Raw genomic sequence first — 53,087 nt, forward strand, 5'->3', positions numbered from 1 at the left:
GGGTGCGGCTCGCCTCGGGGATGAGCGAACGACACATCGACCGTGAGCCGTCGGCACCGACGACCACCCTGGCGCGCACCTCGTGGCGCCCACCGTCCGCACTCGTGAAGCGCAGCGTCGGTCGGTCGCCGTCGATCCCGCTGACCTCCGGGTCGGTCACGCCGTAGTGGACCGTGCCACCGTCCCGGTCCCGGGCGTTGGCGAGGTCGATGAAGACGTCCGTCTGGGGATAGAGCCAGACCGACCCGCCGACGAGCTCCCGGAAGTCGATGCGGTGGGCCCGGCCGGCGAAACGCAGCTCGGTCCCGTCGTGCTCGTGCCCGTCCCGCAGGATCCGGTCCGAGACGCCCGTATCGACGAGGTCGCGAGCGGCGCCGGCCTCGAGGATCCCGGCGCGGTGCGTGCCTTCGATCTCTGCCCTGGTGCGAAGGTCGATGTTCACGCAGGCGATGCCTGCCCTGCCCAGCCGGTGCGCGAGCATCAACCCGGCCGGCCCGGCTCCGACGATGGCGACGGGCTCGTCGAGGACGCTGTCGACGGGCGTTGTCGGAGCGGATTCCACCCGGGTCTCCTCGGGTCGGTGGGAGGGGTGCCAGTCGGCGGCTGGGGGGCCGCTCGCTGGTTGACGAGTCCAGCATCGCCGGTTGCCCCGTGCCGCCACAGGCAACTTCCGTCAGGTGGAAGGGCTATCGCTGCGCGGAGATCATGACGTCGGTTGTCGCGGGGCTGCCCGCTCGACGGCCCAGCTCGACCGAGATGGCGTTGGCAGCGGCAACCACGGGCTGGCGGAGGTGGCGCACCGCAGCAGCGGTCTTGCCCAGCACCACGATCCCGATGGCGGCATGGACGGGACCTCCGGCGCCGATCCGGACCGGGGCGGCCAACCCCACGGTGTGGTCGGACAGCTGGCGGTCGTTCACGGCGTACCCATGTCGTCGCACGGACGCCAGCATGGCGCGCAGGCGACGCGGGTCCGTGACCGTGAACTCGGTATGTCGGGGCAACGGCTGGGACAGGACGGCGTCACGGATGTCGGTCGGGGCGAAGGCGAGCAGCACCAGGCCCACGCCCGTCGACGGCAGGGGGAAGCGGGTGCCCACCATCGTCTTCAGCTCGACGGACCGGTGGCCGGCGATGCGCTCGACGAACGTGAGCTCGGTGCCCTCGCGCACGGCGAGCTGGATGTTCTCGTGGGTGACCTCGTAGAGGTCCTGGAGGTAGGGGAGGGCCACCTCGCGCAGGATCTGGCCGCGCGGACACAGGGAGCCCACTTCCCACAGGCGCAAGCCGATGTGCCACCTTCCCTCGTCGTCACGCTCGAGGGCCCCCCAGTCCGCGAGCTCGGCGACGATGCGGTGTGCGGTGCTGAGAGGGAGCCCGGTCCGGCGGGCGATCTGGGACAGGGTCAGCTGGGCGTGGTCGCGTCCGAACGTGGACAGGACCGCCAGGGCCTTGCCGCCCGCGGTCAGCCCTTCGCGTGCCATGAGCCGATCCTGTCACCCTCGACGGCGCCGCGTCCGTTCGGCCCATGAGCGAGTGGGCCGTTTGGTTGACCTCCGCGGGGGCTGGCGCATGACCGCCATCACATTCCCGCCAACCGTCGTCACGACGAGCGGGCCCAAGAGTCTGCCAGTCATAGGGATAACCACGTGCCGTGGCCAGATGGGCGCCGCACGATTCTTGACTCGAAGGCGGCATCAGCAGAATGAACGATCCGGGCGGCACGACTCCGGGCGCTCCAGCGCGCAGACCACGCGCAGGCGCTCATCGCCGCGGCCTGACCCGTGCGTGGACGCCAGGCGCACGCAGGCGTGCCGCGTCGCTGGTGGTCGTCGCCCTGGTCGCGACCCTGGGCCTCGTCGTGCAGTCGGTGATCTCGGCCACCCAGTCCCCGGCCTTCGCGGCGGCGGGTGTGCCGGCGGCGCCGGTGCTGCTGTTCAACGAGACCTTCGAGAACGGCACCGGCGCGGACCCCGTGGATGTCGATGCGTACACCGGCACCGGCGGGATGACCTACACCGGCGACCCCTACTTCGTCGACCAGGCGAACTGCAACGGGGTGCTCGTCCAGTACGCCAACACGAACTTCCCCCTGACCGGTGTCTGCACCCAGCCCAACATTGCCGACTCCCGCAGCAACATCCGGCGGTTCGCGGACGTCCTCGGCCAGTTCAATGCAGGCGTGGTCGGCGGCACCGACGCCAGCCCTGCCAACGGCTCCACTGCCGCCACCCAGGCCAACCACGCCGTGGCCGAGTGGACCACCAGGAACGCTGCGGCTGCTGGCGCAGACATCGAGCTCCAGAGCACCGTGCTCAACCTTCCTGCGACGTCGTCGCGGTACGTGACCATGTCCCTCGATGTCGTCGAGGCCTCGTGCACCTACCTGGCAGGTGCGAACAACTCGAGGCTCGACTTCTACCTCGTCAACGGTGCTACCGAGACCAAGATCAACGTCAACCCCATCCGGGCCTGTACTGACAGCTCCACCCGTTCGTACACGTCGCCGTTCCCGCCGGGCGTCACGTCGTGGGGGAATGGCGGCAACGCGGTGCGGGCCGGTCGGTACTTCTCGGACAAGGCAGTTCTCCTCTCCCCAGCCGCCCTCGCGGCCCTCCAGATCCGGGTGCGAAACCAGACGCTCACCGGCGACGGCAACGACCACGCGTTCGACAACCTGCGCCTCCTCGACGCCACCCCGGCCCTGGACAAGTCGTTCTCGCCGACCTCGGCTCCGGTGGGTACACCCAGCACCCTCACCCTCACCGTCACGAACACCAGCGAGCTGGGTGGAAAGGACGACTTCGCATTCACGGACACGCTGCCCTCGGGGCTGACGGTTGCCAACCCGGCCGGAGCCACCACCACGTGTGGCAACGGCACGGTCACAGCCGTGGCAGGCGCCCAGTTGGTCGCGCTCAGCGGTGGCGACCTGGCCAGCGGGGAGACCAGCTGCACCGTCGTCGTCCAGGTCACGTCGAATGCTGCCGCGACCTACACGAACGGCCCCAGCAACGTCTCCACGTCCGGGCTCAACCCGCCCAGCGCCGCAAGCGTCACCTTCTTCAACACCGACTTCGGCGACGCGCCGGCCAGCTACGGCACGGCCACCGCGTCGCACAGCCTGTCCTCGACCCTTGCCGCGCCCACGACACCCACCCTGGGACTGGGCTCCTCGCGGGACATGGAGGCGGCGGCCGCCGTGAGTGCTGGCGGCACGGGTGACGACACCACCGGTAGCGACGACGAGGATGCGGTCAGCGGAACGCCGACACTCATCACGAACGGCCCCATGAGTCTTGCTGTGCCCTTGCGCAACACGACTGGGGCAGCGGCCACGCTCGCCGGGTGGGTGGACTTCAACGCCGACGGCGCGTTCCAGGCCACCGAGCTGGTCACCACCTCGGTTCCCGCCGGCGCCACCACGGCCACCCTGGTCTGGCCGACCAAACCCACGGCCTCGGCCGGCGCGTCCTTCCTGCGACTGCGACTCTTCCCAGGATCGGTCGTCACGCCCAGCCCCACCACCCCGGCGGTCGGCGGGGAGATCGAGGACCATCCCGTCGCCCTGAGCCGCTCCGGCATCGTGGTCGACAAGACCGCCAACGTCACCGCGGGCGTCTCGCCCGTTGCGGTGACCTACTCCTACGCGGTGACCGGGCAGCTCGAACCACTCAGGAACGTCACGCTGACCGACGACAAGTGCTCGGTGCCGGCCACCAGGACCGGCGACGTCAACGGCAACAACGTCCTCGAGCTGGGGGAGACGTGGGTCTTCACGTGCGCCGCGACCCTGACCTCCACCACGACCAACACGGCCACGGCGACCGGTATCGGGACCCTCTCCGGCGCCACCGTCACCAACACCGACACGTGGACGGTCACCGTGACCGCCCCGAGCCTCAACCTCTCCAAGACCGGCGGCAGTGTGTCGGGCCCGAACGCCGCAGGGGACTTCACCGCGACCTACACCGTGCGGGTCGCGAACACCGGCACGGCCGCCGGCACCTACGGTCCCATCGCCGAGACCCCGGCCTTCGCCCCCAACCTCGCCGTCACGGGCGCGTCCTGGACCGGTCAGGCCACGGGCAGCGCCACTGGCACCGGGCCGTTCGCCATCGGCGCCGCTGGGACGACCATTGCAGTCGGTGCCACTCACACCTACAACCTCACGGTCACCTTCCACTACTCCAACGCCACCCAGGCGAGTGCGTGCGCGGGGACCGGCACCGGGCTGTACAACTCGGTGGCCCTCGCCGCGGGCCAGGAGCAGGGCGCGACCACCGACAACGCGGCCTGCATCGCGCCACCGGTCCCGCCCACTCCGGCGATCGCCCTCACGAAGTCGATCTCGTCGACGGTCCCGAGCCCCCTCACCGGCGCAGGACAGACGGTGAACTACCGCTTCGCCGTGACCAACCCGGGCGTGGTCCAGCTGACGTCGCCGAAGGTCAACGACAGCCGCTGCACCCCGACCTACTCCTCGGGTGACACCAACGCCGACGGCATCCTGCAGAACGGCGAGACCTGGATCTTCACCTGCGCCTACGCGACGACACAGGCCGATGTCGACGCCGGTGCGGTCAACAACACCGCCACCGCCCAGGGCACCCCGCCGTACCTCAGCACCCCGGTGACGTCGCCTCCCTCGTCCACCTCGGTGACGATCGCCGAGGTCCCGGTGATCGACCTGACCAAGACGGCGACCGCGGTCACCGACGTCGACGGCAACGGTCCCGACGCCGGAGACCGGATCACGTTCGGCTTCACCGTGCGCAACGCCGGCAACGCCACCCTCACCTCGATCACGGTCACCGACCCGATGCTCGGCACCGTGACCTGCCCGCAAACCACCCTCGCGCCGGGCGCGTCGATGACCTGCACCTCAGTCGTCTACACGCTGACCCAGGCCGATGTCGACACCGGTGCGGTCAACAACACCGCGACCGCGCTCGGCACCACCGTCCGCGGCACCCAGGTCAACGACCCGTCCTCGACCTCGACCACGGTGGCCAAGTCCCCGGCCCTGACGCTGACGAAGGCGGTCGCCGGCGTCACGGACGTGAACGGCAACGGCGTCACCGACCCGGGCGACCGGATCCGCTACACCTTCACGGTCACCAACACCGGCAACACCAGCCTGTCGTCCGTCACGATCACTGACGACAAGCTCGGCGTGACCAACCTGGCGTGCGCCGCGGGTCCGATGGCGCCCGGCGCGACGGCCACCTGCACCCCCACGCAGACCTACACGGTCACCGCGGCCGATGCGACCGCCGGCACCGTCGTCAACAAGGCGACTGCCGGCGCGACCTCTGTCGGTGGAGCCGCGGTCACGTCCAACCAGGCCACCGCCACCCAGCCGGTGGCGACGCCGGCCAGCCTCAACGTGAGCAAGACGGCCGCCACGCCCAGCACCGTCGACCCCACGACCGGTCGTTTCACGGTCACCTACACGGTGCGCGTCACCAACAGCGGCCAGACGCCGACCACCTACGGCGTCCTCACGGACACCCCCGCATTCGCTGCGAACCTCGTCGTCGACGGCACCACGTGGAGCGGGCCCGTGAGCGGTTCGTCGAGCAGTGGCGGGCCCTATGCCCTGGCCCCCGCCGGCACCGCGATCGCCGGGACCACGACGCAGACGTATGCCGTGACCGTCACCGCCCACTACACGTCCTCGGCCGCAGCCGCCGCGTGTGGCGGCACCGGCACCGGGCTCTTCAACTCGGTGGCCCTGGCCTCGGGCCAGGAGCAGGGGACCACGACCGACAACAGCGCCTGTGTGACCCCGCCGGCCGCCCCGATCACCGGCCTCACCCTTACGAAGTCGGTCGCGTCGTACCAGGACGTCAACGGCAACGGCCTCACCGACGCCGGGGACCGACTGACCTACACCTTCGTGGCGCGCAACACCGGTTCGCTCGACCTGACGTCGACCAGCGTCAGTGACCCGAAGCTGGCCGCGGCCGGCATCACGATCGTCTGTGCCGACACCATCCTGTCGCCGGGGGAGTCGACCACCTGTTCCCCGTCCGGTCCCTACACAATCACCGCCGCCGACGTCACGGCCGGCAGCGTGGTCAACACGGCCACGGCGACGGGAACGCCACCGAACGGGCTGCCTTCGCCCACGGCCACGTCCTCGACATCGACGCCGACCCAGCGGGCCAGCCTCACCCTCGACAAGCAGGCCGGCTCGATCGTCGACGCCGACGGCAACGGCCCCGACGCCGGCGACACGGTCACCTACGCCTTCGTGGTCGAGAACACCGGCAACACCGCCCTGAGCAACGTCGTCGTCAACGATGCCCTGCTCGGCCTGACGAACTTCGCCTGCGGCACGGGCGCGCTCGCCCCCGGTGCGACCCGCACGTGCACGTCCCCTCCCCACGTGATCACCCAGGCCGACGTGGACACCGGTCGGGTCGCCAACTCGGCCACGGCGGTGGGGACGCCGCCGAACGGCGCCACCCCGGTCAGCGCCACGGACACCGCCACCGTGACCATCGCGCCACGCAACGAGCTGAAGCTGACCAAGGCGGCGAGCGGCATCAACGACCTGGACGGCAATGGTGCCGATGCCGGAGACACGATCACCTTCACGTTCTCGGTCCTCAACACCGGCAGCACGACCTTGACGAACGTCCGCTTCGACGACGCCCGGCTCGGGCTGACCAACGCCGCCTGCGTGCCCTCGCTGGCCCCCGGCGCCACCGCTGCCTGCTCGACGACGGTCGTCTACACGCTGACCCAGGCGGACGTGAACGCCGGTGGCGTGAACAACTCCGCGACGGCGACAGCCACTCCGCCGTCCGGGACGCCGCCGACCAGCACCTCCACCACGTCGACCTCGATCGCCAACGTCGCGTCGATCACCCTCACGAAGGCGGCCGGCGCAGTCTCGGACGCGGACGGCAACGGCCCGGACGCGGGGGACACGGTCACCTACACGTTCACCGTGGCCAACACCTCGAACGTGCCGCTGACCTCGGTCTCGATCGACGACGGCAAGCTCGGCCTGGTCGACCTCGTCTGCTCCACCGCCACGCTGAACCCGGGACAGAGCGTCACCTGCGCGAGCCCGGCCTACGTCCTCACCCAGGCTGACGTCGATGCCGGACGCGTGGACAACACGGCGACGGTGAGCGGCACCTCACCGAGCAATGTCGTGGTCCAGGCCAGCGCCTCGGCCACCCGGACGTTCACCCCGGTCAACTCGATCGCCCTGGTCAAGACTGCGAGCGCCGTCAACGACGTCGACGGCAACGGCCCCGACGCGGGTGACACCATCGCCTACTCGTTCACGGTCACGAACACGGGGCGGCAGTCGCTCACGCAGGTGCTCGTGTCCGACCCCCTGCTCCGGATCAGCAACCTCCTGTGCACCGCTGGTCCGCTGGCGCCGGGTGCCTCCGCGACGTGCGCCGCTCCGACGCCCTACGTCCTGACCCAGGCCGATGTCGACGCTCGCAAGGTCGACAACACCGCCTCCGTGACGGGCACGCCGCCCGGCGGCGCCCCCGTGACCAACGCCGACACCGAGACGGCCGGCTTCGCGCCCCTCAGTCGCCTGGCCCTGGTGAAGGCGGCGGGCACGGTCACCGACGCCGACAGCTCCACCACCCAGAACGCCGGCGACACCATCGTCTACACGTTCACGGTCACGAACACCGGAGCGACGTCACTCGACCCCATCGCAGTCACCGACCCGATGCTGGGTGCGGGGACGGTCACCTGCCCCTCGGGCCGCCTGGCCCCGGGTGCGAGCGTCACGTGCACCAGCACGGCATACGCCCTGACGCAGACGGACATCGACGCAGGCCGGGTGGACAACACGGCCACGGCCACGGGTGGCGTCCCGGGTGGCGGCACGGTGTCCGCCACAGACCAGGAGACCAAGCCGGTCGCTCCGACCAACGCCGTGGAGCTGACCAAGACCGCGGGCACCGTGACGGACGTCGACGGAAACCTCCGCCCCAGCCCCGGTGACACGATCACCTACTCGTTCACGGTCAGGAACACCGGTGGCAGCACCTTGACGCACCTCGTCCTGACCGACGGGTTGCTCGGGCTGTCGAACTTCCTGTGCTCCGAGGGACCGCTGGCGCCCGGCGCCAGCCTGACCTGCACCTCGCCGGTGACCTACCCGCTGACCCAGTCGGACATCAACGCGGGCAAGGTCGACAACACGGCAACGGTCACCGGCACGGCCAAGGCGGGTGCCAACCCGTCGGACTCGGACGCCGCCACCGCACCAGTGACCCGGGTCGCGGCCATCGAGCTGACCAAGACCGCCTCCGTCCCCACGACGGCCGGAGGGCAGCTGCCCGGCTCGACGGACGCCGGTGACACGATCACCTACACGTTCACGGTGACCAACACGTCCAACGTGACGCTGACCGACGTCGGCATCGACGACGGCAAGCTCGGCCTGAGTGGCTACACGTGTGACGACGACAGCCTCGACCCCGGCCAGATCGTCACGTGCACGCGGACCTACACGATCACGCAGGCGGACATCGACCTCAGGGCGGTCAACAACACCGCCACCGTCGAGGGCACCGACCCGCAGGACAAGGTCGTCACCGACGAGGCGACGGCCAACCGCGCGCTCGCCCCGGTCAGCTCGCTGGTCCTGGACAAGCAGGCCGGCACGCCGACTGTCGCGAACGGGGCCAATGCCAGTGCCACCGACGCCGGCGACACCGTCACCTACACGTTCGTCGTCACCAACACCGGCGTCACCTCGCTCACCACCGTGCGGATCTCCGACGCGAAGCTCGGCCTGACCGACTCCTTCTGCGCCACCGGACCGGTCGCCCCGGGCGCCTCCGTCCAGTGCACGGCGACGGCCACGCTGACCCAGGCCGACATCGACGCAGGGCGGATCGACAACCAGGCCCAAGCCGGCGCCGCGTCGCCCAACGGCCCCGTGACCGCCACCGACACCGCCACGGTCGCGGTCACCCCGGTCAACGCGATCAGCCTCGTCAAGTCGGGCTCGTCCGTGGTCGACGCGGACGGCAACGGCCCGGACGCCGGTGACAGAATCAGCTACACCTTTGCCGTCACCAACCAGGGCACCACGACGCTGGCTCCGGTCACCATCACCGACAGCAAGCTGGGTCTGACCGACCTCCCGTGCGTGACGACCCTCGCCCCCGGCGACACGGCCACCTGTGCGGCGCCCTCGGACTACCTGTTGACGCAGGCAGACGTGGACCACGGCGCGGTCGACAACACCGCGACGGCGACGGGTGACGCCCCGGCCGGCCCCGACCCGACGGCGGTCGACTCCGAGACCGTCCAGGTCGCCAACCTCGCGTCGCTGACCTTGGCCAAGACCGCTGGTGCAGTGAGCGACGTCGACGCGGGCGGCCAGGACGCCGGTGACACGGTCGTCTACACCTTCGTCGTCACCAACGTCTCGAACCTCACCCTCACGAACGTCGTGGTCACGGACCCGATGCTCGCCGGTGCCGGCGTGGGCCTCTCCTGCCCGGCCACGACCCTCGCGCCGCGCGCCTCGATGACCTGCTCGTCGGCGCCGTACGCGCTGACCCAGGCCGACATCGACCGCGGTCGCGTCGACAACACCGCCACGGTGCGCGGCACCACGCCGCAGAACGGTTCGGTCCAGGCGACCGACCCGGCCGACGTGGTCCTGACCCCGGTCAGCAGGATCAGCCTCGACAAGACGGCAGGCGCGCCCACCGATCCCGATGCCAACGGCCCCGACGTCGGTGACGCGGTGACATACACGTTCACCGTCACGAACACCGGCGCCACCACGGTCTCCAACGTCGCTATCGACGACGGTCTGCTCGGCCTGACCGGCCTGGTCTGTGGCACCGCGCCGCTCGCTCCCGGCGAGTCGACCGAGTGCACCGCGACCTACTCGCTGACCCAGCAGGATGTCGACAGGGGCCGGGTGGACAACACAGCCACCGCCCAGGCGACCAGCCCGAACGGCACCGTGTCTGACAGCGACCCGGCGCAGGTGGTCTTCACCCCGCGCAGCTCGATCATCCTCACCAAGACCGCGGGCAGCATCACCGACGTCGACCAGGACAGGCGCACCAGCCCCGGCGACACCATCGAGTACTTCTTCACGGTCCAGAACACCGGCAGCACCACGCTCACGGATGTCACCATCGACGACCCGAAGCTGGCCCTGTCCGGTCTGGTCTGCACCGCGGGTCCGCTGGCTCCCGGTGCCACGGCGACCTGCGAGGCGACGAAGGTCTACGCGCTGACCCAGGCGGACGTCGACGCCGGGTCGGTCGACAACACGGCGACGGCGACCGCTGACGCCCCGCTGGGTGCCGACCCGACCGACACCGACGACGAGACCCGCCTGGTCGACCGCGTGACCGGCATCGACATCGTCAAGAGCGCGGGCACGCCCACCACGAGCGCCGGCCGACTCCCCACGGTCACCGACGCGGGCGACACGGTCGTCTACACCTTCCGCGTCGAGAACACCTCCAACGTCACCCTGACCGACGTCACGGTCAGCGACGCGATGCTGGCCGCGGCCACGGTCGCGGTCACCTGCCCGACGGCGACGCTGGCTCCCGGTGCGGTCATGACCTGCACCTCGGCGGGCTACCCGCTGACCCAGACCGACATCGACGCCGCGCGAGTGGACAACCTCGCCTCTGCGGCTGCCTCGAGCCCGGCCGGCCCGGTCTCCGCCTCCGACGTCGAGGACCTCGTGCTGACCCCGGCCAGCTCGATCACCCTCGACAAGACGGCTGGCACCCCCACCGATGTCGACGACAATGGCTTCGACGCCGGCGACACCATCGTCTACTCGTTCGCCGTGACCAACACCGGTGCGACGACGCTCGACAGCGTCACCATCGCGGACCCCCGGATCGGGCAGCCGGGTATGCCGTGCGGCTCAGGCCCCTTGGCGCCCGGCGCCGTGCGTGGCTGCTCCGCGCCCGCCTACGTGCTGACCCAGGCGGACGTCGACGCAGGCGGCTTCACCAACAGGGCCACGGCGTCGGCGACGCCGCCGGGTTCGACCCCGCCCGTGACAGCAGTCGACTCGGTGACCGTCACGGTCGGCTCCTCGCCTGCCCTCACCGTCCAGAAGACCGCGGGCACGCCGACGGTCGCCGCGGGCCGGCTCGCCACCGCCACCGACGCCGGTGACACCGTCGTCTACACGATCACCGTGGCGAACACCGGCAACGTCACCCTGGACCCGGTGCTCCTCACCGACCAGCGGCTCGGGCTGTCCGGCGTCCCCTGCGATGGCACCACGGCGCTGGCTCCCGGGTCCGCGGCGACGTGCACGTTCACCTACGAGCTGACCCAGGCCGACATCGACGTCGCGGATGCCGACAACCTCGTCGTCGCCTCGGGCACCCCGCCGACGGGCCCGGCCATCACACCGCAGGACACGGTCCCGGTCCCGCTGACGCCCGCCCCGGCACTGTCGCTGGTCAAGAACGCCTCGGCGATCAACGACCTCGACGGCAACGGCGCCGACGCCGGTGACACCATCGACTACTCGTTCACCGTCACCAACGACGGCTCGACGACGCTGTCGCCGGTGACGATCACCGACCCGCGGCTGGGGCTCACCGATCTCGAGTGCGTCGCGACCTTGGCCCCCGGTGCCACCGCAACGTGTCCGGCCCCCGCGGCCTACGTGCTCACCCAGGCCGACATCGACGCCGGTACCGCGACCAACCTCGCCACCGCGACCGGTGACTCCCCGGTCGGCACCGACCCGAGCGACCAGTCCTCGACGACGACTCAGCTGACCAACGTCGGCTCGGTCGTGCTGACCAAGACGGCCGGCACCCCGACGGTCTCCGCCGGCACCCTGCCCACCGTCACCGATGCGGGCGACACCGTCAGGTACGCCTTCACGGTGACGAACACGTCCAACGTCACGCTGACCTCGGTCGAGGTCACCGACGCCCTGGTCGGGACCGTGACCTGCCCGGCTTCGACCCTGGCGTCGCACGCCTCCATGGACTGCACCGCCGCTCCCTACCGGCTGACCCAGGCCGACATCGATGCCGGTCGGGTGGACAACCACGCGACGGTGGCTGCCCTGGCGCCCGGCGACAAGCCGGTGAACGACGCGGACGACGCGGCCGTCACGATCACCCCGCAGGGCGGCCTGCGCCTGGACAAGTCCGGTGCTGCACCGACCACCTCGGCCGGCCGTCTTGCCACGACCACCGATGCGGGTGACTCGGTGACGTACACCTTCACCGTGACGAACACCGGCTCGCAGACGCTGAGCCCGGTGACGATCGCCGATGCCCGCATCGGCGTCACCGCTCTGACCTGTGTCACCGCTCTGGCACCCGGTGCGACGGCCGAGTGCACGGCGACGTACGTCCTGACCCAGGGCGACGTCGACGCCGGTCGCGTCGACAACACCGCGACAGCCAGTGGTATGCCGCCGGGTGCGAGCGTCTCGCCCGTCACCGACACCGACGACGACTCCGTGGTCATCGCCCCGAGCCCGTCGATCAGGATCGACAAGACCGCAGGCACGCCGACCGTGGCTGCCGGCCGCCTCGGCACCGTCACCGACGCGGGAGACACAGTTGACTACACCCTCGTGGTCACCAACACCGGCAGCGTGTCACTGAGCTCGGTCACGGTGACCGACGAGAAGCTCGGGCTGTCCACTGCGGTCTGCGCCGGCGTGACCTCGCTGGCGCCGGGTGCCTCGGCCAGCTGCAGCTTCACGTACACCCTGGGCCAGCCGGACATCGACGCCGCCGGTGTCGACAACACGGCCTCGGCCAGTGGCAACCCGCCCACCGGCGCGCCCGTCACCCACAGCGACTCGGTGCACGTGGCAATCGTGGCGCGCAACGCCCTGTCGCTGGTGAAGTCCGCGTCCCAGGTGGTCGACGTCGACGGCAACGGCCCCGATGTCGGTGACACGGTGGACTACACGTTCACCGTCACCAACGACGGCTCCGGGGTGCTGGCCCCGGTCACCATCACCGACGCCAAGCTCGGCCTCGTGGACTACGTCTGCACCACGTCGCTCGCGCCCGGCGCCAGCACCACGTGCCCGGCTCCGGCGGCATACCTGCTCACGCAGCAGGACGTCGACAACGGCGAGGTGCTCAACACGGCCACCGCCACCGGCGGTGCCGGGACCGGCACGGACCCGACGGCGACCGACGACGCCACGGTGGACGTCAGGAACCTCGCGTCACTGGTGCTGGACAAGGTGGCGGGAGCCCCGACCGTTGCGGCCGGGCGGCTGGCCACGGTGACCGACGCCGGCGACACGGTGCGGTACACCTTCACCGTCACCAATGTCTCCAACGTGACCCTGACCGACGTTGCGGTGAGCGACCCCCTGCTCGGCGCCGTCACCTGCACTGACACGACGCTGGCACCGCACACCTCGACCACCTGCACGGCGGCGCCCTACGTCCTGACCCAGGTCGACGTCGACGCCGGTCGGGTCGACAACACTGCGACCGCCACGGCCACGGACCCCGACCGCGCCACCGTGAGCGGCGGCGACACTGCCGTCGTGCTGGTACCGGCCGCGAGCTCGCTGTCCCTGGACAAGCAGGCCGGTGCGGTCACCGACACGGATGTCCCGGTCAACGGGGCGGGTGACCTGGGTGACACGATCACCTACACGTTCCTGGTGACCAACACCGGCAACACGACGCTGACGATCGTCTCGATCTCCGACCCGGCGCTGAACCTGGCGGCCTTGCAGTGCGTGGCCACGCTGGCGCCCGGGGAGGCGACCACCTGCACCGCGGTGCACGCCCTCACCCAGGACGAGGTCGACGACGGAGGCATCATCAACACGGCGACCGCCACCGCGGTCCCGCCGAACCCGAGCGACCCGCCGGCCACCGGCACGGACACCGCCGTCACGACGGTCGCGAGCGACCCCTCCGTGACGATCGAGAAGACCGCCGGGAGGCCGACGGTCGCCAAGGGTCGCCTCGACACCGTGACCGATGCGGGAGACACGGTCGTCTACACGCTGCTCGTCACCAACACGGGCAACGTCACCCTCGACCCGGTGCGCGTCACCGACGCCAAGCTCGGCCTCGACTCGGTGGTCTGCGACGGCGGCAGCAGCCTGGCTCCCGGAGCCAGCGCCACCTGCGCCTTCAGCTACCCGCTGCTCCAGTCGGACATCGACGCGGGCAGGGTGGACAACCTCGCATCGGTGTCGGGCACCCCGCCGACCGGCGCACCCGTCAGCTACACGGACCTCGCACGGGTCGACCTGACCCCGACCAATGCCCTGTCGCTGACCAAGACGGCTTCGGCAGTCCATGACCTCGACCGCAACGGCCCTGACCTGGGTGACACGGTGGACTACAGCTTCTCCGTCACCAACGGCGGCAGCACCACGCTGGCTCCGGTGACCATCACGGACAGCCGCCTCGGCGGCCCCGCCTTCACCTGTGTGGCTTCGCTGGCTCCCGGCCGCACCGCCACCTGTGACGGGCCCGCGCCCTATCTGCTCACGCAGGCCGACGTGGACTCCGGTGCCGTCGTCAACGTCGCCACCGCGACCGGCGACGCCCCGGTGGGCACGGACCCGACCGATACGTCGACCGCCACCGTGGACGTGGACAACCTCGCGACCATCGCGCTCCTCAAGACGGCGGGTGCGCCGAGCGTCGGCGCGGGTGCCCTGACCACCGTGACCGACGCGGGTGACACCGTGACCTACACGTTCAGGGTCACCAACACCTCCAACGTCACCCTCGAGGCGCTCGAGGTCACCGACCCGAAGGTGGGCCGGGTGACCTGCCCGCAGGACTCCCTCGCCCCGCGCGCGTCGATGACCTGTACGGCGGCCCGGTACGTCCTCACGCAGGCTGACGTCGACGCTGGGCGGGTGGACAACACGGCCTCGGTCAGCGCCACGAACCCGGAGGGCGACCCGGTCGGCGCGACCGACTCCGAGGTCGTCACGATCACGCCGCGCAACGCGGTCTCGCTGGCGAAGTCGGGCGCAGCCCCGACGGTTTCCGGAGGAGCCCTGCCGACTGTCGTGGATGCTGGAGACACCGTGACCTACACCTTCACCGTCACCAACGACGGCTCGCAGACGTTGAGCCCCTTGAGCCTTGACGACGCCAAGCTGGGGCTGGTCGGCCTGACCTGCGCCCGGTCCCTCGCCCCGGGCGAGAGCGCCGACTGCACGGCGGTCCACCCGCTCACCCAGGCTGACGTGGACGCCGGCCGCGTGGACAACACGGCTGTCGTCACAGGGACACCCCCGGGCGGGGCGGCGCCGGTACGCGGCGACGACTCGGCGACCGTGTCCTTCACCCCGGCGGCCTCGATCGACCTGACCAAGCACTCGTCGGCCATCGTCGACGTCGACGGCAACGGTGCAGACTCCGGCGACACCATGACCTTCGACTTCCTCGTCGAGAACACCGGCGCGCAGACCCTCGCACCGGTGACGATCGACGACCCGATGCTCGGGCTGGTCGACGTGCCGTGCGTGGCGTCACTGGCGCCGGGCGACTCGGCGACCTGCGAGGCCCCGGTCCATGTCCTCACCCAGGGCGACATCGACGCCGGGCAGGTGGTCAACACCGCCACCGCTACCGGAGACGCCCGCACCGGCACGGATCCGACGGACGAGTCGACGACCCGGACACCCCTGACCAACCTCGCCACGATGACGATCGACAAGTCGGCAGGCGCCGTGGTCGATGTCGACCACAACGGGCAGGACGCCGGCGACACCGTCACCTACTCCTTCGTCGTGGCGAACACCTCCAACCTCACCCTGACCGGGGTGCAGGTGACCGACCCCAAGCTGGGCACCGTCAGCTGCCCGTCGACGACGCTCGCAGCCCACACGTCGATGACGTGCACGGCCGCGGCATACGTCCTCACGCAGGCGGACATCGACCGGGGTCGCGTGGACAACACGGCGACGCTCGTGGCGACCGGCCCGCAGGGCTCGTTGCCCTCGGTCACCGACACGGCCGCGGTCACGCTGACCCCGGTCAGCGCGATCGGGCTGGTGAAGTCCGCCAGCGCCGTCGCCGACCTCGACGACAACGGCACGGACGTCGGCGACTCGGTCACCTACTCGTTCACCGTCACCAACAAGGGGACCACCACCCTGGAACCGGTGACCGTGACCGACGCAAAGCTGGCCCTGGCCGGTATGCCGTGTGGTTCCGGACCCCTGGCTCCGGGCGCCTCGCGCACCTGCGCCGCTCCGGCCTACGCACTGACCCAGGCCGACCTCGACGCCGGTCACGTGGAGAACGCAGCCACCGTCACGGGTCGCGGCCCCGGTGGAAGCAGCGTGACGGCCGATGGCTCGGTCTCGTTCCAGACCGCCGGCCCGAGCGCCATCACGCTGCGGAAGACGGCGACCCTCAACGACCGCGACGGCAACGGCGCGGCAGATGCCGGTGAGACGATCGACTACGGACTCACCGTCACGAACTCCGGGTCCGTCACGTTGACCTCGATCCGGATCACCGACGCCATGCTGGGCATCGACGATGCGCTCTGCGCGCGTGGACCGGTCGCGCCGGGTGAGTCGGTGGCTTGCACCGAGCTGGTGACGAGCCACCGGGTGACGGCCAGCGAAGTGGCCGCCGGTCAGGTGCGCAACGTCGCCACCGCCACCGGCGAGGGGCCGGGTGGGCAGGTCGTCCGGGATGCCGATGCGGTCACGACGCCGGCCGATCCGCCCGCCGGTCCACCTGGGCTGGAGTTTCGAGACGACCCGAGCCCGCTTCCGGACGGTCTGGCCTTCACGGGAAGCAACGCTTTCACCATGCTGGGAGCTGCGCTCGCCTTGCTCGTGCTCGGATTCCTGCTCCTGCTCGGGCGCCGCCGTGCTGACGGTCACCCGGCCGCCGCTGCCGGCAGACACCGCGGGTAACAGGCCTCGCGAGCAACAGACACCGCAAGCAACCAGACACCGCACTCAACCAGACACAGCAAGCAACAGACAGACAGCCCAAGGAGATTTGACGTATGCGTTCGCCTTCCATCGTGATGAAGGGTGCGGTCCTCGGCGCCGTGCTGCTGGCGGCTGCGGGCTGCCAGGGGGAGAAGGGGACCGACACCCCGAACCCCAACCCGCCGGCCACCGTGACCGCTTCGCCACCCAAGACCCAGCCCGCCGGAGCGATCAAGGACCTGCATGACGCCACGTGCACGTACGCAGCAGGCGCCTGGTCCTTCTCGGGCGAGCTCACCAACGCTGGAAAGGCGAAGGTGACCTACACCGTGATGGTGGCCGTCGCCAAGACCGACGGCGGCACCGTCCTCGGTTCCAAGCAGATCACCCGGACGCTGGCTCCCGGAGAGTCCGCCACCGTCAAGGCGGACAAGTTCTACAAGGGAAGCAACAAGGGTGTGTCCTGCGTGCCCAGCGCCACCAAGGCACCCGCCTGAGTCGCACGACTGCTTGACTCGAGGCCAAACAGGCGTGGGCGCGCTCGCTCACCGGCTGACGGACCACTGCCCCGTGGAGTGGTCCCGTTCTGCCAGGCCCCGGCCCGCGAACTCAGCCAGCCATCCCTCCATGGGGTACCACCCCCAACGGTCATGAAAGACGTTGGCGTTGCGCACGATCGAGTGCAGGTGCTGCACGGGCGGAGTGTGCGTCGGGTGGTGCTGGTGGTATGCCGCGGCGCCGCCGACCCAGAGCAGGTCACCCTGGGCTGCCGTCAGGCGTTGGCCGAAGTCGGTGTCCTCAGCGCCGTACCCGACGTAGGCCTCGTCGAAGCCGTCGAGGGCCAGCCAGTCGCGAGTGGACATGGCAAAGGACAGCGACCAGAAGAGGCGTGCGTCCTCGGCGACGAGCACGGCGTCGGGGGCCGGAGAGGGGCGTGCGGAATGCGGTTGAGCAGTGTCACCCAGTCCGGGAACGCGGTACTCAGATGGGTGGCCAACGGGCGGTAGGTAGCGCACTTCCCCGCAGGCGACCACGGGTGTTGCCCGGCACAGGGTCGACACCACACCGGCGTAACGCGCGACGGTGGTCGAGTCCGGGATGCAGTCGACGTCGAGGAAGATGAGCACCTCAGCGCCCTCGTGGATCGCCGCACGGGCTCCGGCGTTCCGGGCCGCGGCGAGGGGCAGCTCGGAGTCGACCGGCGCGACGTCCAGCACAACCACGTCAGGATGCTGCTCGCGGGCGACCGTGGCGATCTCGGGATCACCCATCGCCACGACAACGTAGAGGTCGGCGGTGCGGGTCTGACGGAGGAGTCCCCACGCCTGGCCGCGCAGGTGCTCGTGGCGCCCGTGCGCAATCGTGACGACGGCAGCCCTTGCCTCGGTCACGAGCTGACGCCTGCCCGGACTCCCACGTTGGGCAGGGCCGCCGCGGCGTCCCTCGCACCTCGCCCGGTGGACCAGCGTTCCCAACCGTCCCCACCCAGGCGAAGGGCACGCTCGAGCACGGCCGGCCAGTGCTCGGCCCTCGGCCAGGTGGGGCGTCCCACAGCGATCCCCCACTCGTCGAGCCGACGTGCAGTCGCCACCTGCTCGTCGAAGGGTCGCGCCTGGGCCACGACGACTGCCGGTCGACGGGCGGCGGCGACCTCGGCCACCGCGTTCTGCCCGGCATGGGTCACCACGACGTCGGCTCGCCGAAGGTCGTCCCAGAGCTGGTTCGTCGACGAGACCCCTGGCGCACGCTCGACCCAGGTCCATGAGGGAGTGGCTGCTCGCGCCGCCTCCAGCTCGGACCGCGTGGTGGTCCGGCCGCCAGCCCCCCAGAGCACGAGCACGGTCCTTCCTGCAGTGGCTCGGTGCGCGGGAGCCGGTGACGCAGCACCGAGGTGGTCGAACCTGGAAATGGCTCCCACGAAGTACGCCTTGTCGGTCCACCCGCGGGGCCAGTCGTGGTCGTGAGCACCCTGCGGCCACGGCGCCAGGAGGGCGTCGGCCGTGTCGTAGGCGAGCCGGTGTGCCCGGTCGCGCCTGCGTCCCGGCATGGCCACGACCACCGTCGGAATCCCACAGAGTCGCGCGAGCAACGCAATCTCCACCGAGACGTCGACCACGAGCGCCCGTGGCCGTTCGTGGTCGACCCAGGCCGTGAGCTGGGCCGACCGACGGGCCAGACCTTCATGTCCGCGGGGCACCCAGTGCAGGACGCCGTGCGCCGTCGCGTCGCAGTCCCGCGCGAGCTGCGCCGCGTCGGGGTCGTCGTCACGGGCCAGCTGGGTCCATCCCGAGGCCCAGCCGGTGGGAGCGGGGGAGGAGCTCAGGCCCCAGACCGGCTCGTCCATCTCGGCCGCGATGCTCAGCATCCGTGTGATGTGGCCGGCGCCCTGGTGGTGGGCGTAGTAGCCGATCACGCGGCCCTCCCCAGTCTCGTGGCGAGATCGAGGTAGTGAGCCAGGTATGCGTCGACCATGACGTCGAGGGAGCAGTGGGACACGGCGTGGTCACGGCAACCCTGACGATCCATGGCGCAGACGCGGTCGACCTCCGCGGCCGCTGCAGCGACGTCACCGGGCGCGACGAGGGCGCCGCACTCGTCGACGACGAACTCCGGCAGCCCGCCGCGGCGGAACCCGACGACGGGCGTGCCGCAGGCGAGGGACTCGGCGGCGACCAGTCCGTACGGTTCGTCCCACTCAGGCGTGACGACCATGGCCGCGCTCGACCCGACCAGGTCGTGCAGGGCGGCCGCGTCGAGGTGGCCCACGTACTCGGCACGCGGCCCGAGGAGCGGCTGCACCTCGGAGCGGAAGTACTCCGCGTTCCCGACAGGACCGGCGAGCCGGATCTTTCGGCCGCTGGCCGTGGCGACGCGAATCGCCTGGTGCGGCGCCTTCTCGGGGACGACCCGACCCACCCACACGAGGTCGTCGCCGCCGCGGCCCGGAGTCCACGCCGCTGTGTCCACGCCGTTGTGGACGACCTCGGCGTGGGCCACGTGCTCCCACTGGCGCGCGGTGTGGGTGCTGACCGCGACGAAGGTGCTGCGCGTCTGGTCCATCAGGGCAATGGTCGGCTCCAGCCACGGAGTCGGGGGTGTGTGCAACGTGGTGAGCATCGGCGCAGCGCAGGCTTGCGCGAGCGCCAGTGGGAGGAAGTGAAGGCTGTTGTTGTGGATGACGTCCACATCGAGACGATCCCTGAGCTCGAGCATCACCTGGAGGTAGGCGTGGTGCTCACGAAGCCACGGCTCGGGCGGCATCGAGGCATCGCTCCGGGCCACGTCACTCAGGTGGAAGGGTGCCACCGTCAGCTCCCGGGCATCCAGGGCCGGATCGCTTCCCGGGCCCGCGAACAGTGTCACGTCGACATCGCGTTCGCGCAGGCCCCGGACCAGGGCCCAGGTGAGCGACTCCAAGCCGCCGGCGAACGGCTGCCGAAGGGGGTGACGGGCCGCGGCGAGGATCACGACGTGCATGAGAGCCTGCGTTCCAGGACGTCCGCGTAGAGCTCCTCGTGGGAGCGGGCGAGGGACAGGCGTTCGGTTTGCCGTTGCGCCAGCTCAGCGCGCGGGGCGACCTCCCCGGTCAGCCAACGGGTGTGTGCGGTGCGCACCGCCTCGACGAGGGACGCGGCACGCCCGGGTCCGGACGCGGCATAGGTGAGGCACGGGTGCTGCTCGGCGTAGAACCCGCAGTCCGGGACCGCGACCCACGTGCCGAGGTCGTGACACGCCTCCAACCAGCCCGAGTGGGAGCCGAAGCGGTAGGGCAGCACCGAGACATCCAGACCGTGCAGGTAGCTCCACAGCTCGTGGTCGGAGAAGTAGTCGTGAACCTCGAGCTGGATCAGCCCGCGTTGACCCAGCGAGGTCAGGTGGTGGGCGAGCTCACCGTCATGGCGCTCGAACCCCGCTGTCATGACGTCGGTGTGGGCGTCGACGCGAAGCCGGGCACCCGGCATACCGGGGAGGGCGGCGACAAGCGCGTCGACGAGCGGCAGCGGGTCCATGTTGGCGCGCAGGCTCTTGACGTGCAGCCCGACCACGAAGTCGTCGCGGTCCGGACGGGGGCGACCCAGCCACTGGTCCGGGACCACGTGCGGGTGGGGGAGGACGATCGCCTCCCGTCCCCAACGACGGCGGATCACCGAGGCGGCCCCGTGCGTGAGGGTGATGACCGCATCGGCCGAGGACACCAGCACCCCCAGCTGGTCGTCGTGCAGTCCTGCCGTGCGGTGGTGCGGGTTGCGAAGGTCGTGCACGGTCAACACGAGCGGCTTGTCGTGCCGACGCAGGGTTCTGGTGAGGTCCTCGAGGTCCTCCGGCGCGATCGCGTCGAAGCCGAAATGGACGTGCATGACGTCGAAGTCGGCAGCGTGGCGGGTGACCCAGTCGGACCTGAGCATCTGCGGGGGCCACCACGGAGAGTCCGGCGACGGTCCCGATGGGGGGTCGGGCATGCGCACGACCGCGTCCTGGCCCGAGGCAGTCGGCGGGGAGAGGTGTCTGACGTAGACGTGGCCGGAGGGGATGGAGGCGACAACGATGCTCAAGGCTCACCTTTGGGAAGGGGCGTCGAGCGCGCCAGCGGCAAACCCGACGTGGGCAGCTGGCTCGTTGCTTGACCGGCTCTGGATGTTCTTGCCCAACATAACCCCTGTGGCCGTCAAGGGCGAGGTCCCGTCCGAAGAGGGACCAGTGGTCGTCCCGGCCAGCCGACACCGTTTCATCTGATGCTTCCGCGGGCAAGAATGGAAGTACGCCGTGGAGGCCCGCACCAACCGGTACCCGGCACCCACGACGGAGCATCCGCTCGCGCCCGGGTCAGATCATCCGGGTCCGGGCCCCACAAGGAGGCGAACATGAAGAGCACACACGAGTCCCGCGATCATGACCAGGACGAAGCACTGGTGGCAGACCGCCACGACCGAGCCGGCGATGCCGAGGGCGGGCGCGCGACCTATGTCGAGGACGGGCGTGCTGGCTATGACGAGAGGCGGGCTGCAGCCCAAGCCGAACGGTTCGGAGGCGTGAAGGTCGGCTCCGCCTTCTTCGGCTGGCTCACCGCCATGGGCATGGCGGTCGTCCTCACCGCGGTGCTGGCTGCCGCAGGTACGGCAGTCGGGCTGAGCACCGGGACCGACGCCACCGAGGCGGTCGACCAAGCATCCGCCGACGCGACGACGGTGGGCATCGTGGGTGCGATCGCCCTCGCCGTGATTCTCCTGGTGAGCTACTACTGCGGCGGATACGTCGCCGGTCGCATGGCGCGGTTCAACGGTGCCAAACAGGGTGTGGCCGTGTGGGTCTGGGCCCTGGTGGTCGCGGTGGTCGTGGCCATCGTCGGAGTCGCCGCGGGCAGCAAGTACGACGTGCTCGGTCAGCTCAACAGCTTCCCCCGGCTCCCGATCAGCACCTCGGACCTCAACACCGCCGGTGTCATCGCGCTCGTTCTCGCCGCTGTCACCAGCCTGGTGGGTGCCATCGCCGGGGGCGTCGCAGGGATGCGATTCCACCGGAGGGTCGACCGAGTCGACCTCGAGGCGTGACGGACGTCCGTTCGACGAGTCAAGGCGTCCGACTGGCAGCCTGTAGGGATGAGCGACTGGTTCCTCCCGCAGCGAGATCGCCCGTGGACTGCGGGAAACCTCGTGGTTCCACACGTGCACGGCGCCGAGTACTTCGCGCGCCTGATCCAGGTCGTGGGAGCCACGCTCGAAGGGGACCGGATCTTCTTCACGGACTGGCGAGGCGACGCCGACGAGCTGCTCGCTGAAGGCGGTCCGACCATCGGCGCCCTGTTGGTCGACGCCATGGGTCGGGGTGTCGAGGTCCGTTGCCTGCTGTGGCGCTCGCACAGCGACAACCTGCGCTTCAACGAGCAGGAGAACCGCCATCTCGGCGCGGTCATCAACGAGGCGGGTGGCGAAGCGCTCTTCGACGAGCGCGTGCGCCGTGGCGGGTCGCACCACCAGAAGCTGCTGGTAGTGCGGCGGCAGGGTCGCCCGCACGAGGACGTGGCTTTCGTCGGCGGGATCGACCTCTGCCACGGTCGGCGGGACGACGCCGAGCACCTCGGAGATCCGCAGGCGGCGCCGCTGGACGAACGCTACGGCCCGAACCCGCCCTGGCACGACGCCACCATGGAGATCCGCGGTCCGGCCGTCAGCCACGTCCTCGATGTCTTCTCCGAGCGCTGGGACGACCCCACACCGCTGGATCACCGCAACCCGTACCGCGCGCTGGTCAACATCGCGTCCCGGGTGCCGAGGCATCCAGAGCCCTTGCCGGAACGCTGGGACCCTCCACCAGCGCGCGGTCCCCACCTGGTGCAGATCCTGCGCACGTATCCCGCGAAGCGACCGCCGTTTCCCTTCGCCCCGCACGGGGAGAGAACGATCGCCAAGGCGTACGAACATGCCTTCGCCCGCGCGCAGCGGCTGGTCTACATCGAGGACCAGTACTTCTGGTCCGAGGCCGTGACGGGCACGCTCGCGGAGGCACTCCGCCGGGAACCCGCACTACAGGTCATCGCCGTGGTCCCGCGGTTCCCCGAAGAGGACAGCGCGATGAGCGGCACACCGATGCGCCGGGGCCAGCAGCTGGCGAGGGACCTGCTGCACGCGGCAGGCGGGGCACGTTTCGCCATGTACGACCTACAGAACGCCGCCGGCACACCGGTCTACGTCCACGCGAAGGTCTGCATCGTCGACGACGAGTGGATGACCTGCGGGTCCGACAACCTGAACCTGCGCTCCTGGACCCACGACTCCGAGGTCACCTGCGCCGTGGTCGACCCGGAAGGCCGCCTGCCGGGCGAGCTCCGCGCGACCCTGTGGGCTGAGCACCTCGGACTGCCGCCGGAGGACCCTCGACTCCTCGACCTGGATCACGCCACGGGCCTGTGGGCGGAGCGTGCCCAGGAGCCAGCCGCCCGCATCCGGCCCCACGCCCTCGCGCCGGTACGCCGCGCTGTCCGACTGTGGGCCGACCCGGCATACCGGATCCTGTTCGACCCCGATGGACGACCACGGGGCCTGCGCCGCACCGACACGTTCTGAGGTCCGGCCTCGGCGGGTGGTCGTCGGCGACCTGTCGGGTGCTACCCGCCCGCTGACCGGCCCGAACCCGAGGTGTGCCCGGTGAACAGCCGGCTCATCAGCCCGTCGGGATCGAGGGTGGTCAACATGGCGTCGCAGATCTGCCTGAGCTGCTCGACCTGGGCGGGTTCCAAGGCGTCGAAGACGTGACGGCGCACCGCCGTCACGTGCCCGGGTGCGGCCGCCACCACCTTCTCCCAGCCGGTCGGGGTGAGTCGGGCGTTGGTGGCCCTCTTGTCCTCGGGGCAGGGGAAGCGCTCGACGAGGTTGCGTTCCTCGAGTCGTCGGACGACGTGGGACAGGCGGGGGAGGGTGGCGTTGGTGCGCTGAGCGAGTGCGCTCATCCGCAGCGTGCGGTCCGGCGCCTCGGAGAGCATCGCGAGGACGAAGTAGTCGAAGTGGGTGAGCTGGGCGTCCCGCCGCAGCTGCGCGTCCAAGGCGCTCGGCAGGAGCTCCGTCACCGCGATGAGCCGCAGCCAGGCCGCCCGTTCGCCCTCGTCCAGCCATCTCGGTTCCATGGGTCCACGATAGCGAATACTTGAAGGAACAACTAAACGGTGTAGGGTGTTACTTGAAGCATCAACCAATCACCATCGACCCAGGAGCACCACATGGCACACCTCTCCATCATCGGTACCGGCAACATGGGCCAGGCGATCGCGGCCGTGGCCGGACGCGGCGGACACTCGGTCCAGCTGCTCGGCCAGGACGACGCCGCGACGCAGGTCACCGGCGACATCGTCGTACTGGCTGTTCCCTATCCGGCCGTGAGCAGCGTGATCGCCGAGCGCGGCGACAGCCTGGCCGGCAAGGTGGTCGTCGACATCACCAACCCGCTCAACTTCGAGACCTTCGACTCCCTTACGGTCCCCGCGGACAGCTCCGCCACCGCGGAGATCGCCGGCGCGCTGCCGCAGTCTCGCGTCGTCAAGGCGTTCAACACCACGTTCGCCGCCACGCTGGCGGCAGGCACGGTGGGTGAGCTCACCACCACCGTGCTGATCGCCGGCGACGATGCGGACGCGAAGTCGGCCCTGGCCGGCGTCGTCACCTCCGGTGGCCTCAAGGCCATCGACGCGGGGTCGCTGTCGCGGGCCACCGAGCTCGAGGCGATCGGCTTCCTGCAGATCACCCTGGCAGCCAACGAGAAGATCGCCTGGACCGGCGGCTTCGGCGTCGTCCCCGCCTGACGACCACGTCGAGTCGATCGGAGCAGCCGTGAGCATCTCTCAGACCCACTCCAGGGACGGGGAAGGCGCGACGGGCGCGTTCGGCGCTCCCGTCGTCGCGACCTACGGTGGGACCGAGCCGTCCGCGCCGCTTGTCGTGTTGCTGCACGGACGGGGATCCAGCGAGCGGGACATCCTGTCGCTGGCTCCGCACCTGCCCGACGGCCTGGCGTATGCCGCGGTGCGTGCCCCTATCGCCGAGGGTGGCGGCTTCGCGTGGTTCGCCAACCGCGGGATCGGTCGCCCCGTCGCGGAGTCCCTCGGGGCGACGATGCGCTGGTTCGCCCGCTGGCTCGACGAGGTGGCAGCCCCCGGGCGGCCGGTGTTCCTCGTCGGGTTCAGCGGCGGCGCTGCGTTTGCCGGCGGCCTGGTCCTTGCCGACCCCTCCCGGTACGCGGGGGCCGCGATCCTGTACGGCACGATGCCGTTCGACGGGGGGCTCCCGGTCGACACCGGCCGCTTGGCCAACCTCCCGATGTTCGTGGCCCAGGGCGATGCCGACCAGGTGATCCCTGGTGAGCTGCTCGAGCGCACCTGGACGTACCTGCTCACGGAGTCCGGCGCGCCCACGGTTGCCCGGCGAGACCCTGGCGGCCACGGGGTCACCGCCGCCACGCTGCACAGCCTGTCGGGCTGGATCGCCGACCGGGCTGACTTCGTTGCCCAGCACCAACCTGTCACGATCGGGCTGGCGCAGGAGGTCACGTGGCCCTCGGTGCCGGGTGGGGTGTTGCCGCATCGACGCGGATCGCGACCGCAGGTGTCGTGGGCCATCCCCCAACAGCAGCTGACGCAGAACGCACCAGCAGAGCTGCAGCAGCAGCTGTTCGAGCGGATCGGTGGTCTGACAGGTGTCTCGACCGCTGCGTCCCACATCTCGGTGCCCGGCGCTCGCGCCTTCCTCGTCGCCGCCGGGAGCGGACCTGAGGACGCGTTCCTCGTTCCCCAGGTGGGGGAGTTCGCTCACCTCCACCCGGGCTACGACGGCTCACTCCACCTTGCCCTGCCGGCACCACTGGCGGCCGACCTGGTCGCCCGAGGGTGGGGCCAGCCGCACCCATGGGCCGGGACCCGGCTCGCACCTGGCTTCGTCATGCTCTTCGGACCCCGCGACGCCGAAGAGCTCGACACCGTCGTGGCCATCACGACCGCGGCTCACGCGTTCGCAACTCAATCAACGTCCTGAAGCATCGAAACAGGAAACACGAATCCCCGTCATGTCGCCCGCTTCTCGACCAATGCCGAAGGGTTGGTCGGACGCCCTGAGACATGGACTGGGGTCCCGGTCGATCGCCGCAGGGAGCCAGCTGCACCGAGGGCTTGGTGAGGCCCTGAGGACGAGCGATGGTCACATCAGCGGAGAGCGTCGTCGTCGCCCGCCGGCCCGAAGAGGTGTTCCGATACGTCGCCGACCTTCAGAATGAACCGAGCTGGCACGTCGACATAGAGTCGGTTCCTCGAGAGACCGATCGGGTCCCTGTCGTTGGCAAGACCTACCCCCTGAAGTTCAAGCCCTTCTTGGGCAAGACTGACGGAACGTTTACGGCTCTCGAGGTCGAGCCAGGCACGCGGGTCGTGTATCGGGCCGACTTCGCTGGGTGCGGCCGCGGATCACCTACACGGTCGAGGCGGCGGGCGATGGGTCGCGGTTCACTCGCACGGTGGAAATGCGCCCCGAGGGCCTGAAGGTGCTCGTGACGCCGATGATGGCGTTCATGGTTCCGAGGCGGAACAAGGTCTTCGTCGAGAACCTCCGCCGTGCGCTGGAATCCTGAGTCGCCGTAGCCCTCGTCGCCTCAGCCCTGACCACTTCGACAGCACCGGCGCAGGCCGCGTCCTCCAAGGGGTGCGTCAACGGCGGCTTCCGGTTGGTCAACCTCACGACCGGAGCCACCGTCGCTGCCGCCGGGGAGGACCGAGTCCGCACGACGATCCCGGCATCGCAGTTCGGGGCCACGTTCGCCGTCCGTGGCCGGTACACCCAGTTCGACGTCCGCAGCGCGGACTTCGCCGTCCTGAACCAGGCCTTCACTGGTGCGGCCAACGAGCTCGACCTCACCGGCGGACGTTTCACGCCCGTCTTCGCCAGCAAGGTGCCCAACCACCGCGGGCTCGTGCTGAGCAGCGCCATCTCCCTCGAGCTCGATGACGAGGACCTCGTGCTGCAACGCACGGGCACCGGCCTTTCGATGAAGATCCAGGCCAAGGACTGCGCACAGGGCGGGATCTTCCAGATGGAGCCCGAGCGAGGCGACGGCACAACCACCCGCATCACGCACACCTTGGCCGAGTCAACGGTTCCCGGGCTGACACCGTTCTACTTCGACAACCCGAACTTCCGGGCCCGGGTTGGTCAATTCCTCGGCTCGGGCTGCACCAGCGTCCAAACCGGACCGCCCGGGCAGTTCTGCGTCCAGGTGTCCACGCGCGTCAACATCGCCAACGACTTGTCGCCACGCTTCGTGGCTCGCGACAGCGCCCAGGTGGCGACCCGCGTGCCACAAGCGGCGTGCAACTCGTCCACCCCCGTCACGCCCAGCGTCCGCCACTGCGGCGGCATGTCCGCCTGGGACGTTGCCAGTGGTGGCCGCCTGGGCTTCGTCGCCGGTGAGGACGCAACCGAAGTCGCGAACCCCCCGACCAACTGCACCAACGACTGTCAAGCCCAGAACCAGGTGCGGGGCCGGCTCGCCGTCCTCGGCCACCCGTTCCCAGTGCCCTCCGGAAGTCGGCTGGTAGCAAGGACGGCCGCCGTCACCCCCTGATCGAACTCGCGACCCGATGGGCCCGTCCCGCCACGGTGGGACGGGCCCACTGCCGCGCGGGCGGGCTCGGTGTGATCTGCCACGGCTGGTCCCCGCCGGAGGCAGACCGTGCATCGTCGGTCGGCTAGCCCTGTACGCCCTCGCATCGGACCCATAGCATGGGTTTGCCTTCGCATCGACGCGCTGACTCCTGCTGGCTTGCCGCTCCGCATGCCGAGCAGCCTCCCACCGGCGTCGAGCCGGGGTCGGCGAGAAGGGATGCCTTCCATGTCGCACGACGCGAGAGCACTCCCTCCGGTGTCGCGGGTGCCCGGGTCAGGCCCGGACCCGGCTTCAGCTCCGGGGGCAGGGACGCATGGGCGCCAACAACCGCAGCCCGTCCACGACGCGGCCTTCGTGGAACGCAAGGGCCGCAAGTGCGCCTTCGCGCACCTCGCCGCTCTGAGTGCGGTGTGGCTGCTCCTGCTGCTCTATCTCGCGCTGCTCGACCAGGGCGCGCCCCAACAGAATCCAGCCTTGGTCTTCCTCGTGGTGGTGCTCGCCGTGCTGCTACTCATGACAATGCTGCGCTTCCTCGCCCTCGTCGTCAGCCGGCCGTTCGCGGGCGAGCAGGCTGAGCTGGTCGGCAGTGGCCCGCCCGCCGCCGCGGTGCCCTCGGGGCCGGTCGGCATCATCAAGGGCACCCGGCCCGGGGACGACGGCCCAGCGCCCGAGCCCACCACGGTCGTCTGCTGCTCCGGGGGAGGCATCAAGTCCGCCTCGTTCTGCCTGGGGGCCCTTCAGCAACTGTCGCACCACCGGATCCTCCAGGGTGCGAGTCACCTCGTCGGCGTCAGCGGTGGCGGGTACATGGCCGCGGCGTTCAGCACGCTGGCGTGGCGGCGGAGGCGGGTTATCGGTGTCGAGGGCGTACGCCCGGCCGACAGCCCTAAGGACTGCGACGGCGATCCCGGTCCGTTCGCCAGCGGTTCCGATGAGCTCAACCGGCTGCGCCGGTCGACGAAGTACCTCGCCTCCTCACCGGAGGTACGGTTCGAGCTCATTGCCTCCCTGCTCCTGGGCATCATGTCCAACCTGGTTCTGCTGGGCTGCCTGAGCGTCGTGCTGGCGTGGCTGACGGCCACGTATGCCGTGAGCAGCGGGCTTCTCGTGGTTCCCGACGACGGTGACTGGGCGTGGAACCCTGGAGGCCACCAACCGCTTCCCCTGCTGGCGCTTCCGTCGCTGTTCCTGTTCGGGGTGGCCTTCGTGTGGTTCCTGCTCGCACGTCGGAATCCGGCCCCCTGGTCGGGGGAGGGGCGCAATGGCGAGCGCGCCCGCGCTGGCCCAGCAACGTTCTCCCAGCGCCGCAGCACCTGGGAGACCTCAGAGGGGTGGCAGTTCGCCGTCGGCAACCTCGGTGCCCGCGCGTCCCAGATGGCCCTGTTCTTCTTCCCGCTCTTCCCAGGGGTGCTGTGGTTGGCGTACCAGCTCGAGGGCCGGACGCAGAGCTGGACCGGCCCCGACCTCGGCACCTTCCAGGTCACCCTCGCGGGCCTGGTGACGACGTTGACCGCGTTTCTCGGCCTCCTGAACGCCGCGCGAACCGGTCTACGACAGGACGTCCTCAGCGCCGGACAGCAGGGTTTCCTCACCTGGTTCCGGCGTCAGGCGGCACCCGTGCTCGCCATCATCGTGTTCCTCGTCGGGCTGTACGGGTCGTTGGTCCTGTTCACCTTGCTCGCCCTTCGGGACTCCTGGATCCTCGGGACCCACGGCTGGGTGTTCGTGTTCGTCCCGCTTCTGATCGCCGTCCTCTTCAAGGTGAACGACACGTCGATCTTCCAGTTCTACCGCGACCGGCTGGACGCGGCATACCTCTCGTACCAACCGGATGGGGGGAAGCCGGAGCCCTTCACGACGCCCACCCTCGCGGAGGTGAACGCCGACGCGTCGCCCGGCGTCTGGCCGAAGCTCATGCTCCTGGGGACGGCAAACGTGCGCGACCCCGACCTGCTCCCGGCCGACCGCCACGGAACGCCCTTCGTCCTGTCCGACACGGTCGGGATCAGCGATCCGCGGCTACCCGGGGGGACCGCCCTGCTCGACGCGAAGGCGTACAGCTACGACCTGGACGTCAAGTGGAAGGCCCGGGCGTCCCGTCAGCTCACCGTGGCCATGGCGGTCGCGATGTCCGGGGCGGCCGTGGCCCCCATCGCGGGACGCGACGACAGGGTCCTGGGCCGCTACCGGCTGCTGCTGGCCCTGGCCAACATCCGCCTCGGTCTCTGGGTGCGGAACCCGTACTGGGTCGCCAACGACGCGCGACGACAGCGGGGCACCGAGGGACTGAGATGGGCTCGGTGGGTCCTTCGCGTGAACGACTACCTCGACAACTTCGCGCCGTCGCTGTTGTTCCACGAGGCCATCGGGCTGCCCCGGATCATCATGCCGTTCCTGTACGTCACGGACGGCGGCCACTACGACAACCTCGGTCTCGTGGAGGCCCTGCGCACGAAGCCGCGTCGCATCATCATGCTCGACGGATCGGGGGACCCGGAGGACGGCTTCCCCACTATGGCCAACGCCATCGCCACCGCACGGATGGACCAGCAGGTGGAGATCGCGTTCGACCCCCGCCGGTTGCGCCGAGGAGCTCGCCAGTACCCGCGGAGCGGGTGGACCGTCTGCACGGCGACCTATCCCGACGGGTCGACGTGCGACATCGTCTACATCAAGGCCTTGCTGCCGAAGGGTCAGCCCTGGGACCTGCAGAGCTACCGCACGCGCAACCCCGGCTTCCCGTCAACGACCATGGAGTACGAGCTCTTCGACGAGTTCACCTTCGAGGCGTACCGCGAGCTGGGGTGCAGCCTGGTGCGTCAGGCGATGACGGAGCTGGCGTGGTGCAAGGCGCCGACGAGCACCACGTGCCAGGACGAGTCACATGGATAGCTGCGGGACGAGGCGCCGCCACAGGCGCACTGCCACGCCCAGCCGGCGGCGGAGCGGTGGACCAGGGGGTGGTGGCCGCCGGTCCGACGGGTTCTGCTGCGTTTCACGACTTCCTCCGCTCAGGTTCCGAGGGATTTCCCGCGGCCGGACCTTCCGATCTCGACCCGGGACGTCAGCTGCGTCGCCCCAGGACCCTCGTTCGTCACCGTAGGTCGAGCGGGCCGGGGTCGGGATCCGTGTGTCCCCGGGAAGGTGGTGCGTGGAAGTGCCGATTCCGAGTCGGTGAAAACACGGTGTATCAGCGGAAAGGCGGTCGAGCGGAGTGCGGAAGAGGCTCAGTCGGGCTCACGTCGCCACGGCCACGGGAATCGGCATAGTCGCCCTGAAGATCGGCACCTCTCTGCCGCACCTTCGTGACGACGTCGCCCTGGTGTCCATCGCCTGGCTCGTCGTCATCGCGTTCGTCGTCGTGGGACTGGCGCTGTTCGCCGCGGGGCTTCCCCGCGTCAACGGCTGGGCCTGCCTCGCGGTCGCGGCGGCGACCATTCCCGGCGACCTCAATCACCCCGCATACCCCCAGGGACTGACGGTGGTCGGTTTCGTCCTCGAGCCGCTGTACCTGGCCGCCGCTGTCACCCTCGTGCTGCGATACCCCGAATCGAGGATGACGACGCAGGGTCGGGTGGTCGGCTGGGGCCTGGTGGTCTCGAGTGTCCTGCTGCGGGTGCCGCTGGTCTTCACCCGTGGCGCCCTTCCCAGCCCCCTGCACGCGTCCTTCGACCGACCGGTGCTCGCGCTGGACGCGTGGTGGCACGACTGGGTGTTCATCCGGGGCGCCTACGGCTGCACGACTCTGCTGTTGGGCTGGGCGGGCGTCCTGCTGGTGATGCGTGCGGCCGGCTCGCGTGGTGTCACCCGGCAGTCCCTCATGCCCCTCGCCGTCGTGGGCGCCATCTGCGCCACGGCCGCGGCCCTCGACCAGGTCGTGTGGATCCTCGGGACCCCCAGCGCGGCGTGGGCGCCGGTGGCGGTCGCGCGGAACCTCAGTGCGGCGACCATTCCGGTGGGGCTCCTCGCCGACCTGCTTCGCCGACGTGCCGCCGCCGCCGCGGTGACGTCGGAGATCCTCCGTGCGGCCGGCACGGGCGACCTGGCCCAGCTCGAGATAGCGCTGCGCCACGTGCTGCTCGACCCATCACTCACCGTCAGACCGGCCAGCGACGACGACAAAGCTCCCCTGTGGGGCGCCGACCCAGTCCCTTGGGCGACGGGGAGCGACAGGAGGGGGAGGGTGGCGCTGGCATCGGCGGACGGGACGGCTCTGGTGGTGGTGGGATACGACCGGCGCGCCGTCGGCGACCCTGTGCTGCTCCGCTCGGCTTTCTCGGCAGCCCAGCTCGGGATCGAGAACACGAGGCTCACCAGTGAGTTGCTTCAGCGGATGGCCGAGCTCCGGGCGTCCCGTGCCCGGATCGTGGAGGCTGGCATGGCGGAGCGACGCAGGGTGGAGCGCAACCTCCACGACGGCGCACAGCAGCAGTTCCTGGCGGTGATGGCGACGCTCGCGCAGTCCGACTTCGCGACCGAGGCGCAGATGCGCGACCTCGTCAGCGACGCACGGACCCGACTCACCGACGCCATGGCCGAGCTGCGCCAGCTCGCCCGCGGCATCCACCCGGCGGCGCTGAGCCAGGGCGGGCTCGGCGCCGCGCTGCCCTACCTGTGCCAGAGCGCCTCCGAGCGGGTCACCTTGCGGCTGGATCCGGTCCTGGCCGGGCGCCGGTTGGAGCCGGCAGTCGAGTCCGCGGTGTACTTCGTCGTGGCCGAGGCGCTCGCGAACATCACGCGGTATGCCGGGGCCACGACCGCGACGGTGACGGTCGTGGCCGAGGGGCCGTACCTGTCCGTCGAGATCGCAGACGACGGCAACGGCAAGGCACACTTCACCCCGGAGGGCGGGCTCATGGGCCTGCGGGACCGGGTGCACGCGCTGGGTGGCGAGGTCGTCCTGCACACCGACCCCTGCGCCGGTCATCCCCAATCCTGTGGCAGCCGGCTTCGGGTCGGCTTCCCCGTCACAGTCGGTCAGTCATCGTGAGCGCCCCGCCGGGACCACAGGACCTGTCGGACGCCGGGCAACACCTGCGGGTGATCCTCGTGGACGACTCGTCACTCTTCCGCCAGGGTCTGGCCGGGCTCCTCACCGCGGCGGGGATCGAGGTGGTGGGCCAAGTGGCCAGCGCGGAGCCTTTGCCGGCCCTCATCAAGGCGGCCCGTCCCGATGTCGTCGTGCTCGACGTGCGCATGCCGCCGACGCACACCGATGAGGGGATCGTCACGGCGCACGTCATCCGGCGGGACTGGCCGCACGTGGGGGTGCTGGTCCTCAGCACCTATGCCGAGGCGGAATGGGCACGTCGCCTCCTCCAGGACGGAGCAGCCGGTCTGGGCTACCTGCTCAAGGACCGGGTCAACGACGTGCCCACGCTGGTGGAGGGCATAGCCCGGGTTGCCGAAGGGGGCACCGCCGTAGACCCGAACATCGTCTCCGAGCTCCTCACGGGCAGCCATGGCCGGACCTCCGCCCTCAGCAGCCTGACGGACCGGGAGCTGGAGGTGCTCGGCCTGATGGCAGAGGGCATGTCCAACGCGGGGATCGGGCGGCAGCTGCATCTGTCACCGCGGACCGTCGAGGCCCACGTCGCCTCTGTCTTCGCCAAGCTTCCCCTGCACGGGCACGACACGACCCTCAACCGTCGTGTCCTGGCGGTGCTTGCCTACCTGCAGGCGCAACACAGCCGCCCGTGAGGGAGCCGGGCCCCGGCCCCGCTCGAGTCTGAACTCTTGCGTGTTTCCACGTAGGGACAGCGCGGGCAAACGCGGATCCGCGACGCCGTCCGTGCGCCAACACTGTTCCTCAGTGCGACGCAGGACGTCCACACGAACAGCCAAGTAGCACAACAGATGTCGCCGATGGGACGGGTCCGGATCAGCGGGCACCAACCATCTGAGAACCGGCGCAGGGTCGGCGCACTCCCTCCGGGGGCCACCACACCAGGCTTCACCTGAACGAAACGAAGGTTCACCATGTCTGCAGCTCTGTCCACCATGTCCCGTACGAAGAAGGCACTCATTGGCGCAAGCACCGCCGTGGTTGCCGGGGTCGGCATGTCGGCGATGATGGCCGGGCCCGCCCAGGCCATTCCCTACTACCAGAAGGCGTGTGCGTTCGACGCCCGGAGCAACACCGCATCCAGCGGCTGGCAGCCCGTCAACTCGGTGGTGCGGGTCAACAACGGCGCCACCGGTCGCTACGTCGTGGTCAACTTCAACGCCGACGCGGGCGTCAGCAGCCTCGCCGAGATCCGGCTCGGCTACCGCGTCGACGCCGGCGGGATCCAGACGCCGGGCGCCCAGAACTTCGCCAACTACACGCAGTACTGGCAGACCCGTCACAGCATGGTCGTGCTCTATGTCCCCGCTGGCTGGCACACCATCCGTCCCTACTGGCGGATCAGTGGTTCCGTCGGCAAGAGCGGCGTCATTGCCGCGCGCTGCCTGACTGCGGAGGGCTACACGGCCTGACGCCGGAAAGGGCCCTCGCAACGGGGCGTCCGAATCGAACCGCTCTCGCCCAAGACACGGCGGGGGCGGTTCGGTCGTCGGCCGAGCATTCTGTCGCGCTTCGAACCGCCGAGGACATGTCGGCGAAACAGGTGGGCAACGGGGGCGGAGCACACTGGGTGCATCGACGCGACCCCTTCACACAACGCCGCCGCTGGCATGGCCACGGTGGAGGCGAACCGCGCCACGATGCCCGACGTCGAATGGCGCTTCCTACTGCTCTACACGGTGGCGTACATGAGTACGTGCCTGGTGTTTCTCGCGCCCTTGCTGGTGAGCCTGGCACTGAAGGTGAACTCGCTCGTCGGGATCGACGGGGCACCCAAAAGCCTTGCGCTGGTTGCCGGTATCGGTGCCGCCGTGGCAGTCGTCGCCAACCCCTTCTTCGGCAAGCTCAGCGACCGCACCACCTCCTCGCTGGGTATGCGCCGGCCGTGGATCGTGGCCGGACTCGCGGTTGGCTCCCTGGGCGTCCTCATCGTCGCGGCGGCGCCGACCATCCTGCTGGTCCTGCTGGGATGGTGCCTGGCGCAACTGGGTTTCAACGCGCTGCTGGCCACGATGGTGGCGGTGCTGCCCGACCAGGTGCCGTCCACCCAGCGCGGGATGGTGGCCGGAGTTCTCGGCGTGTGCCTCCCGATCGCTTCGGTGGCGGGCACGTTCCTCGTCAAGCTGTTCACAGGCCACATGCTCGCGATGTTTCTCATGCCGTGTCTCGTCGGCGGGCTCTTCATCCTGCTCTTCGCGGTGACGTTGCCGGACCGTCGACTTGACCGGGCAGACAAGCCGACGTGGTCGGTGCGGGAGCTGGCCATCACGTTCTGGGTCAGCCCGCGCAGGAGCCCGGACTTCGCGTGGGCCTTCGCCAGCCGTTTCATGTTCGTCCTTGCCTTCGCCTTTCTGACCACCTACCAGGCGTACTACCTCTTGGACCACCTCGGGAGCAGCGAGGATGCTGTGCCGCAACAGGTCTTCCTGGGCACCCTCGTCCAGTCCGTCGTGCTGGTCACGGCGTCGCTGGTCGCGGGGACGCTGTCGGACCGCACGGGACGGCGAAAGGCCTTCGTCGTCACAGCCTCGGCAACCTACGGCTTGGCCATGTTCTTCATCGCCGCGGCCAGCAGCTTCAACGGCTTCCTGGTCGGCATGGCGGTCGCCGGGTTGGGCTTCGGCATGTACATGGCCGTCGACCTCGCCCTCGTCGTGGACGTTCTACCCGACCCGGATACCGCCGCGAAGGACCTTGGCGTGCTGAACATCGCGGGCGCATTGCCCAGCGCTGTCGCGCCGGCCATCGCGCCGGCCATCCTGGCCCTGAGCGGGGGGAGCTACTCGGTGTTGTATGCCGTGGCGGGACTGAGTGCGTTCCTCGCCGCGGCGTCGATCCTCCCCGTCAAACGGGTTCGATGAGCTCGTCCGGGTCGCGGTGGTCCTTGACAGGCTAACGGTGTTAGCCCAGTATGGTTCTTCAGTGAGCTAACACCGTTAGCCACATCCCTGAGGAGAACTGCCATGAAGAACGTCACGACGGTCATCGACATACCGGCCACCCAGGAGCGGGTGTGGGCGACGCTCGTCGACACCGCGGCATACCCGGCCTGGAACCCGTTCATCACGAAACTGTCCGGAGAGCTTGCCACCGGCCAGCAGCTCGAGGTCAGGATCGCGCCGCCCGGCGGTCGAGCCATGACGTTCAAGCCCACCGTGACCCAGGTCGAGCCAGGCCGCCGCCTGGAGTGGCTCGGCACCATGGGCATCAAGGGCATCTTCGACGGCCGACACACCTTCACCCTGGAATCCTTGGGAGACCAAGGCACCCGGCTGACCCAGTCCGAGGCCTTCAGCGGCCTGCTGGTTCCGCTCACCGGCAAGGTGTTGGCCCGCACCCGAGCCGGTTTTGAGGCCATGAACGACGGACTACGGCAGCGTGCGGTGTCGGGCAAAACCGCATGAGTCGCCTGGAGGAGATCGTCGACGTCGCCCAGAGGTTGCTGGAGGACGAGGGGCCGGACGCCCTGTCAATGCGACGTGTTGCGGGCGAGCTCGGTGTCAAGGCCCCTTCGTTGTACAAGCACGTCGATGGCAAGGAGCGGATCGAGGCGGAGCTGCAGGAAAGGGCGCTGACCCAACTGGCGAGTGCCTTGCACCTCGCCGTCGATCTTCGCGCCCTGGGCCGCGCTTACCGCCAGTGGGCGCTGGCACATCCATCGCTCTACGAGCTGACGACGAGGAAGCCGTTGCACCGCAACCAGCTTGGGGAGGGCGTGGAGACTGCTGCGTCAGCACGCCTGGTGGCACTGAGCGGCGGGAACGTGGACCGGGCGCGTGCGCTTTGGGCTGCGGCCCACGGGCTGGTCGACCTCGAGCTGGCGAACCGGTTCCCCGAAGGGGCGGACGTCCAGGCTGCCTGGGATGAGCTGGTGGCGGCCTTCGATCCCGCTGGCGACAGGTGCGAGAGCTCCGGGCCAGGGGAGATCGTGGACGGGCCGGACTCTGCGCGCGCCTGACGAGGCGGTATCGCGTTGCCGCGAATGCCCACCTCGCGGATTCCGGCCTGCCAGCGCCGGGCGTGCCTCAGCGCGGCAGAGGGTTCGGGCCGGTCGCGGTCACGAGCCGCTGGGGCACCCAGTCGTCCACGTGATGGAACCCGTCGTCGAACGGGCCAGCATCGAGCTCTACGGACGCCCTCAGTGAAAGTCGATAGAACTTCACGTGGGTGAAGTCCTCGAACAAGATGTACACGGGGTCGGGTGTGCTGTTCGGGCCCTGGAACTGCTGTCCCGTCAGGACGGGCTTGTGGGCTTCGACGAAGGCGTCAAAACTGTCGCCCACCACGACGCCGAGGTGCTCCAACCCCATCTTGTAGACGCGCTGGTGCACAGGCGGGATGAGCTCGATGAGCGGGACGACCTTGCCGTCCAGGACTTCGAGCGGTTCGGTGGGAACGATCAAGGAGATCGGCCGGCCGTTCCAGACGTTCTCGCGATTGGCGACCGCGTGGCGTTCGAGAAGACTCCGAACGTGCGTGTACTGGTCCCACTCCGGCACCCGGACGGCGAGGTGGCTGAGGGGGTACTGGCCGATGTCGATGCCACGGGCGAGAAGGCGGTCGCGCTGCTGCGCGGCGAACGCCCGATAGTCCCCGATGATGTCGCCCACCGGATCGGCCATCCCCGCCTCCTCTCGGCCATAGCGTAAGACGCTTGTGCTCAGGCTGTCGCCAAAGGGAGGCAATCAGGGTCGTGGTCAGGGGGGCGGCCCGGTGGCCCGGTCGGGCGGTTCTTCGGCCATCCCGTCAAACTTGCTGGGCCAAGCCGACAACATGACCCTGAGGGTCGGCGATCAGCGCGAATGACACTCCGGGAACGCTGACCGGCTCCTGTACGACGCGTCCGCCGAGGCGAGTCGTCTCGGCGATGGCGCCGGCCATGTCCTCGACGCCGACGAAGAACGTGACCAGGTCGCCGTCGCCCTGAAGCGGGCTGATCGCGGTGTAGAGGGCGCCGGGCACCCCTGTCTCGACAAAGGTGTAGCCGGGGAAGGCGCCTTCGGTTGGGTAGGTCCAGCCGAACAGCTCGCCGAAGAATGCCCTTGTTGCGTCGGGGTCGCTCGAACGGATCTCGGCGTGCACGATGGAATGGCTCATGATGACCTCCGGTTCTGCGGGGCCACCGGGCGTGGCCTTCAACCAGATGACGTTCGAGCCCGTCTCCAATCGACAGTGCTCAGCGACCAGCTCGGCCTGGCGTCCGGTGGGTGCATCAATCCGCCGCGAGCCGGGCGTCACGTCACAATGCGCCGAGATGACTTCGTGCTCGCTCGACTGCTAGCGGCAAGTCAAGGCCGTAGGCCCAGCGTCCTGTAGCAGCAAACGCCTCCAGTCTCTCCGCAGCGCGGTCGAACAGTCGGTCGGCCCCAACCTGATTTCCGCGTGCTGCGTGCGTGACCGCAACACAGACTTGCGCAAGGCCCTGCCACAGGTCCCGTTCCTCGATCGGCCCGGCCTTCCAACGCGCCTCCAAGACCTCGTGCGCGGCGAAGGGACGTCCAGCCGCCACGAGTGCTCGAGCTGCCTCGAGGGTGTCTTCTGGCGGAAGAGGCTCCTCCGACACCGGCTCGACGCCTTCTGCTCCGTAGGGCAGCGGTCGACCCAACGCGTCGCGAGGCCTCGCCTGGCGAGCCCGGCCTTCGGTATCCCGGTCACGATCACGTCCTGTCATGCGGTCAGTCTCCCAAGAACCGAGACCACTCGCCGCGTAGGGCGCGGGTCCAGGTCGCCACCGATCATCAAGGCCTGACAACCTTTCAGCACCACTGGGCTCATCGACTTCGTCTACCACCCAGCCGACACAACGGTGACACCCATCAAGATCCCGCACGACGGCATTGACGTGTGTGCCGCCATGGGGCTCTGAGCACGCGGTCATCGCCCTGCTCACTGGGCGGTTCAGGTGGTGCCCCCGGACCCACCGCTTGTCGGTCGCTTAGTTACGTCCCTGGGGGCGAGGGGGCCACGCCTGGGCGCCCAGCTCCCGCGACACGGATCGGGCCGTGTCGCGAACCAGGTCGCGCGAGTCGTGGCGGGAAACGTCGCCGTCTGAGGGGATCACGACCCCTACGGCCCCCACGGCCTCTCCGTACGAATCGAAGACCGGGCTCGCCAGCGAGCTCTCGCCGAGCACAGCCTCGTCCTGCTCGAGGGCGATGCCGGTCGACCGGATCACCTCCAGCTGCTCGCGAAGCTGGTCGGCGGAGGTGGTCGTCTCGCCGGTCATGCTGCGCAGCTCTCCTGAGGTCAGCACTCGCTTCTCATCCTCTGGGAGGAAGGCGAGCAGAGCCTTGCCGAGGGCGCTCGCATGCGCCGGGATGACGATGCCCACCTCCGGCATCTGGCGACTGCCGTCCGGGCGCGGCTCGTGGTGGATGATCACGACGTCGTCGACGAGCAGCACGCCGGTGCGTACGGCAAGACCGGTGCGCCGGGCGAGGTCCTCGGCCCAGGGGATGGCCTTGGACCGGAGCTCCAGCGTGTCGAGATAGACGTTGCCCAGCCGAAGAACGGCCGGGCCCAGCTGGTAACGGCTGGAGCCGCGCTCCTGGACCACCATCCCGTGCTCGACCAGGCTGCGGACGATTCCGTGGGTGGTCGAGGGCGCCAGATCGAGGCGGGCGGCCAACTCGGACAGGCTCATCCGTCGAGCGCCCTGAAGCGCGCTGAGAACCTTGATGGCGCGATCGACCGATTGGATCACGTATGTCCTCTTCGCTGTGACGTAGTTCACGAAAACCCTTGCCTCCTAGTGAATCACAGGGGTAGCCTCCAAATCACGTTCGACAATATCGAATGAAATTCAGACAACTTGCAAAGGGGCAAGGGCGATGCTTGACGAGACCACCCTCCTCCAGCGTTTGGGCGCTGAGGTCATCGGAACCGCTTTCCTGGTGTTCATCGGCGTGGGGTCAGTCCCCGCCACCCTGATCGTCAACGGCAAGGCGCCGTTCACCATGGCCGACCTGGGGGTCATCTCCCTGGCGTTCGGCACCGTGGTCGTTGCCACCGTCTACGCCTTGGGGCATGTCGGTGGCAACCACATCAACCCGGCAGTCACCCTGGGCCTGGCCGCCTCCGGCAAGTTCCCGTGGGCCCAGGTGCCGGCCTACATCGGAGCCCAGGTCGTCGGGGCGATCGTCGGGGCTGCCGCGATCATCGGTGTCCTGGGACACAAGGCCAGCGACGTCGGTCTGGGTGTTGCCTCGTACGGCGACATCAGCTGGCTGCAAGCCTTTACGGCCGAGTTCGTGGGCACGTTCATCCTCGTGTTCACCATCTTCGGCGTCATCCACCGCAAGGCCGCCGCGGGGTTCGCCGGCGTGGCCATCGGCCTGGTCGTCTTCGCTGCCATCATCCCTGTCGCTCCGGCAACGGGCGCATCCATCAACCCGGCTCGTACCGTTGGTCCCATGCTTGTTCAGCAGCTCGCTGGCGGCGAGGTGAAGTGGCACCAGCTCCCGGTGTACCTCGCGGCCGAGCTCCTCGCCGGAGTCGTCGCCGCCCTGCTGTACGGCCTGCTCACCCGCACTCCGGCTGACCGTGCCGTCGCGGCTCCCGGGCTGGATCTCGGCGACCCCGACGCGCAGGCCGCCATCTCCCGTCAGACCAGCACCGTCTGACCGTCCCGAACCCGTTTGACTGCGAAAAGAGACTCTGATGAAGAAGTTGATCAACGACCCGAACGACGTCGTGGTGGAGGCACTGCGTGGCATCGAAGCCGCCCACCCTGAGCTGCGGGTCGACCACGAGAGCAAGGTCATCTACCGCGGAGACGCTCCGAAGAGAGGCAAGGTGGGCATCATCTCCGGCGGAGGGTCCGGACACGAACCGCTCCATGGCGGATTCGTCGGCCTGGGCATGCTCGACGCGGCGTGTGCCGGAGAGATCTTCACCTCGCCCGTACCTGGGCAGATCTTGGCCGCGACCAAGCTGGTGGACGGAGGCGCAGGGATCCTGCACGTCGTCAAGAACTACACCGGCGACGTGATGAACTTCGAGATGGCGGCAGAGATGGCGGCGGCGGAGACCGGAGCCCGCATCGTCTCCGTGGTCACTGACGACGACGTGGCGGTCCAGGACAGCACCTGGACCGCGGGGCGACGCGGAGTCGGCGTCACCGTGCTCCTCGAGAAGATCGCCGGGGCGGCAGCGGAGCAGGGTCGCGACCTCGACGAGGTCGCCCAGGTCGCCAGGACCGTCAACGAGAACGGCCGAAGCATGGGCCTTGCCCTCACCTCGTGCACCGTGCCGGCGGCAGGGCGCCCGACCTTCGACCTGGGCGACGACGAGATGGAACTCGGTGTCGGGATCCACGGAGAACCGGGCCGGGCCCGGCTGCCGCTCGCCCCCGCGAGCGACATCGCCTCACTCCTGGTCGAGCCGATTCTCGCCGACCTGCCGTTCGCCCGGGGCAACCCCGTCATCGCGTTCGTCAACGGTCTCGGCGGCACCCCGCTCATCGAGCTCTATGTGATCTTCAACGAGGTCCAGAAGATCCTCGGCGGCCGGGGACTGCCCATCGCCCGGTCGCTCGTCGGCTCCTACATCACCTCACTCGACATGGCCGGCGTCTCGGTCACCCTCCTCAGGGTCGATGACGAGCTGCTCTCCCTCTGGGACGCTCCTGTCAACACTGCTGCACTGAGATGGGGCATCTGAGCATGAGCGACACCGTGACCACGGCGGTCTTCGAGCAATGGGTGCGCGGGTTCGCACACCTCATCACCGCCAACCGCGAGCACCTGACCGAGCTCGACGCAGCGATCGGCGATGCCGACCACGGGTCGAACATGGACAGAGGCATGAAGGCCGCCGTGGCTGCGCTCGATGAAAGCCGGCCGCCGACGGCGGGCGCGCTTCTGACCAAGGTGGGCATGACACTGGTCTCGACGGTAGGCGGAGCCAGCGGGCCACTGTTCGGGACGCTCTTCATGCGAATGGGCGGCTCGCTGGGGGCCGCCGCCGAAACGGTCTCCGCAGACGATGTCGCAGCGGCGCTGCGAGCCGGGCTCGGGGGCATCGTCGATCGAGGCAAGGCCGCCCCCGGCGACAAGACGATGTATGACGCTCTGGCGCCTGCCGTCGATGCGCTCGAGGCAGCGCTCACGGACAACGCCTCCCTGGCTACCGGGCTCAAGGCGGCCCGGGATGCTGCCGCCGCGGGTCGCGACGCCACGACCCCCATGCTGGCGCGCAAAGGGCGGGCCAGCTACCTCGGTGAGCGGAGCGTGGGCCATCAGGATCCAGGGGCGGCGAGCGTGGCGCTGCTGCTCGAAGCTGCAGCAGATGCCGCCTCCTGAGACAGCCACCCATCGAACACTCACGTTCAGCACGACGAGCAGCGGAGGGCAGTGACAATGACCGAGGGCAAATCCGCCAAGCCGCCCGCAACAGACAGCGAGTGCCGGGTCGGTCTGGTCGTGGTCTCCCACAGCCGCGCGCTCGCCCTGGCGGCCGTGGCGCTGGCGGGGGAGATGCTCCATGGCCGCCCAGTGAAGATCGAAGTGGCAGCCGGTCTTGACGTCACGACCTTCGGTACCGACGCCGTCAGCATCATGCAGGCCATCGAACGGGCGGACGGCCCAGGCGGCGTCGTGGTCCTCATGGACCTCGGCAGCGCGGTGCTCAGTGCCGAGCTGGCGCTCGACCTGCTACGGGACTCCAGCATCCGCGATCGTGTGACGCTGTCGCCGGCCCCTCTCGTCGAAGGGCTCATCGTGGCCGCCGTCGCCGCGGCGGGTGGCGCAAGCAGGGCAGAGGTCGCGACTGAGGCGCGGAACGCGGTGATGGGTAAGGCCGCGCACCTGTCGCCCCCGGAGCCCGGAGTCGCGCCCGAGCCGGACGACGAGGCGCAGGCCGTCGTCGGAGTATTTTCGGTGGCCAATCCCCACGGCCTGCACGCTCGACCGGCGGCCCGACTCGTGAGCGAGGTGCGCGCTCTCGATGCGTCGGTCCAGCTGAGGAACCTCACCACCGGCGCCGGGCCCGTCCCTGCAGCCAGCCTGAGTCGAGTGGCGACGCTGACGGCTCTGCAGGGTCACGACGTCGAGGTTCGTGCCACCGGGCCGCAGGCTCAAGAGGCCGTCGAGCACGTCCTGGCCCTCGCCGGGCGACGGTTCGACGAACCCCCCGAGCAGGTCCCAGCTCGACCTGCTCTGCCCCGACCCGCCCCCCGCCGCAGCGGACCGCTGCCAGCCTCCCCGGGAATCGCGATCGGCCAGGTCCGCCGCCTGAGCGCCGCGCCCGTCGATCTCGATGGACACCCCGCAGGGGAGCCGGCCGCGGAATGGCGGCGGGTCCTGGAATCGGTGGCGACCGTGCGCCGTGAGATCGAGCACGTCCGGATTCTCACCGAACGGGAAGTCGGGCCCGACAAGGCCAGCATCTTCGATGCGCACCTGTCCCTCCTCACCGACACCGAACTCCTCGGCGACGTCAAGGCACGAATTCGCCCCGGCACCGGCGCGGTTGCCGCCTGGGCCGGCTCACTCGCCGACATCGAACGTCAGTGGGCCGAGCTTCCCGACCCCTACCTCAGGGAGCGAGCCGCCGACGTCCACGCGGTCGGAGAGCAGGTGTTGCAGGCTCTGACCGGCCAACCAGCCCGCCGGATGACGGGAGAGGGTGTGCTGGTTGCCAGCGACCTCACGCCCGCCGAGACCGCCGGCTTGGACCTCGCTCTGGTGACCGGAGTGGTTCTCGCCCAGGGGAGTCCGACGTCGCACGCGGCAATCTTGGCGCGGGCCCGCGACATCCCGGTCGTCGTCGGGGCCGGTCCCGAGGTGCTGGGGATCGCCGAAGGCAGGACGATCCTCCTTGACGGCGGTACCGGTGCCCTGCACCTCGACCCGGCACCCGAGCTGATCGAGGAGTACCAGCGCCGGGCCGCAGAGGCCGCACAGCAACGCGTTCGGCAGGTCGCCCTGGCCGACCAGCCTGCGGTGTCCCGTGACGGCACGCGCATCCTCGTCGCTGCCAATCTCGGGTCATTGAGCGACGCGCGTGCCGCGCTCGCGGCGGGGGCGGACGGCGCCGGACTGGTGCGCACGGAGTTCCTCTTCCTCGACAGGACCGCCGCTCCCGACACCAACGAGCAACAGAGCCAGTACGACTCCATCGCCGCGGCCATGGACGGTCGGCGCATCACCCTGCGAACCCTCGATGTCGGCGGTGACAAGCCACTGCCCTACCTGCCCATGCCACACGAGGCCAACCCGTTCCTCGGCCAACGCGGCATACGGCTGAGCCTGACGCACCGGGACCTGCTGCGCGAACAGATGGCCGCCATCTGCCACACGGCGCGTCACTCACCGACCAGCATCATGCTGCCCATGGTGTCGACGCCCGACGAGCTGATCGAGGCGCGACAGGTCCTCATCGAGGCTGCCGGATCATTGGGCCTGCCTTCGGGTCTTCAGATCGGCACGATGATCGAGGTCCCCTCCGCTGCGCTCAAGATCGAGGCCTTCCTGCCCTACGTCGACTTCGTCAGCATCGGCACCAACGACCTGACCCAGTACACCCTGGCGGCCGAACGTGGGAACGGCGCCGTGGCAGCCCTCTCAGACGCCCTCGACCCGGGTGTGCTCCGCCTGATCGACCACGTCTGTCGAGTAGTGAATGGGCGAATCGACGTTGCTGTCTGTGGCGAGGCCGCTTCCGACGAGCTCGCCATTCCGGTCCTGGTGGGGCTCGGCGTGCGAGAGCTCAGCGTCTCGCCTCCCGCGGTGCCCAGGGTCAAGGCGGCCATCCGTCAGCTCAACGTAGAGCAGTGCGCGTCCCTGGCGGGGCAGGCGCTCACGTTGCCCGGCGCCAACGAAGTCCGCAAGCTCGTCCTCGCCAGCATGGCGGAGACGCAGGGCGACCCGGAATCAGGAGCCCGGACCGGAAGTCGTGTCGAGACACGATGACGTCGTCCTGCGCCGTGAATGCCGCCATCATCGTGGCAACCGTCGCCCTGACCGGCGACAAGGTGTTGGCCCTGATGTAGAGGTGATCGGGGGTGTGGCCGCACTCTGTTGGCTCGGGCTGGGAGCTCTTGCACAGCAACGGACCATGCTGCGGCTGTCGCTGGAGACCGACACGGAGTCGGGACAGCTCCCGCTGCGCCAAGGACGGGCGATCGGCTGGTTCGCTGAGGCGCTCGAACCCTTGGCCGCTCAGCTCGGCGCTGACGGCGTACGTCGTCTGGCCATCGCGGTCCGGGCTGTGAGCGGGATCGAGTCGCTGGTCTGGTTCACCGACATCGCCGGCCTGACGCGCGAAGCGGCCGTCGAACAGATGGTCTGGTCAGCCGTTGCCTTGGTTCGTCGTGCCGCCCGGGGCGTCTGAGGAGCGGGCGACGAAACCCCGGGAGTCATCCCTGGTCATGGACCGCAAGAGCCGCATCGAGGGTCGGGTAGAGCTGGAGCACCTGATTCAGCCCACTGAGGGTGAGCAGCGTCAGTGCCCGCGAGGACGCGTTCGCGATCCGAAGCGAACCTCCTCGCTTTCGGAGGGTCTTGTGGTGCGTGACGCACATGCCGAGGGCGCTGGAGTCGAGGAATGTAACGGCATGCAGGTCCAGGATCAGGTCTCGGTGCCCGTCGATCGTCTCCTGCATGGCCGCCCTCAGTGCAGGCACCGTCTCGTGGTCGAGCTCACCCGCGACGCGCACTACCGGGATGTCGCGACTCACGTCGATCGACAATGTCATGTTCACGTCTGCCCCACTCTCGAACGACCGCGGCAAGAATACTGTGCCGCCACGTGCCCGTCTGCTACTGCGGCGCCCGGTGCAAGCCTAGGAGCGGAGAGACACCGGTGGTCCAAACGCTGTCTGGTTCATTCACGAGGGTGTCACCATCGATCGTCTTGCGACGACTCGCGCAAATGTCGGGCATGGAGGTCTGTGAGGGTGCACGATCATCCAATGAATCGGGACGCGCCCCTTGACTACCGCGCGGTCTTTGACGCCCTTCCCAACCCGTGTGCGCTACTCAGCCCGGACCTCAAGATCCTGGATGTGAACACTGCCTATTCGGGTGTCGTCGGCCGCACGCGACGCGCCCTTGTGGGGCGTGACCTTCTAGACGTGCTGCCGGCAGGTTCGCTTGAGTCTCTCGCAGGCGCCGCGGATCAAATTCGCGAATCCCTGGAGCGTTGCCTGTCCACCGGTCGGCCGCAGGTCCTACCCATGCAGCGCTACGACGTGCGAATCGACACCGCACCACAATCGCCCCCCGCCACGCGCTACTGGATCAGCACGGCCACGCCCATCAAGGGTCCGGCGAATGGGGTGGTTGCGCTCTTGCACAAGCTCCAAGACGTGACCCCCGTGGTGCTGTCCATTGCCGCCGACTTCGGCGCGACAGCAGGGCTGTCGAGCCTGAACCTCGAGCAGCACTCCGATCTGTTCGGCTTGGCGCGGGAACTGCAGACTGCGAACGCACTCCTGCGGGAGGCCGAAGACCGCGAACGCACGACAAGCCTGACCCTGCAACGTGCGATGCTCCCGGCCAGCATCCCCGAAGAGGCTCGTGAGCGCGTTGCGGCGCGGTATCTGCCCGCCAGCAGCTCCCTGAGTGTCGGCGGCGACTGGTATGACGTGGCCGCGCTGCCAGACGGGCGGCTAGCGGTCGCGGTGGGCGACGTCGTGGGTCAAGGACTCCAGGCGGCTGCCGTGATGGGTCAGCTACGCAGCGCCCTGAGTGCCGTGACCGTTGCCGACGTGGGACCCGCAAATGCCCTGAGGGTTCTGGACCGGTTCGCTCGACAAATCGAGCAGGCGACGGCAACCACGGCCGTCAAAGTCGTCCTCGACCTGCAGCTGCACACCGCGACCTACAGCAGCGCGGGCCACCTGCCCCCACTGCTGCAACACAACGACGGCAGGATCGAGGCCCTGGATCAGGCCCTCGGTCCACCGCTAGCCGCTACCGCCGAAGCCGACCCCCGCCCGCAGGCAGCCGTCCACTTCAGCCCCGGATCCAAGTTGGTCCTCTACACCGACGGCCTCATCGAGCGCCGTAGTGAAGACATCACGCAGGGCCTCGCTCGCCTCGTTGCCTGCCTGGCCGCCCACCCCGGCCTGGGCCCCGAAGCCCTGATCGACACCATCGTCACGGCCGTCCTTGAACCTCAGTCCGCACCCGATGACACCGCTGTTCTGATCATTGAGCTGTAGCAATAGACGATCACGAGCCTGCCGCCTTTGCGGATAACAGGGGTTCGAGTCCTTCGCCTGCCGCTCCCGAGGCTCGGACACGGCTGGAGTATCGACAGCGGAGGGAATTTGAGCGGCCGAGCCGGGGCCCGTGTACCTGCGGAAGACAATGGCTTGTCGGAGCGGCTCGCACCGTGAGCGGCCATCCGGTGGCCTTGCGATCTTCAGGCGTACCGGAAACGCGCAGGTCAGGTTGCGAAACGCCCAGAACGACGAGTAACAACCAGCACCAACTGCACGCCTCCAGCAACAATGGGAGCGCCACCCGGTGTGAGCTCTCATCTACGCCGGAACCGGGGAAATGCTCCGCGAGCTCACTCTCGGCCAGCGAGGAACTACCAACCCCTCGGCAGACCACCCGGCCCCCAACCAACAACCAGAAGGCCGGACCCAAAACCTGGGTCCGGCCTGTCCGGGATCCCTTGAGAGATCACGATGGTGCGCCATCAGGGACTCGAACCCCGAACCCGCTGATTAAGAGTCAGCTGCTCTGCCAATTGAGCTAATGGCGCGCGAGGAGAGACCTTAGCAGGACGAGGCGGGCGGGGTGAAATCGGCTGACGTCACGACTCATTCGCCCGGATCGTCGCCGGATCGCCGCCTGCCGGAGGCGACCAGCGCGGTCCCGCCAGCAAGGGCGAGAGCCGCGACGCCGACGGCCAACCCGATCCGCAGACCGCGGCCATTGCGGGCTTCCCCGGAATCGTCGGCGAGGGTTGGCGCCGGGCTTGCGACGGCCGTGGTGGAGGGCGCAGGAAGCGGCGTGGCCGACGGGGCGTCGGTCGCGGTCGCCGAAGCAGCGGCGGCTGCCACCGTGAACGTGGTCTTGTCAGAGACCGGGTGTCCGTCCTCGCTCACGACGCGGAACGCGACGGTGTATCGGCCGTTGGGAAGATCGGCCTCCAAGACCTGGGTGACCGTGACGCCGTCGACCACCGCCCTGCCCGCGGACACCGCACCCTGTGGTCCGGTGACCGTCACGGTCGCAAAGCTGGTGCTGATGGGCTCGTCGAAGGTCAGCACGACCCGCGTCGGCGCCTTGTCCACCGAGGAGCCGTCCTTGGGGGAGACCGACGTCAGCGCCGCGTGGGCGTCGGCCCCGGTCGCCATGACGATCGAGCCGAGCACGCCCAGCAGCAGTCCGAGGATCGCCACCCAGACACCGATCCGGATCGTCCTGCGCTTGCCCTCGGAGTCCATGTACACCCGACCATCCTGCCGGACGGAGGGGGGAGCCGGTCCAGCACCCTTGAGTCGGACCGCGAGAAGGGCGCCAGCAACTCCCTGAGCCAGTTCGCGCGTCAGCCGGCCTCTCGCACGAGCCCCTCGACGTGCCACACAACCCCGTGGCGGGCATGGACCGCCGTGAGCCCGCGTTCGCGCAGCACCGCGAGCATGGCCTCGGGCGGGTGGGTGAACGTCTTGAACGGACGACCGATCAGTCGCAGCGCGGCGTTCTGCGACCAGACGAACGCGCGTGTGCCGACGTTGCGCGGAGGGTGGCTGAACACGAGCAGGTGCCGCGTGTGGTCGGCGGCGGCGCCCAGCAGTCGTTCGTAGTCCGGATAGCAGCAGACGACTCGGTGCAGCACGACCACGTCGGCCATCTCGACCTCCTCCGGAGCCTCGACGATGTCGTGCAGCCGTCGCTCCATGCGGTCGGCGAGGCCGGCTTCCTCCGCCAGCGACCGCGCCGGACCGTCGTAGGCCGCGACCAGCTCGAGGTTGGTCGTGTGGGCGGCGCCGCGGCGCAGCAGCTCGAGCTGCATCTCGCCGACACCGCCTCCGATCTCGAGGACCGAGGCCCCCGTCAGCCCACGCCCGGCCAGGAAGTCGACCATGTCGCGCTCGGTCGAGCCCAGCCCGCGCTTGCGGTAGCGACGGGCCACTCGCCGGGCGAAGCGGGGCCCGAAGATCTTGTCGTACCCCTGGGGGTCACAGCAGCCCGGCATGTGCCCAGTCTCCCGTCACCGGACCACGAGCACCAGAGCACGACGAAGGCCCCTGACCATCCCGGTCAGGGGCCTTCGGTATGGGGTGAGCGACGGGGCTTGAACCCGCGACCCCCGCGACCACAACGCGGTGCTCTACCAGCTGAGCTACGCCCACCATGCGTCACGACCGGACAATGCCGGCCGCGGAAGCGACGCCAATAGTACCCGTTCCGAAGCGGTGCTCGTGACCACCCCGGCAGACCAGCGAGTCGGTGCGGGACGCGCCGTCCATGACCCGGCGGCATACCCAGGGTGTCGCTCGTGGGTCAGCTGTGGTTGACCACGTGCCGTGCCGCGATGCCCCTGGCCGTGTCGCTGTCGGGGCCCGGGGGTGCCACGAAGACAGCCTCGCGGTAGTAGCGCAGCTCGGCGATGGACTCACGGATGTCGGCGAGCGCCCGGTGCCCCCCGGACTTCTTGGGCGAACCGAAGTAGGCGCGCGGGTACCAGCGGCGCGACAGCTCCTTGATCGAGGACACGTCGATGATGCGGTAGTGCAGGTGGGCCTCGAGCTCGGCCATGTCGCGGGCGAGGAAGTTGCGGTCGGTGCCCACGGTGTTGCCGCCCAGCGGAGCCTTGCGCGGCTCGGGCACCCACTCGCGGATGTAGGCGAGGACCTGCTCCTGCGCGTCCTCCATGGTCGTGCCGCCTGCCAGCTCGTCGAGCAGCCCAGACGTGGTGTGCATGGTGCGGACGAAGTCGTCCATCTGCACCAGCGCCTCGGCCGGGGGCGTGATGACGACGTCGACGCCGTCGCCCAGCTGGTTGAGCTCGAAGTCGGTCACGAGCGCCGCGACCTCGATGAGGGCGTCGGCCTCCAGGGAGAGCCCGGTCATCTCGCAGTCGATCCAGACGATGCGGTCGTTGACGGAGCGGTCGGTGGGGGTGGCAGTCACCGGACCACCATATTGCCCTGTGGTGACAGGGCGGCGCCGCGGCCGCCTCGACTACCCTGCCCGTCATGAGCTGGGGACCAGAGCAGAGGTATGCCGCGGACGCGTCGCCCGCGGGTGGGCGGGGGGCCGTGCCGTCCTCGCAGGGGGCCACCGGCGGGACCGGTCGCGGCAGGCTGCGCGGCTGGCTGCTGGTGGGCCTGATGGTGGTGGGGTTCGGGCTGGCCGCGATCGTGCTGTCCGTCTACTACGGGGCGACCCTGGGCCTGGTGACGACCCTTCTGGCCGTGGTGCTCGCGGCCATCCCGCTCGGCATCGTGATCCCCACCTTCCTCTGGCTGGACCGGTTCGAGGCAGAACCGTGGCGCTACCTCGTGACGGCCTTCCTCTGGGGTGCGCTCGTCGCGGCACTGGCAGCGGGGGTCTTCAACACGGGGGCCAATGTCGCCTTCCAGGCCGCCACCGGTCGTGACGACGACGCGATGCTCGCCACGGCCGTGTTCTCGGCGCCACTGGTGGAAGAAGCCTGCAAGGGGTTGCTCGTCCTCCTCGTGTGGTGGTTCCGGCGTCGCGAGTTCGACGGGATCATCGACGGCATGGTCTACGCCGGCGTGGTGGCAGCCGGCTTCGCGTTCACCGAGAACATCCAATACCTCGGGATGGCCTACGACCACGGTGGCGACGCGTCGCTCACCGGCACGTTCATCGCGCGCTGCCTCTTCACCCCGTTCGCCCACCCCATGTTCACGGTGCTCACCGGCATCGGCATCGGGATCGCCGCCACGACCCGCAACCGCGTGCTGAAGGTCCTCGCTCCTGTCGGTGGCTACCTGCTGGCTGCGCTGTCCCACGCCGTGTGGAACCTCGCCGCCATCACGGGGGGAGCGGGGCTGCTGTCGGTCTACCTCCTCGTGGAGGTGCCGATCTTCGTCGCGTTCGTCGCCCTGGTGATCTGGGCACGTCGCCGAGAGGGGCGCCTGATCGGCCGCCACCTGAGCGAGTACGCCGACGCCGGCTGGCTGTCGCCGAGCGAGGTCCACATGCTCTCGACCATGAACGGGCGTCGGTCCGCCCGGGTCTGGGCGAGGACCGCTGGGGGCCGGGCCATGCTGCGGTCGATGCGCCGGTTCCAGGACTCCGCGAGCGAGCTGGCCCTGCTCCGGGCACGGATGCACCACAGCGCTGCCGACGAGCGCGCGCTGGAGACCGAACGTGACCTCTTGCAGACCATCACTGCCAGCCGCAGGGACTTCCTCGGGGCGTACTAGCGTGCAGCGGGTGCGCACCCTCGAGATCGCTGCGACCATCGGCCCGGACCTCATCACGCTCCGGCGCGAGCTGCACCAGATCCCCGAGGTCGGGATGTCGTTGCCCCTCACCCAGCAGGCCGTGCTCGACGCACTGGCCGGACTGGACCTCGAGATCACCGTGGGGGAGTCGCTCTCGTCGGTCGTCGCCGTCCTGCGGGGTCGCGGAGGTGCGGGGCGCCATGACGAACCCGGGCGCGGCGGGCGGCCGGTCGTCCTGCTCCGCGGGGACATGGATGCCCTGCCCGTCAGCGAAGACCTGCCGCTGGAGTTCGTGTCACGCCACCAGGGCCTGATGCACGCGTGCGGTCACGACCTCCACGTGGCGGGCCTCGTGGGCGCCGTGCGCATCCTGCACGAGTTGCGCGACCAGCTCGCCGGCGACGTCGTGTTCATGTTCCAGCCGGGCGAGGAGGGCCCTGGCGGCGCGAAGCCGATGATCGACGAGGGTCTGCTCGAGGCGGCTGGGAGGCGCGTCGACGCGGCATACGCCCTGCACGTGTATTCCTCCGAGCACCCTCTGGGGACGTGGTTCGGGCGCCCGGGGCCGCTCATGGCGGCGGCCGACGAGGTCAGGGTGCGCGTCGTCGGCGAGGGTGGTCACGGGTCGCAGCCGTTCCGTGCCAAGGACCCGATCCCGGTGGCGTGCGAGATCGTCGTCGCCCTCCAGACCCTGGTCACGCGCCAGTTCGACGTCTTCGACCCGGTCGTCATCACGGTCGGCAAGTTCGTCGGCGGCACCAAGGACAACATCATCCCCGACGACGCCGTGTTCGAGGCGACCGTGCGCAGCCTCTCGGAGAAGGCCAGGGCCGAGGTGAGCCGCAAGATCGAGCTGCTCGCCACCCGGCTCGCCGAGGCCCACGGTCTGACGGCGGAGGTCGAGCACCTGCCGGGCTACCCCGTGACGGTCAACGACGAGGCCGAGTACGCGTTCGCCAAGGACACGATCGTGGATCTCTTCGGCGCGGAACGCTACGCCCACCAGCGCAACCCGGAGATGGGCGCGGAGGACTTCTCCTTCGTGGGACAGCTGGTGCCGAGCGCCTACGTCAACCTGAGCGCCTGCCCTGTCGCGGACTTCGACTCGGCACCGGACAACCACTCCCCGCGAGCAGACTTCGACGACTCCGTGGTCCCCGACGGCGCGGCCTTGTTGGCCGAGCTCGCCCTGCGGCGCCTGGCGCAACTGAGTGACGAGTGGCGCTCGTCCTAGACTCTGCGCCATTGCCCCCGTAGCTCAGCTGGATAGAGCAAGAGCCTTCTAATCTCTAGGTCGCAGGTTCGAGTCCTGCCGGGGGCGCTCACGGCCATGTACGACTTCGCCTGATGCTTGACGTTTGGGCTTCGGTTGATGCCTGACAGTGTTTCGGTTGATGGTTGACACCTACTTCGGCTGATCCTTGACACTCCCTTGATGAGGGAGATGAGCGTGGCTGAGCAGCGGTACAAGGCGGTTCTGGCGGTCATCAGTGACGGCCGCACGGTGAAGGAGGTCGCGGCCGCCTGGTCGGTCTCGCGGCAAACCCTGCACGAGTGGTTGGCCAGGTACGAGCTGGGCG

General features: G+C 69.4%; 39 protein-coding genes, 3 tRNA genes and 1 pseudogene (1 of these 43 cut by a window edge). 26 read left to right on the forward strand and 17 right to left on the reverse strand.

Annotated features, from left to right (window positions below; genetic code table 11):
- Both AC1DWP_RS14910 and AC1DWP_RS14915 read right to left on the reverse strand, forming a co-directional pair.
- A protein-coding gene (locus AC1DWP_RS14910) for a 4-hydroxybenzoate 3-monooxygenase (protein ID WP_477615258.1) crosses the window boundary here: on the reverse strand, positions 1-562 show its beginning. 662 nt of this gene lie to the left of the window's left edge; 562 of the gene's 1,224 nt are visible here — the first part of the coding sequence; it begins with the start codon at positions 560-562; the stop codon falls past the left edge of the window.
- A 124-nt stretch (positions 563-686) separates the two neighbouring features.
- Positions 687-1,484, reverse strand: a complete 798-nt coding sequence (locus AC1DWP_RS14915) for an IclR family transcriptional regulator (RefSeq protein ID WP_477615259.1) — start codon at positions 1,482-1,484, stop codon at positions 687-689.
- A gap of 341 nt (positions 1,485-1,825) precedes the next feature.
- Here AC1DWP_RS14915 and AC1DWP_RS14920 point away from each other — a divergent pair, with 341 nt between their 5' ends.
- Both AC1DWP_RS14920 and AC1DWP_RS14925 read left to right on the forward strand, forming a co-directional pair.
- Complete coding sequence (locus tag AC1DWP_RS14920) at positions 1,826-16,903, forward strand: DUF7507 domain-containing protein (protein ID WP_477615260.1); 15,078 nt, start codon at positions 1,826-1,828, stop codon at positions 16,901-16,903.
- Positions 16,904-16,998: 95 nt separating this feature from the next.
- Positions 16,999-17,421 (forward strand): hypothetical protein, encoded by a 423-nt coding sequence (locus tag AC1DWP_RS14925; protein ID WP_477615261.1) that lies wholly within the window; start codon positions 16,999-17,001, stop codon positions 17,419-17,421.
- 48 nt (positions 17,422-17,469) lie between these two features.
- Here the strand turns inward: AC1DWP_RS14925 and AC1DWP_RS14930 are convergent, their stop codons facing one another.
- The 4 genes from AC1DWP_RS14930 to AC1DWP_RS14945 are packed head-to-tail and all read right to left on the reverse strand — an operon-like array spanning position 17,470 to position 21,477.
- Positions 17,470-18,315, reverse strand: a complete 846-nt coding sequence (locus AC1DWP_RS14930; protein WP_477615262.1) for a glycosyltransferase family 2 protein — start codon at positions 18,313-18,315, stop codon at positions 17,470-17,472.
- Complete coding sequence (locus tag AC1DWP_RS14935; RefSeq protein WP_477615263.1) at positions 18,312-19,337, reverse strand: glycosyltransferase; 1,026 nt, start codon at positions 19,335-19,337, stop codon at positions 18,312-18,314. The genes AC1DWP_RS14930 and AC1DWP_RS14935 overlap by 4 nt, the downstream gene beginning before the upstream one ends.
- Entirely contained in the window at positions 19,334-20,401 is a 1,068-nt protein-coding gene (locus AC1DWP_RS14940; RefSeq protein ID WP_477615264.1) for a glycosyltransferase, read from the reverse strand. Before AC1DWP_RS14940 ends, AC1DWP_RS14935 begins: the two co-directional genes overlap by 4 nt.
- Positions 20,389-21,477, reverse strand: coding sequence for a glycosyltransferase (locus AC1DWP_RS14945; RefSeq protein ID WP_477615265.1), 1,089 nt, complete (start codon positions 21,475-21,477; stop codon positions 20,389-20,391). Before AC1DWP_RS14945 ends, AC1DWP_RS14940 begins: the two co-directional genes overlap by 13 nt.
- 309 nt (positions 21,478-21,786) lie before the next feature.
- Between AC1DWP_RS14945 and AC1DWP_RS14950 the strand changes: the two genes are divergently transcribed.
- Both AC1DWP_RS14950 and AC1DWP_RS14955 read left to right on the forward strand, forming a co-directional pair.
- Positions 21,787-22,473 (forward strand): hypothetical protein, encoded by a 687-nt coding sequence (locus AC1DWP_RS14950; RefSeq protein WP_477615266.1) that lies wholly within the window; start codon positions 21,787-21,789, stop codon positions 22,471-22,473.
- Positions 22,474-22,521: 48 nt separating this feature from the next.
- Positions 22,522-23,985, forward strand: a complete 1,464-nt coding sequence (locus AC1DWP_RS14955; RefSeq protein WP_477615267.1) for a phospholipase D family protein — start codon at positions 22,522-22,524, stop codon at positions 23,983-23,985.
- A 41-nt stretch (positions 23,986-24,026) separates the two neighbouring features.
- On the opposite strand, the gene AC1DWP_RS14960 is transcribed toward AC1DWP_RS14955, so the two are convergent.
- Complete coding sequence (locus AC1DWP_RS14960) at positions 24,027-24,542, reverse strand: MarR family winged helix-turn-helix transcriptional regulator (RefSeq protein ID WP_477615268.1); 516 nt, start codon at positions 24,540-24,542, stop codon at positions 24,027-24,029.
- Between the two features lie 93 nt (positions 24,543-24,635).
- On the opposite strand from AC1DWP_RS14960, the gene AC1DWP_RS14965 reads away from it, so the two are divergent.
- The 12 genes and pseudogenes from AC1DWP_RS14965 to AC1DWP_RS15020 all read left to right on the forward strand — a co-directional run bounded on the left by AC1DWP_RS14965 (position 24,636) and on the right by AC1DWP_RS15020 (position 37,083).
- Positions 24,636-25,214 (forward strand): NADPH-dependent F420 reductase, encoded by a 579-nt coding sequence (locus tag AC1DWP_RS14965; RefSeq protein ID WP_477615269.1) that lies wholly within the window; start codon positions 24,636-24,638, stop codon positions 25,212-25,214.
- 28 nt (positions 25,215-25,242) lie between these two features.
- Positions 25,243-26,439 (forward strand): luciferase domain-containing protein, encoded by a 1,197-nt coding sequence (locus AC1DWP_RS14970; RefSeq protein WP_477615270.1) that lies wholly within the window; start codon positions 25,243-25,245, stop codon positions 26,437-26,439.
- Positions 26,440-26,597: 158 nt separating this feature from the next.
- A pseudogene (locus AC1DWP_RS14975) lies at positions 26,598-26,804 on the forward strand (SRPBCC family protein); the annotation flags it as partial.
- A 47-nt stretch (positions 26,805-26,851) separates the two neighbouring features.
- A complete protein-coding gene (locus AC1DWP_RS14980) occupies positions 26,852-27,028 on the forward strand; it encodes an SRPBCC family protein (protein WP_477615316.1) in 177 nt (58 codons plus the stop codon).
- Positions 27,029-27,121: 93 nt separating this feature from the next.
- Positions 27,122-28,018 carry a hypothetical protein gene (locus tag AC1DWP_RS14985; RefSeq protein ID WP_477615271.1) on the forward strand — a complete coding sequence of 299 codons (897 nt, stop codon included), beginning with the start codon at positions 27,122-27,124 and terminating at the stop codon, positions 28,016-28,018.
- Between the two features lie 396 nt (positions 28,019-28,414).
- Positions 28,415-30,952, forward strand: coding sequence for a hypothetical protein (locus AC1DWP_RS14990; RefSeq protein WP_477615272.1), 2,538 nt, complete (start codon positions 28,415-28,417; stop codon positions 30,950-30,952).
- A 322-nt stretch (positions 30,953-31,274) separates the two neighbouring features.
- Complete coding sequence (locus tag AC1DWP_RS14995; protein ID WP_477615273.1) at positions 31,275-33,050, forward strand: sensor histidine kinase; 1,776 nt, start codon at positions 31,275-31,277, stop codon at positions 33,048-33,050.
- Positions 33,047-33,760 (forward strand): response regulator transcription factor, encoded by a 714-nt coding sequence (locus AC1DWP_RS15000; RefSeq protein ID WP_477615274.1) that lies wholly within the window; start codon positions 33,047-33,049, stop codon positions 33,758-33,760. The genes AC1DWP_RS14995 and AC1DWP_RS15000 overlap by 4 nt, the downstream gene beginning before the upstream one ends.
- Positions 33,761-34,039: 279 nt before the next feature.
- Positions 34,040-34,537: a hypothetical protein gene (locus tag AC1DWP_RS15005; protein ID WP_477615275.1), complete on the forward strand. Its 498-nt coding sequence runs from the start codon at positions 34,040-34,042 to the stop codon at positions 34,535-34,537.
- A gap of 198 nt (positions 34,538-34,735) precedes the next feature.
- A complete protein-coding gene (locus AC1DWP_RS15010; protein WP_477615276.1) occupies positions 34,736-35,986 on the forward strand; it encodes an MFS transporter in 1,251 nt (416 codons plus the stop codon).
- Between the two features lie 102 nt (positions 35,987-36,088).
- Positions 36,089-36,529, forward strand: a complete 441-nt coding sequence (locus tag AC1DWP_RS15015) for an SRPBCC family protein (protein WP_477615277.1) — start codon at positions 36,089-36,091, stop codon at positions 36,527-36,529.
- Positions 36,526-37,083 carry a TetR/AcrR family transcriptional regulator gene (locus AC1DWP_RS15020; protein WP_477615278.1) on the forward strand — a complete coding sequence of 186 codons (558 nt, stop codon included), beginning with the start codon at positions 36,526-36,528 and terminating at the stop codon, positions 37,081-37,083. Before AC1DWP_RS15015 ends, AC1DWP_RS15020 begins: the two co-directional genes overlap by 4 nt.
- A 67-nt stretch (positions 37,084-37,150) precedes the next feature.
- Here the strand turns inward: AC1DWP_RS15020 and AC1DWP_RS15025 are convergent, their stop codons facing one another.
- The 4 genes from AC1DWP_RS15025 to AC1DWP_RS15040 form a co-directional block, all read right to left on the reverse strand.
- Positions 37,151-37,747 carry a VOC family protein gene (locus AC1DWP_RS15025; RefSeq protein ID WP_477615279.1) on the reverse strand — a complete coding sequence of 199 codons (597 nt, stop codon included), beginning with the start codon at positions 37,745-37,747 and terminating at the stop codon, positions 37,151-37,153.
- Positions 37,748-37,871: 124 nt separating this feature from the next.
- Positions 37,872-38,363 carry a VOC family protein gene (locus AC1DWP_RS15030; protein WP_477615280.1) on the reverse strand — a complete coding sequence of 164 codons (492 nt, stop codon included), beginning with the start codon at positions 38,361-38,363 and terminating at the stop codon, positions 37,872-37,874.
- 1 nt (position 38,364) lies between these two features.
- Positions 38,365-39,003, reverse strand: coding sequence for a DUF309 domain-containing protein (locus AC1DWP_RS15035; protein WP_477615281.1), 639 nt, complete (start codon positions 39,001-39,003; stop codon positions 38,365-38,367).
- 57 nt (positions 39,004-39,060) lie between these two features.
- Entirely contained in the window at positions 39,061-39,858 is a 798-nt protein-coding gene (locus AC1DWP_RS15040) for an IclR family transcriptional regulator (protein WP_477615282.1), read from the reverse strand.
- Between the two features lie 97 nt (positions 39,859-39,955).
- Here AC1DWP_RS15040 and AC1DWP_RS15045 point away from each other — a divergent pair, with 97 nt between their 5' ends.
- The 5 genes from AC1DWP_RS15045 to AC1DWP_RS15065 all read left to right on the forward strand — a co-directional run bounded on the left by AC1DWP_RS15045 (position 39,956) and on the right by AC1DWP_RS15065 (position 45,458).
- Positions 39,956-40,747 carry an MIP/aquaporin family protein gene (locus tag AC1DWP_RS15045; RefSeq protein ID WP_477615283.1) on the forward strand — a complete coding sequence of 264 codons (792 nt, stop codon included), beginning with the start codon at positions 39,956-39,958 and terminating at the stop codon, positions 40,745-40,747.
- Positions 40,748-40,784: 37 nt separating this feature from the next.
- Positions 40,785-41,786, forward strand: a complete 1,002-nt coding sequence (gene dhaK / locus AC1DWP_RS15050; protein WP_477615284.1) for a dihydroxyacetone kinase subunit DhaK — start codon at positions 40,785-40,787, stop codon at positions 41,784-41,786.
- A 2-nt stretch (positions 41,787-41,788) separates the two neighbouring features.
- A complete protein-coding gene (gene dhaL / locus AC1DWP_RS15055; protein WP_477615285.1) occupies positions 41,789-42,427 on the forward strand; it encodes a dihydroxyacetone kinase subunit DhaL in 639 nt (212 codons plus the stop codon).
- 57 nt (positions 42,428-42,484) lie between these two features.
- Positions 42,485-45,037, forward strand: a complete 2,553-nt coding sequence (gene ptsP / locus AC1DWP_RS15060) for a phosphoenolpyruvate--protein phosphotransferase (RefSeq protein WP_477615286.1) — start codon at positions 42,485-42,487, stop codon at positions 45,035-45,037.
- Between the two features lie 145 nt (positions 45,038-45,182).
- Positions 45,183-45,458 carry a hypothetical protein gene (locus AC1DWP_RS15065; protein ID WP_477615287.1) on the forward strand — a complete coding sequence of 92 codons (276 nt, stop codon included), beginning with the start codon at positions 45,183-45,185 and terminating at the stop codon, positions 45,456-45,458.
- Positions 45,459-45,483: 25 nt separating this feature from the next.
- Here the strand turns inward: AC1DWP_RS15065 and AC1DWP_RS15070 are convergent, their stop codons facing one another.
- Positions 45,484-45,822, reverse strand: coding sequence for an STAS domain-containing protein (locus AC1DWP_RS15070; RefSeq protein ID WP_477615288.1), 339 nt, complete (start codon positions 45,820-45,822; stop codon positions 45,484-45,486).
- A gap of 216 nt (positions 45,823-46,038) precedes the next feature.
- On the opposite strand from AC1DWP_RS15070, the gene AC1DWP_RS15075 reads away from it, so the two are divergent.
- Positions 46,039-47,292 (forward strand): PP2C family protein-serine/threonine phosphatase, encoded by a 1,254-nt coding sequence (locus AC1DWP_RS15075; protein ID WP_477615289.1) that lies wholly within the window; start codon positions 46,039-46,041, stop codon positions 47,290-47,292.
- A 475-nt stretch (positions 47,293-47,767) separates the two neighbouring features.
- Here the strand turns inward: AC1DWP_RS15075 and AC1DWP_RS15080 are convergent.
- The 5 genes from AC1DWP_RS15080 to orn all read right to left on the reverse strand — a co-directional run bounded on the left by AC1DWP_RS15080 (position 47,768) and on the right by orn (position 50,221).
- Positions 47,768-47,843 (reverse strand) — tRNA-Lys (locus AC1DWP_RS15080).
- 58 nt (positions 47,844-47,901) lie between these two features.
- Complete coding sequence (locus AC1DWP_RS15085) at positions 47,902-48,531, reverse strand: copper resistance CopC family protein (RefSeq protein ID WP_477615313.1); 630 nt, start codon at positions 48,529-48,531, stop codon at positions 47,902-47,904.
- A gap of 101 nt (positions 48,532-48,632) precedes the next feature.
- A complete protein-coding gene (locus AC1DWP_RS15090; RefSeq protein ID WP_477615290.1) occupies positions 48,633-49,283 on the reverse strand; it encodes a class I SAM-dependent methyltransferase in 651 nt (216 codons plus the stop codon).
- 81 nt (positions 49,284-49,364) lie between these two features.
- Positions 49,365-49,440 (reverse strand) — tRNA-His (locus tag AC1DWP_RS15095).
- Positions 49,441-49,591: 151 nt separating this feature from the next.
- Complete coding sequence (gene orn / locus AC1DWP_RS15100; protein ID WP_477615291.1) at positions 49,592-50,221, reverse strand: oligoribonuclease; 630 nt, start codon at positions 50,219-50,221, stop codon at positions 49,592-49,594.
- Between the two features lie 65 nt (positions 50,222-50,286).
- Here orn and AC1DWP_RS15105 point away from each other — a divergent pair, with 65 nt between their 5' ends.
- The 4 genes from AC1DWP_RS15105 to AC1DWP_RS15120 all read left to right on the forward strand — a co-directional run.
- Entirely contained in the window at positions 50,287-51,486 is a 1,200-nt protein-coding gene (locus AC1DWP_RS15105; RefSeq protein WP_477615292.1) for a PrsW family intramembrane metalloprotease, read from the forward strand.
- Between the two features lie 10 nt (positions 51,487-51,496).
- The gene (locus AC1DWP_RS15110) at positions 51,497-52,741 is read left to right on the forward strand and encodes a M20 metallopeptidase family protein (RefSeq protein WP_477615293.1); all 1,245 of its coding nucleotides are present in this window, start codon (positions 51,497-51,499) and stop codon (positions 52,739-52,741) included.
- A 13-nt stretch (positions 52,742-52,754) separates the two neighbouring features.
- A tRNA-Arg gene (locus AC1DWP_RS15115) sits at positions 52,755-52,828 on the forward strand.
- A 114-nt stretch (positions 52,829-52,942) separates the two neighbouring features.
- Positions 52,943-53,087, forward strand: a 145-nt coding sequence (locus AC1DWP_RS15120) for a helix-turn-helix domain-containing protein (protein ID WP_477615314.1), incomplete at its 3' end; no start/stop codon positions are given.

It is taken from the genome of Pedococcus sp. P2_F6 (assembly GCF_056403675.1).

Bases quoted from the DNA above. Each gene is read 5' to 3' on its own strand.
- ptsP (WP_477615286.1), top strand. From the start codon at position 42,485: ATGACCGAGGGCAAATCCGCCAAGCCGCCCGCAACAGACAGCGAGTGC.
- AC1DWP_RS15075 (WP_477615289.1), top strand. From the start codon at position 46,039: ATGAATCGGGACGCGCCCCTTGACTACCGCGCGGTCTTTGACGCCCTT.
- AC1DWP_RS15090 (WP_477615290.1), bottom strand. From the start codon at position 49,283: ATGCCGGGCTGCTGTGACCCCCAGGGGTACGACAAGATCTTCGGGCCC.
- AC1DWP_RS15065 (WP_477615287.1), top strand. From the start codon at position 45,183: ATGCTGCGGCTGTCGCTGGAGACCGACACGGAGTCGGGACAGCTCCCG.
- AC1DWP_RS15085 (WP_477615313.1), bottom strand. From the start codon at position 48,531: ATGGACTCCGAGGGCAAGCGCAGGACGATCCGGATCGGTGTCTGGGTG.
- AC1DWP_RS15070 (WP_477615288.1), bottom strand. From the start codon at position 45,822: ATGACATTGTCGATCGACGTGAGTCGCGACATCCCGGTAGTGCGCGTC.
- AC1DWP_RS14960 (WP_477615268.1), bottom strand. From the start codon at position 24,542: ATGGAACCGAGATGGCTGGACGAGGGCGAACGGGCGGCCTGGCTGCGG.
- AC1DWP_RS14940 (WP_477615264.1), bottom strand. From the start codon at position 20,401: ATGCACGTCGTGATCCTCGCCGCGGCCCGTCACCCCCTTCGGCAGCCG.
- AC1DWP_RS14955 (WP_477615267.1), top strand. From the start codon at position 22,522: ATGAGCGACTGGTTCCTCCCGCAGCGAGATCGCCCGTGGACTGCGGGA.
- AC1DWP_RS15015 (WP_477615277.1), top strand. From the start codon at position 36,089: ATGAAGAACGTCACGACGGTCATCGACATACCGGCCACCCAGGAGCGG.
- AC1DWP_RS14925 (WP_477615261.1), top strand. From the start codon at position 16,999: ATGCGTTCGCCTTCCATCGTGATGAAGGGTGCGGTCCTCGGCGCCGTG.
- AC1DWP_RS15010 (WP_477615276.1), top strand. From the start codon at position 34,736: ATGGCCACGGTGGAGGCGAACCGCGCCACGATGCCCGACGTCGAATGG.
- dhaL (WP_477615285.1), top strand. From the start codon at position 41,789: ATGAGCGACACCGTGACCACGGCGGTCTTCGAGCAATGGGTGCGCGGG.
- AC1DWP_RS15045 (WP_477615283.1), top strand. From the start codon at position 39,956: ATGCTTGACGAGACCACCCTCCTCCAGCGTTTGGGCGCTGAGGTCATC.
- AC1DWP_RS15035 (WP_477615281.1), bottom strand. From the start codon at position 39,003: ATGACCGCGTGCTCAGAGCCCCATGGCGGCACACACGTCAATGCCGTC.
- AC1DWP_RS15025 (WP_477615279.1), bottom strand. From the start codon at position 37,747: ATGGCCGATCCGGTGGGCGACATCATCGGGGACTATCGGGCGTTCGCC.
- dhaK (WP_477615284.1), top strand. From the start codon at position 40,785: ATGAAGAAGTTGATCAACGACCCGAACGACGTCGTGGTGGAGGCACTG.
- AC1DWP_RS14950 (WP_477615266.1), top strand. From the start codon at position 21,787: ATGAAGAGCACACACGAGTCCCGCGATCATGACCAGGACGAAGCACTG.
- AC1DWP_RS15105 (WP_477615292.1), top strand. From the start codon at position 50,287: ATGAGCTGGGGACCAGAGCAGAGGTATGCCGCGGACGCGTCGCCCGCG.
- AC1DWP_RS14965 (WP_477615269.1), top strand. From the start codon at position 24,636: ATGGCACACCTCTCCATCATCGGTACCGGCAACATGGGCCAGGCGATC.
- AC1DWP_RS15005 (WP_477615275.1), top strand. From the start codon at position 34,040: ATGTCTGCAGCTCTGTCCACCATGTCCCGTACGAAGAAGGCACTCATT.
- AC1DWP_RS14915 (WP_477615259.1), bottom strand. From the start codon at position 1,484: ATGGCACGCGAAGGGCTGACCGCGGGCGGCAAGGCCCTGGCGGTCCTG.
- AC1DWP_RS15020 (WP_477615278.1), top strand. From the start codon at position 36,526: ATGAGTCGCCTGGAGGAGATCGTCGACGTCGCCCAGAGGTTGCTGGAG.